The organism is Streptomyces sp. NPDC051963 (assembly GCF_044593495.1).
GTDB lineage: Bacteria > Actinomycetota > Actinomycetes > Streptomycetales > Streptomycetaceae > Streptomyces.
In genome coordinates this window covers 112,864-170,359 of the sequence record NZ_JBIUCC010000007.1, presented here as the reverse complement: position 1 = coordinate 170,359, position 57,496 = coordinate 112,864, and the positions used below count along the sequence as shown (strand labels likewise).

Annotated in this window: 46 protein-coding genes and 2 tRNA genes (1 of these 48 cut by a window edge); 14 read left to right on the top strand and 34 right to left on the bottom strand. The window is 70.7% G+C overall.

Features of this window, described 5'->3' with window-relative positions; all coding sequences use genetic code 11:
• Positions 1-60: 60 nt before the first annotated feature.
• The 3 genes from ACIHFB_RS28780 to ACIHFB_RS28770 are packed head-to-tail and all read left to right on the top strand — an operon-like array spanning position 61 to position 2,821.
• Positions 61-828 carry an ABC transporter ATP-binding protein gene (locus tag ACIHFB_RS28780; protein ID WP_400128426.1) on the top strand — a complete coding sequence of 256 codons (768 nt, stop codon included), beginning with the start codon at positions 61-63 and terminating at the stop codon, positions 826-828.
• The gene (locus tag ACIHFB_RS28775; protein WP_365284028.1) at positions 825-1,685 is read left to right on the top strand and encodes an ABC transporter permease; all 861 of its coding nucleotides are present in this window, start codon (positions 825-827) and stop codon (positions 1,683-1,685) included. The genes ACIHFB_RS28780 and ACIHFB_RS28775 overlap by 4 nt, the downstream gene beginning before the upstream one ends.
• A complete protein-coding gene (locus ACIHFB_RS28770; RefSeq protein ID WP_400128423.1) occupies positions 1,682-2,821 on the top strand; it encodes an ABC transporter substrate-binding protein in 1,140 nt (379 codons plus the stop codon). The genes ACIHFB_RS28775 and ACIHFB_RS28770 overlap by 4 nt, the downstream gene beginning before the upstream one ends.
• Before the next feature lie 47 nt (positions 2,822-2,868).
• On the opposite strand, the gene ACIHFB_RS28765 is transcribed toward ACIHFB_RS28770, so the two are convergent.
• From ACIHFB_RS28765 to ACIHFB_RS28750, 4 genes are all read right to left on the bottom strand, one after another.
• Positions 2,869-2,942: transfer RNA gene (locus ACIHFB_RS28765), tRNA-Met, on the bottom strand.
• Positions 2,943-3,033: 91 nt separating this feature from the next.
• Positions 3,034-4,977, bottom strand: coding sequence for a sel1 repeat family protein (locus tag ACIHFB_RS28760; RefSeq protein WP_400128421.1), 1,944 nt, complete (start codon positions 4,975-4,977; stop codon positions 3,034-3,036).
• Between the two features lie 207 nt (positions 4,978-5,184).
• Positions 5,185-5,258 (bottom strand) — tRNA-Met (locus ACIHFB_RS28755).
• 41 nt (positions 5,259-5,299) lie between these two features.
• Positions 5,300-8,254: a UPF0182 family protein gene (locus ACIHFB_RS28750; RefSeq protein WP_365284577.1), complete on the bottom strand. Its 2,955-nt coding sequence runs from the start codon at positions 8,252-8,254 to the stop codon at positions 5,300-5,302.
• A 164-nt stretch (positions 8,255-8,418) separates the two neighbouring features.
• On the opposite strand from ACIHFB_RS28750, the gene ACIHFB_RS28745 reads away from it, so the two are divergent.
• Positions 8,419-8,961, top strand: a complete 543-nt coding sequence (locus ACIHFB_RS28745) for a PPA1309 family protein (protein ID WP_365284551.1) — start codon at positions 8,419-8,421, stop codon at positions 8,959-8,961.
• Between the two features lie 9 nt (positions 8,962-8,970).
• Here ACIHFB_RS28745 and ACIHFB_RS28740 read toward each other — a convergent pair whose 3' ends face one another.
• From ACIHFB_RS28740 to ACIHFB_RS28725, 4 genes are all read right to left on the bottom strand, one after another.
• Positions 8,971-10,065 (bottom strand): PDZ domain-containing protein, encoded by a 1,095-nt coding sequence (locus ACIHFB_RS28740; protein WP_365284549.1) that lies wholly within the window; start codon positions 10,063-10,065, stop codon positions 8,971-8,973.
• 67 nt (positions 10,066-10,132) lie between these two features.
• Positions 10,133-10,297, bottom strand: coding sequence for a hypothetical protein (locus tag ACIHFB_RS28735; RefSeq protein WP_365284547.1), 165 nt, complete (start codon positions 10,295-10,297; stop codon positions 10,133-10,135).
• Positions 10,298-10,415: 118 nt separating this feature from the next.
• Positions 10,416-10,877: a molybdenum cofactor biosynthesis protein MoaE gene (locus ACIHFB_RS28730; RefSeq protein WP_365284545.1), complete on the bottom strand. Its 462-nt coding sequence runs from the start codon at positions 10,875-10,877 to the stop codon at positions 10,416-10,418.
• Between the two features lie 68 nt (positions 10,878-10,945).
• On the bottom strand, positions 10,946-12,064 hold the full coding sequence (locus tag ACIHFB_RS28725; protein ID WP_365284543.1) for an SDR family oxidoreductase: 1,119 nt from the start codon (positions 12,062-12,064) through the stop codon (positions 10,946-10,948).
• 191 nt (positions 12,065-12,255) lie between these two features.
• Between ACIHFB_RS28725 and ACIHFB_RS28720 the strand changes: the two genes are divergently transcribed.
• Together ACIHFB_RS28720 and ACIHFB_RS28715 are read left to right on the top strand one after the other, a co-directional pair.
• Positions 12,256-13,674, top strand: a complete 1,419-nt coding sequence (locus tag ACIHFB_RS28720; protein ID WP_365284541.1) for a zinc-dependent metalloprotease — start codon at positions 12,256-12,258, stop codon at positions 13,672-13,674.
• On the top strand, positions 13,671-14,186 hold the full coding sequence (locus ACIHFB_RS28715; protein ID WP_365284539.1) for an NUDIX hydrolase: 516 nt from the start codon (positions 13,671-13,673) through the stop codon (positions 14,184-14,186). The genes ACIHFB_RS28720 and ACIHFB_RS28715 overlap by 4 nt, the downstream gene beginning before the upstream one ends.
• 79 nt (positions 14,187-14,265) lie before the next feature.
• On the opposite strand, the gene ACIHFB_RS28710 is transcribed toward ACIHFB_RS28715, so the two are convergent.
• From ACIHFB_RS28710 to ACIHFB_RS28695, 4 genes are all read right to left on the bottom strand, one after another.
• Complete coding sequence (locus ACIHFB_RS28710; RefSeq protein WP_365284537.1) at positions 14,266-15,021, bottom strand: AIM24 family protein; 756 nt, start codon at positions 15,019-15,021, stop codon at positions 14,266-14,268.
• 16 nt (positions 15,022-15,037) lie between these two features.
• Positions 15,038-15,718 carry an AIM24 family protein gene (locus ACIHFB_RS28705; protein WP_365284535.1) on the bottom strand — a complete coding sequence of 227 codons (681 nt, stop codon included), beginning with the start codon at positions 15,716-15,718 and terminating at the stop codon, positions 15,038-15,040.
• Between the two features lie 11 nt (positions 15,719-15,729).
• Positions 15,730-17,430: a TerD family protein gene (locus ACIHFB_RS28700; RefSeq protein WP_400128416.1), complete on the bottom strand. Its 1,701-nt coding sequence runs from the start codon at positions 17,428-17,430 to the stop codon at positions 15,730-15,732.
• Positions 17,431-17,569: 139 nt separating this feature from the next.
• Positions 17,570-18,166, bottom strand: coding sequence for a M48 family metallopeptidase (locus tag ACIHFB_RS28695; protein WP_365284531.1), 597 nt, complete (start codon positions 18,164-18,166; stop codon positions 17,570-17,572).
• A gap of 247 nt (positions 18,167-18,413) precedes the next feature.
• Here ACIHFB_RS28695 and ACIHFB_RS28690 point away from each other — a divergent pair, with 247 nt between their 5' ends.
• On the top strand, positions 18,414-19,628 hold the full coding sequence (locus ACIHFB_RS28690) for a TOMM precursor leader peptide-binding protein (RefSeq protein WP_365284529.1): 1,215 nt from the start codon (positions 18,414-18,416) through the stop codon (positions 19,626-19,628).
• Positions 19,621-20,991 carry an AarF/ABC1/UbiB kinase family protein gene (locus tag ACIHFB_RS28685; protein ID WP_365284527.1) on the top strand — a complete coding sequence of 457 codons (1,371 nt, stop codon included), beginning with the start codon at positions 19,621-19,623 and terminating at the stop codon, positions 20,989-20,991. The genes ACIHFB_RS28690 and ACIHFB_RS28685 overlap by 8 nt, the downstream gene beginning before the upstream one ends.
• 6 nt (positions 20,992-20,997) lie before the next feature.
• Here ACIHFB_RS28685 and ACIHFB_RS28680 read toward each other — a convergent pair whose 3' ends face one another.
• From ACIHFB_RS28680 to ACIHFB_RS28660, 5 genes are all read right to left on the bottom strand, one after another.
• Positions 20,998-21,207, bottom strand: coding sequence for a hypothetical protein (locus ACIHFB_RS28680; protein WP_365284525.1), 210 nt, complete (start codon positions 21,205-21,207; stop codon positions 20,998-21,000).
• A 135-nt stretch (positions 21,208-21,342) separates the two neighbouring features.
• The gene (locus ACIHFB_RS28675; RefSeq protein ID WP_210585725.1) at positions 21,343-21,666 is read right to left on the bottom strand and encodes a hypothetical protein; all 324 of its coding nucleotides are present in this window, start codon (positions 21,664-21,666) and stop codon (positions 21,343-21,345) included.
• Positions 21,663-22,040 (bottom strand): WhiB family transcriptional regulator, encoded by a 378-nt coding sequence (locus ACIHFB_RS28670; protein ID WP_365284523.1) that lies wholly within the window; start codon positions 22,038-22,040, stop codon positions 21,663-21,665. The genes ACIHFB_RS28675 and ACIHFB_RS28670 overlap by 4 nt, the downstream gene beginning before the upstream one ends.
• A gap of 173 nt (positions 22,041-22,213) precedes the next feature.
• The gene (locus ACIHFB_RS28665; protein WP_365284521.1) at positions 22,214-22,540 is read right to left on the bottom strand and encodes a hypothetical protein; all 327 of its coding nucleotides are present in this window, start codon (positions 22,538-22,540) and stop codon (positions 22,214-22,216) included.
• A gap of 164 nt (positions 22,541-22,704) precedes the next feature.
• Positions 22,705-24,906 (bottom strand): ATP-dependent DNA helicase UvrD2, encoded by a 2,202-nt coding sequence (locus tag ACIHFB_RS28660; RefSeq protein WP_365284519.1) that lies wholly within the window; start codon positions 24,904-24,906, stop codon positions 22,705-22,707.
• Positions 24,907-25,090: 184 nt separating this feature from the next.
• Here ACIHFB_RS28660 and ACIHFB_RS28655 point away from each other — a divergent pair, with 184 nt between their 5' ends.
• Positions 25,091-25,333 carry a mycoredoxin gene (locus tag ACIHFB_RS28655; RefSeq protein ID WP_365284516.1) on the top strand — a complete coding sequence of 81 codons (243 nt, stop codon included), beginning with the start codon at positions 25,091-25,093 and terminating at the stop codon, positions 25,331-25,333.
• A gap of 63 nt (positions 25,334-25,396) precedes the next feature.
• Here ACIHFB_RS28655 and nudC read toward each other — a convergent pair whose 3' ends face one another.
• The 5 genes from nudC to ACIHFB_RS28630 form a co-directional block, all read right to left on the bottom strand.
• A complete protein-coding gene (gene nudC / locus ACIHFB_RS28650; protein ID WP_365284514.1) occupies positions 25,397-26,341 on the bottom strand; it encodes an NAD(+) diphosphatase in 945 nt (314 codons plus the stop codon).
• 144 nt (positions 26,342-26,485) lie between these two features.
• On the bottom strand, positions 26,486-27,898 hold the full coding sequence (locus ACIHFB_RS28645; RefSeq protein WP_365284512.1) for a dipeptidase: 1,413 nt from the start codon (positions 27,896-27,898) through the stop codon (positions 26,486-26,488).
• 10 nt (positions 27,899-27,908) lie between these two features.
• Positions 27,909-31,451 carry an ATP-dependent DNA helicase gene (locus tag ACIHFB_RS28640; protein WP_365284510.1) on the bottom strand — a complete coding sequence of 1,181 codons (3,543 nt, stop codon included), beginning with the start codon at positions 31,449-31,451 and terminating at the stop codon, positions 27,909-27,911.
• Positions 31,452-31,542: 91 nt separating this feature from the next.
• On the bottom strand, positions 31,543-35,010 hold the full coding sequence (locus tag ACIHFB_RS28635) for an ATP-dependent DNA helicase (protein WP_365284508.1): 3,468 nt from the start codon (positions 35,008-35,010) through the stop codon (positions 31,543-31,545).
• Positions 35,011-35,240: 230 nt separating this feature from the next.
• Entirely contained in the window at positions 35,241-35,645 is a 405-nt protein-coding gene (locus ACIHFB_RS28630; RefSeq protein WP_365284506.1) for an MGMT family protein, read from the bottom strand.
• Positions 35,646-35,831: 186 nt separating this feature from the next.
• Here ACIHFB_RS28630 and ACIHFB_RS28625 point away from each other — a divergent pair, with 186 nt between their 5' ends.
• From ACIHFB_RS28625 to ACIHFB_RS28615, 3 genes are all read left to right on the top strand, one after another.
• On the top strand, positions 35,832-38,633 hold the full coding sequence (locus tag ACIHFB_RS28625) for a lysylphosphatidylglycerol synthase transmembrane domain-containing protein (RefSeq protein WP_365284504.1): 2,802 nt from the start codon (positions 35,832-35,834) through the stop codon (positions 38,631-38,633).
• A gap of 61 nt (positions 38,634-38,694) precedes the next feature.
• A complete protein-coding gene (locus ACIHFB_RS28620; protein WP_365284501.1) occupies positions 38,695-40,239 on the top strand; it encodes an alpha/beta hydrolase in 1,545 nt (514 codons plus the stop codon).
• Positions 40,240-40,377: 138 nt separating this feature from the next.
• Positions 40,378-41,940: an alpha/beta hydrolase gene (locus tag ACIHFB_RS28615; protein ID WP_365284499.1), complete on the top strand. Its 1,563-nt coding sequence runs from the start codon at positions 40,378-40,380 to the stop codon at positions 41,938-41,940.
• Positions 41,941-42,002: 62 nt separating this feature from the next.
• On the opposite strand, the gene moeZ is transcribed toward ACIHFB_RS28615, so the two are convergent.
• The 12 genes from moeZ to ACIHFB_RS28555 all read right to left on the bottom strand — a co-directional run bounded on the left by moeZ (position 42,003) and on the right by ACIHFB_RS28555 (position 56,599).
• Positions 42,003-43,181 carry an adenylyltransferase/sulfurtransferase MoeZ gene (gene moeZ / locus ACIHFB_RS28610; RefSeq protein ID WP_365284497.1) on the bottom strand — a complete coding sequence of 393 codons (1,179 nt, stop codon included), beginning with the start codon at positions 43,179-43,181 and terminating at the stop codon, positions 42,003-42,005.
• A 63-nt stretch (positions 43,182-43,244) separates the two neighbouring features.
• Positions 43,245-43,994: a spherulation-specific family 4 protein gene (locus ACIHFB_RS28605; protein WP_365284495.1), complete on the bottom strand. Its 750-nt coding sequence runs from the start codon at positions 43,992-43,994 to the stop codon at positions 43,245-43,247.
• A complete protein-coding gene (locus ACIHFB_RS28600; RefSeq protein ID WP_365284493.1) occupies positions 43,982-44,941 on the bottom strand; it encodes an NAD-dependent epimerase/dehydratase family protein in 960 nt (319 codons plus the stop codon). The genes ACIHFB_RS28605 and ACIHFB_RS28600 overlap by 13 nt, the downstream gene beginning before the upstream one ends.
• Before the next feature lie 169 nt (positions 44,942-45,110).
• A complete protein-coding gene (locus ACIHFB_RS28595) occupies positions 45,111-46,523 on the bottom strand; it encodes a hypothetical protein (protein WP_365284491.1) in 1,413 nt (470 codons plus the stop codon).
• Entirely contained in the window at positions 46,520-48,211 is a 1,692-nt protein-coding gene (locus ACIHFB_RS28590) for a DUF3492 domain-containing protein (protein WP_365284489.1), read from the bottom strand. The genes ACIHFB_RS28595 and ACIHFB_RS28590 overlap by 4 nt, the downstream gene beginning before the upstream one ends.
• Before the next feature lie 190 nt (positions 48,212-48,401).
• Entirely contained in the window at positions 48,402-50,003 is a 1,602-nt protein-coding gene (locus ACIHFB_RS28585) for an ABC transporter ATP-binding protein (RefSeq protein WP_365284487.1), read from the bottom strand.
• On the bottom strand, positions 50,000-50,998 hold the full coding sequence (locus ACIHFB_RS28580) for an ABC transporter permease (RefSeq protein ID WP_365284484.1): 999 nt from the start codon (positions 50,996-50,998) through the stop codon (positions 50,000-50,002). The genes ACIHFB_RS28585 and ACIHFB_RS28580 overlap by 4 nt, the downstream gene beginning before the upstream one ends.
• Complete coding sequence (locus ACIHFB_RS28575; RefSeq protein ID WP_365284482.1) at positions 50,995-51,981, bottom strand: ABC transporter permease; 987 nt, start codon at positions 51,979-51,981, stop codon at positions 50,995-50,997. Before ACIHFB_RS28575 ends, ACIHFB_RS28580 begins: the two co-directional genes overlap by 4 nt.
• 4 nt (positions 51,982-51,985) lie before the next feature.
• Positions 51,986-53,704 carry an ABC transporter substrate-binding protein gene (locus tag ACIHFB_RS28570; protein WP_365284480.1) on the bottom strand — a complete coding sequence of 573 codons (1,719 nt, stop codon included), beginning with the start codon at positions 53,702-53,704 and terminating at the stop codon, positions 51,986-51,988.
• A gap of 179 nt (positions 53,705-53,883) precedes the next feature.
• Entirely contained in the window at positions 53,884-53,976 is a 93-nt protein-coding gene (locus ACIHFB_RS28565) for an Ms4533A family Cys-rich leader peptide (RefSeq protein ID WP_365284478.1), read from the bottom strand.
• A 56-nt stretch (positions 53,977-54,032) separates the two neighbouring features.
• Positions 54,033-55,592 (bottom strand): DUF3152 domain-containing protein, encoded by a 1,560-nt coding sequence (locus ACIHFB_RS28560; RefSeq protein ID WP_400128404.1) that lies wholly within the window; start codon positions 55,590-55,592, stop codon positions 54,033-54,035.
• Between the two features lie 8 nt (positions 55,593-55,600).
• Positions 55,601-56,599, bottom strand: coding sequence for an alpha/beta hydrolase (locus ACIHFB_RS28555; protein WP_365284474.1), 999 nt, complete (start codon positions 56,597-56,599; stop codon positions 55,601-55,603).
• A gap of 222 nt (positions 56,600-56,821) precedes the next feature.
• On the opposite strand from ACIHFB_RS28555, the gene ACIHFB_RS28550 reads away from it, so the two are divergent.
• A complete protein-coding gene (locus ACIHFB_RS28550) occupies positions 56,822-57,043 on the top strand; it encodes a hypothetical protein (protein WP_365284472.1) in 222 nt (73 codons plus the stop codon).
• 171 nt (positions 57,044-57,214) lie between these two features.
• Positions 57,215-57,496: the 5' portion of a TetR/AcrR family transcriptional regulator gene (locus ACIHFB_RS28545; protein WP_365284470.1), read on the top strand. 360 nt of this gene lie beyond the right edge of the window; only the first 282 of its 642 coding nucleotides appear in the window; it begins with the start codon at positions 57,215-57,217; its stop codon lies beyond the right edge, outside the window.

Sequence of the window (57,496 nt, the reverse complement as noted above, 5' to 3'; positions counted from 1 at the left end):
CGGGTCGTCATATCGTCGGCGGCGCCCACCAGTCCGTTCCGCACTCCGCGAGGAGACACCGTGGGAGAGCCGTATCCGAAACTCAAGTCCAGTGATCTGACCAGAACCTTCGGCCGGGGCCCCGGGGCCGTCCACGCCCTCGGCCCCCTCGATCTGGCCGTCGCCCCCGGCGAGTTCGTCTGCCTCGTCGGCCCCTCGGGCTGCGGCAAGTCCACGCTGCTGCGGATCGCCGCCGGCCTGCTCCGCCCGAGCACGGGCCGCCTGGAGATCCGTACCTCCACCCCTCGCCCGGCCGCCATGATCTTCCAGGACTACGGCATCTACGACTGGAAGACCGTCCGCGCGAACGTCCGCTTCGGCCTGGACATCCAGCGCGTCCCGCGCCGCGAGGCGAACGCGCGCGCCGAGTCCTGGCTGGCCCGCATGGGCCTGGCCGACTTCGCAGACGCCTACCCGGCGACCCTCTCCGGGGGCATGCGCCAACGTGTCGCGATCGCCCGGGCGCTCGCGGTGGAACCCGAACTCCTCCTCATGGACGAGCCGTTCGCCGCACTCGACGCCCAGCTCCGCATGATCCTCCAGGACGAACTCCTGGGCATCACCCAGTCGCTGAGGACGACGACCCTCTTCATCACCCACAGCCTGGAGGAGGCGATCGTCCTCGGGGACCGCGTCCTGGTGATGTCGGCCCGTCCGGGGCGGCTCATCGCCGAACGCCACCCCCCGTTCCCGCGCCCGCGCACCGGCGACATCCGCTCCGCCCCCGAATTCACGACTCTGAAGACCGAGTTGTGGGACCTGCTGCGAAAGGAGGCGGTGCCGGCATGACGACGATCGCTCCCGAACGGGAATCGGTCCTGGTCCGCGCGCCGGGCCCGCACGAAATCCATCCCGTACGCACCCACCGCCGCCGACGCGCCCTGGAACTGTCCCTGGCTGTGGCCGTCCCCGTCCTGCTGGTCCTGCTCTGGCAACTGGCCGCCACCCGGGCCTGGATCGACGACCGCGTCTACCCGGCCCCGTCCACCATCTTCGCGGACGGCTGGGACCGGGCCGCGGCCGGCGACCTGTGGCCGGACGTGTGGGCGACCCTGAAACGCGTCCTGGCGGGCTACGCGGTCGGCACCGCGGCAGGCTACGCCCTGGGCCTGCTGATGGGCTCCCTGTCGCTGGTACGGGCCGCCCTGGAGCCGCTCCTGGACGCCCTGTACGTCGTACCGAAGCTGGCCCTGCTGCCCATCTTCCTGAACATGTTCGGCCTGGGCGAGGGACCGCAGGTGGCCCTGGTGGCGGCGACGGTCTTCTTCTTCGTCTGGATCTCGACGATGTCCGCGGTCATGTCGATCCCCTCCGGCCACCGCGACGCGGGCCAGGTCTTCGGGGCCTCGCCCTGGCAGATGTTCCGGCACGTCCTGCTGCCCGCCTCCCTCCCAGCGGTCCTGGTCGGCGCGCGGATCGCGGCGGGCGTGGCGGTCCTCGTCATCGTCGCGTCGGAACAGATCGCCGCCACGAACGGCCTGGGCCACCTCATCTTCGACTCCCGCGCGCTCTTCCAGAACGACGTCATGTTCGTCGGCATCGTCTGCGTGGCCGTCCTGGGCGTGCTCTTCTCCGAACTGGTGCGTGTCGTGGGCCGGTTGCTCACACCATGGGCGCCACGGGACCGGGGACGGGGGCAGTCATGAGACTTCGTCCGTACGGTGTCATGGTCGTCGTTGCCGGTCTGCTGGCGTCGGCGGGCTGCTCGGCGTCCTCCTCGTCCCGCTCGGAACCCCGTCAGGCGGCGGCGTCACGCACGATCCGCCCGGTGCAGGGCTGCGGGGACACGTCCTGGACCGACCCTGCCGACATGTCTCCGAAGCGACAACCGGCGCGTTGCGAGCCGGGGTCTCCTCAGCCCCGGCCGCTGTCCGAGCCACGGAAGCTGACGATCGCGACGGGGACGCTGAGCGCGGAGTATGTGGCGCCGCTGCAAGTCGCCCTCGACAAGGGCGAGTTCAAGCGGGAGGGCCTGGACGTCACCCTGAAGGTGCTGCCGACGCCGGACGCGCTGCCGTTGCTGGCCAAGGGCGAGATCGACGCGCTCTGGGCGGCCCCGGAGGCGGCGGTGATGAACGGACTGCGGGGCGGCTTCGACATCAAGTGGGTCGCCGGGAACTTCTCCCCCGACCCCGAGTCGAAGAGCGGCCTCTGGGTCCGCCTGAAGGACGGCGAGAGCGCGGACCGGGTGGCCATGGCCGGCCGCAAGCTGGGCACGATGATCGGCAAGGGTTCGGTGATCGCGTACCCGATGGAGCAGGCCCTGGAGCAGCACGGCGGCGGCCTGGACAAGATCCAGTACCAGCAGTTGGGCTCCGCCGACGTCCTCACCGCCCTCCAGAACGGTGGCGTCGACTCCGCCTGGCTCCTCGACCCGGTCTGGCGCAAGGTCGACGGCACGCCCGGATACGCCTTCCTGGGCGGCCAGCCCCTCGGCGAGCCCCTGGGCGGCATGCTGTACGGCCCGAGCCTGCTGAACGACGACGTGGACGCGGGGGTGGCCCTGATCCGGGCCTACATCCGCACGGTGAACTCGTACTTCGCATCCGACTACAAGAAGAATGCGACCTTCGTCACATACTTGGCGAATCTTCTGAAGGCCGACCAGGAGATCCTCGAATCGACGCCGTCCCTCCGCATGGACTGGGAGATCCGCGCGGGCACGACGGACCGCCTCCAGTCCGCGTACGGCGCCCAGGGCGTCGCGGACGGCGATCCCCTACCGGAATCCCGGACGGTGGACCGGTCCCTCTACGAGGAGGCAGTGGGCCATCGCCCCTGACACACACCCAGGGCCCGGATCAAATGATCCGGGCCCTGGGCCTTCAGTAGCGGGGACAGGATTTGAACCTGCGACCTCTGGGTTATGAGCCCAGCGAGCTACCGAGCTGCTCCACCCCGCGTCGATGAATGGAACATTACGTCAAGGACGCGGACAGAGGCAAATCGCTTTACGGCGCCGCTGAGCTGGGGGGGTGGAGGGCAGGCGCGGCGTCACGCCGACAGCTCCTCCCGCAGAGCGTCCCGCAACCGCCTCGCCCGTTCGGACACCTCGGCCGGCCCGAGCGTCACCGCCCGATCCGCCCAGCGCTTCCCCTCCGCGAGCTCGCCACGACGCGCGTAGACCAGGGCAAGCCGCAACGCCGCCCGCCCATGCCCCGCGTCGGCGGCCCGAGCCCACCACACCGCCGCCTCGGGCTCACTCCCCTCCCGAACCAACAGCAGCCCGAGATTGAACGCCCCGTTGCGGGACCCGGCCTCGGCGGCCTCCCGGTACCACCGGGCCGCCTCCACCACATCGCCCCGCGCGGCGGCCAGCATTCCGACCCGCACCTGCGCCCGACGGTGCCCTTGGGACGCCGCCCGCTCGTACCACTCCTCGCACTCGGTCCGCTCCCGCACCGGCTCCCCGAGCTCATGCGCGGGCTCGGGCGGCCGCCGCGCATCCAGCACGGTCGCCAGCCGATACGCGGCCTCGGCGCTGCCGCCGCCCGCCGCACACCTCAGATGCCGCTCGGCCGCCCGCTCGTCCCCCTCCCGCAGCCGCGCCATACCGACCTGAAGCGCCGCCTCCGTGTGCCCGGCGGCCGCGGCACGCTCGTAGCACCGCAGCGCGACCCCGTCCTCACCCCGCCCGGCGTACAGGATCCCGAGGTTGAACGCCGCGTCCACGCTCCCGGCCTCCGCGGCCTTGGAGAACCACGGTTCGGCGCCCGCCGTGTCGCCGCCCTGGAGCAGCAGGATCGCGAGCGCGTTCGCCGCCTCGCGGTGCCCTGCGTACGCCGCACGCCGGTACCACTGCTCGGCCTGGGCGGTCCTGCCCTGCTCGGCGCAGAGCAGCCCGAGGTTGTACGCGCCGTTGACGTCACCGGCGTCCATCGCGGCCCGGTACCACCGCTCGGCGGTCTGGGTCTCGCCGCGCTCGGCGTGCAGCGCGCCCAGTGCGTTGGCCGCGTTGCCGTCGCCGTCCTGGGCGGCCCGCAGCCACCACACGGCGGCGCTCTCGGAGTCGCCGGCGTCCCGCAGCAGGAACCCGAGCGCGCAGGCGGCCCGCGCCTCCCCGTCCTTGGCGGACGTCAGATACCAGCGCCCGGCCTCCTTGAGTTGACCGCGCTTCTCCAGGATCGCCCCGAGGTGCAGCGCGGCCCGCCGGTGTCCGCGCGCGGCGGCCTGCCGGTACCACTGCTCGGCCTCCGCCACGAGGGAGGCGCCAACGCCGTCGTCCGAGCCGTTCTCCCCCTCGCTCACGGCGTTGCGATCGATCGTCCGCGCCAGCCGGTATGCCGCCTCCCGGTGCCCCCGCTCGGCGGCGGCCCGCATCCAGGCCTCGGCTCCGTCGTCGCCGCGGTGCTCCAGCAGGTCGGCGAGCGCGTACGCGCCGAGGGCATGGCCCTGTTCGGCGGACTGGCGCAGCCAGTACTCGGAGGCGGGCTCGTCGCCGCGCTCCCGGTGGTGACGGCCCAGGGCGTGCGCGGCCGCCGCGGACCCGGCGACGGCGGCGATGCGCCACCAGCCGGCGGCCTCGTCGGCGTACCCCCGCTGGTGCAGGAGGACACCCAGGTTGTTGGCGGCGGCCCGGTCGCCTGCGGCGGTGGCGGCACGCAGATGGGCTTCGGCTCCGTCGAGATCACCGCGGCGCAGCAGCATGGCACCGAGGACGCTCATCGCCTCGACGTCGCCCGTCTCGGCGGCGAGCCGCTGGCGGGCCTCCTCGGCGGCCTCACCGGTTTCGTCCCGGTCCGCGGACTGAACGAAATCGCTCACACGACGCTCGAAGTCGGTCGCCTGCTGCTCGAAGTCGCCCACCGGCTGCGTGAGTCCGGTCGCGGGCCGGGGGATTCCGGGCACGGACATTTCGCCCGTCGACTGCGAAACGTCGGCAGGCTCCCCAAACCGCCCTGTCTCCAACAGAGTTGCCTTGTCCCCCATAACGTCCATCGTCGCACCACCTGCAACCTGGGTACACCTGGTATACCGCAGCCAGTGAGGTCACTTCAGCGTTTTGTCGACATGCCCACAGAACGACAAGTCAAACACACATCCCTCAACTCCCCACGGCGGCGGGGCCATCCCACATGTCGGCACATGCGTTCGCACACACGTCGAAGGCCCGGATCCCTTAAGGATCCGGGCCTTCGACTTCAGTAGCGGGGACAGGATTTGAACCTGCGACCTCTGGGTTATGAGCCCAGCGAGCTACCGAGCTGCTCCACCCCGCGCCGTTGTTCGGCAACCGTATCACGGCGCGGGACGGACTCGATCAACTGGTGTCCGGGCTCCCACTGGGACTCGGACTGCCGCTCGGACTGCCGCTGGGACTGGGGCTGGAGCCGCTGTTCCCGCCGCCGGTCTTGTCGGCCTGCGCCTGCGCTTCCTCGGCCCGCTGCAACGCGTCCTCGAGGTCCTTCTGCGCCCTGCCGTACGCCTCCCAGTCGTTCTTCTTCAGGGCTTCCTGGCCGGCGTCGAAGGCCTCCTGGGCGTCGTTCAACGCCTCCTGGACGGTCGGGTTGGTGGACGTCGGTGGCGGAGTCGTCGTATCCCCGCCCTCGTCCGGTGGCTCGGTCGGCGCGCCCTCCGCTCCGAAGACCTTGTTCAGGGCCTCGCCGAGCGTGTCCTCGAAGGCGGTATTGCCGCCGTAGGTCACCAACACCTTGCGCAGCAGTGGATATTTGAGTCCGCCACCACGGACGTAGACGGGTTCGACGTACAACAGTCCCCCGTCGAGTGGAACCGTCAGCAGGTTGCCGTACTCGACTTCGGAGTCGCCGCCCTGCAGTAGCCTGATCTGCTCGGCGATGTCCTGTTCGGAGTTGAACTGGCTCTGGACCTGTTTGGGTCCGTTGACGGTCGTACTCGTCGGCAGTTTCAGGACTCTGATCTTGCCGTAGTCACTGGTGCCCGCCTCGGCGTCGACCGACATGAACGCGCTGAGGTTGTCCCGTCCGTTGGGCGTGAACGTCGTCGTCAGCGAGAACGCCTGCGCCTGCTGATCGGGCATCTTCAGGCTCTGGTAGTACGGCGGTACCGCGTTGCCCGACTTGTTGGTCGGGTCGTCCGGCACCTGCCACACCTCGCTGCCGCTGAGGAACGTGTCCGCGTCCTCCACGTGGTAGCGGGTCAGCAGCTCACGCTGGACCTTGAACAGGTCCTGCGGGTACCGGAGATGGGCCATCAGGTCCTTGGAGATGTCGCTCTTGGACTCCACCGTGCCCGGGAACGCCTTCATCCAGGTCTTCAGGACCGGGTCCTCGGTGTCCCACTGGTAGAGCTTGACCTCGCCGGTGTACGCGTCGACGGTCGCCTTCACCGAGTTGCGGATGTAGTTGACCTGGTTCTGCTGGGCCACCACCGCGCGCGAGTTGTTGGTCGCGGTCAGCGAGTCGGCCGTCGAGGAACCGAGCGTCGTACGGGACGCGTACGGATAGCCGTTCGTCGTCGTGTACGCGTCCACGATCCACTGGATCTTGCCGTTCACGACCGCCGGATAGGCGTCGCCGTCGATGGTCAGCCAGGGCGCCACCGCCTCGACGCGCTCCTTGGGCGTGCGGTTGTAGAGGATCCGGGAACCCTCGCCGATCGCACCGGAGTAGAGGATCTGCGGCTCGCTGAACGCCACCGCGTAGGCCGCCCGGTTGACCGGGTTGGCGAGGTTGACGCCGCTCTTTGCCTCGTAGCTGTACGTCTTCTCGCCGCTGTCGTCGGAGTAGTCGATCTCCTTCTGGGGACCGCCGACGATCGAGTACTCGCTCGTCTTCTCGCCGTAGTAGACCCGCTGCTGATACGTCCCCAGGTCGCCCTTGGACGGCAGGTCGGACTCCGTGAACACCGGGCGGCCCTCGGCGTCGACCTCGGTGCCCTTGGCCGCGACCACGCCGTACCCGTGGGTGTAGCGGAAGTGGTCGTTGATCCAGTTGTTCTTCGGAATGCCGTTGAGGTTCAGCTCACGCAGACCGATGACCGTGTCCTGGTCCTTGCCGTTCTCGCTGTAGCGGTCGACGTCCAGGTTGGTCGGGAACGCGTAGTAGTTCCTGATCTGCTGGAGCTGCTGGAACGTGGGCGAGACGATGTTCGGGTCCATGATGCGGACGCTTGCCGTGGCATCGACGTCGTCCCGCAGCTTGGTCTTGTCCTCGGTCTTGCTGACACCGCTGTAGTCGGTGACCTTGGCGTTGTCGATGCCGTACGCCTGGCGCGTCGCCTCGAGGTTCTTCGTGACGTACGGCGCTTCCTTGGCCTGCTCGTTGGGCTGGACCTGGAACTTCTGGACGATCGCCGGATACAGACCGCCGATGAGGATCGCCGACAGCACCATCAGACCGAAGCCGATCAGGGGCAGCTGCCAGGTGCGCCGCCACAGGGTGGCGAAGAACAGCAGCGCGCAGATGACGGCGATGCAGAACAGGATCGTCTTGGCGGGCAGATAGGCGTTCGCGTCGACGTACCTCAGGCCGGTCCAGTTGTCGGTCGCCTTGAAGTCGCTGGACTTCACCGCGAGGCCGTACCGGTCGAGCCAGTACGCGACCGCCTTCAGGGCGACGAAGATGCCGATGAGCACCGACAGATGACTGGTGGCCGCGGCGGTGGCGCGCGCGCCCGGGCTGGTGATGCGCAGCCCGCCGTAGAGGTAGTGGGTGAGCGCGGCGGCGATCAGGGAGAGGATCGCGGCGGCGAAGCCGAAGCCGAGCAGGAAGCGGTACCAGGGCAGGTCGAACGCGTAGAAGGCCACGTCGAGGTGGAACTGCGGGTCCTTCTGGTTGAAGGGCACGCCGTTGACCCACATCAGCCAGGTCCGCCACTGCCCCGACGCCGACGCGCCCGCGATCAGACCGACCAGGGCGGTGATGCCGAGCAGCAGCCACCTCTTGTACGGCGCGATGCCCATCCGGTAGCGGTCGAGGTTCTGCTGTTCCATCGACATGGCGCTCAGCGGCGGGCGCAGCCGGTGGGCCAGCCAGATGTTGAAGCCGACCGCGAGAGCCATCAGCAGACCGAAGACGAAGAACAGTCCGATCTTGGTCCACAGCGTGGTCGTGAACACGGACGAGTAGTTCACCGACCGGTACCAGAGCCAGTCGGTCCAGAAGCCCGCGAACATGGTGAACGCCATGCCGAGAACGGCAAGGACGCCCAGCGTCATGAGCAGGGTCCGGACACGCCGCGACGGGCGGCCCACTCTGATCCGCGGCCCCGTCGGGCCTCCGCCGCGGTCCGGCATCTGGAAAGCCAAGGTGCGCACCTCGAAGTTCGCTGTTGGTCTGTCGGGCCCCCGAGTTCACGGGCCGTCCGAAGGGCCACGTGATCGTAGGCCCTCACCTATGCAACTTACTCACGCTTTACTCGGTTCCCGATTCCGGTAGGGAACGAGGCAGGATTGTGACCATGTCCAACACTCCCATGGCAGCGAGCCCTCTGACCCGGGCCGTACTCGAGATCGACGAGTACGTGTCCGGCCTCGGCTGGGACCAGCCCGCGCGCCTCTTCGCCCTCGTCGACACCGCCCGGCTCCGGGCCGAACAGCCCTCGCTCGCGGACCGGCTCGGCCTTCAGGACGAACCCGAGGCCACCGGTCTCACCCCGATCGAGCAGGACGAGATTCCGGCGGGCAAGCAGCTCGACGAGTTCCTCGGCACCATCGCCTGGCCCGACGCGGTGGTCGGCTGTGCGCTCACCGTGGAACGCCTGATGCTGCCGCCGTCCGCGGAGGCGTCCGTTCCGGAGGGCCTCGGTGAGAAGAAGCTCGCCCGGTGGGTCGCCGACCATCCCGACCGCCAGGAGGTCCGGATGACGGTCGCGGTGCTGCGGGACGGCGCACGCGACTCGGCTCTGCGGCTGCGCGAGAAGGACTCCCCGACGGACGTCCTCACGGGTTCCCAACTGGTGCCGGGGCTGGCGGAGGCGCTGGCGGCGACGTTCGAGGAGTAGCTCGGTCGGCTACTTCGTACTGCACTTCGGCAGGTCGGCGGTGTCGCCGCTGCGGATGTCCTTGAGGGCGCCGAGGGCGTCGTCGATGGTGTTCACCTTGACCAGGGTGAGGCCCTTGGGGGTGTCGTCGGCGGCGGCCGCGCAGTTGTCGGCGGGCGTCAGGAAGTACCGGGCGCCCTTCTCGCGGGCACCGACCGTCTTCATCTCGATGCCGCCGATCGGGCCGACCTTGCCGGCGTCGTCGATGGTGCCGGTGCCGGCGACGAACGTCCCGCCGGTGAGGCTGCCCGGCGTGAGCTTGTCGTAGATGCCGAGCGCGAACATCAGACCGGCGCTCGGTCCGCCGACGTCGGCGAGCTTGATGTCGATGGTGAACGGGAACGTGTGGTCGGTCCCGGCGGAGATCCCGACGATGGCGCGGTTCTCGCCGGTGTCGGCGGAGTTCGTGGTCGTGATCGTGACCTTGTCGGTCTTGGTCGCCGCCCGCTGCTCCTTCTCGGCGGCCGCCTGCTCCTCGGCGGGCACGATGGTGAAGTCGACGTCCTCACCGGGCTTGTGCTTCGTCACCAGTTCGGCGACGTCCTCGGGCTTCTTCACGGCCGTGCCGTCGACCGCCTTGATCACATCGCCGGCGTGCAGCTTGCCCTCGGCCGGGGAGTTCTTGAGGACGGTCGAGACGATCACCCAGGACTGCACCGGTACTTTCAGCGCCTTCAGGGCGGCGACCTTGGCGCTCTCCTGGGACTGGCTGAACTCCTCGGCGTTCTCCTGGGTCGACTGCTCCTCGGTCTTGCCGTCCGGGTAGAGCGTGTCGTGCGGCACGACCTTGTTGTCGTGCGCGAGCCAGCCGTAGACGGCCTCGACGAGGTTCATCCGGTAGTCGGCGCTGGTGACCCGCACGGTGGTCATGTTCAGATGCCCGCTCGTCGCGTACGTCTTGCGCCCGTCGATCTGGAGCACCGGCTCACCGTCGTGGTCCCCGAGCGTGTTCACCGTCGGCCCCGGTGACATCTCCGAATACGGCACGGTGATGAAGACTCCCGCGCACAGGAGCGCGATCAGTATCAGGGTGGAGGCGAGCATCGTCGCAGTGCGGCGTGGCATGGAACGACAGTACGGGACGCTCCTGTCAGCGGACCGTCAGGGCCGTCCGTCCGGGCGGCCGCCCCCGTCACGTACGGGTGGGGGGCTTCTCCATGGCCTCGCGGAAACGCGCGTACCCGTCGAGCTCGGGCCCGTCGCTGCGCGCCTTTCGGGTCCGGTTGGCCCAACTGCCCCACAGACCGGCGGCGATCGCAGCCACAAACGGAATCAGCAACCAGGCGAGCGCCGCCATGCCGTCCTCCCAGCCCCAATGCGTGACCGCAACTGACTGATCAGCAGATTAACCATCTGCCGTGACAACGCTCACGCCGGGGGGCAGGTTACGCAACCGGAGGGAGGCGGGGGTCCGGTCAGCAGGCGCCGACCCATTCCTCGGCACCGTCCGAGAACTTCTGGTGCTTCCAGATCGGCACTTCGTGCTTGAGGTCGTCGATGAGCTTCCGGCAGGCCTCGAAGGCCTCACCCCGATGCGGGCAGGACACGGCGACGACGACGGCGAGGTCCCCCACCTTGAGGTCTCCGACCCGATGGACGGCCGCGAGCGCCCGCACCGGATACTCGGCGACGACCTTCTCGGCGATCCGCCGCATCTCGGCCTCGGCACTGGGGTGGCAGGAGTACCCGAGCTCATCGACATCGGCACCCCCGTCGTGATTCCGCACGGTCCCCACGAAAAGGGCGGTGCCACCGGCCGCGTCGTCCCCGACGGCCCGGAAGACCTCGTCGAGGGAGAGGGCCGTCTCCCGGATGGCTATCAGCTTGACGGGATCCTGCGCTGCCTGCTCACCGGGATGGTCGTTCGTGGGTGCCATGCCTCCATCGTGCCCCACGCCACTGACAACCCGGAACTCCTGCGGGGCTCCCCCCTCAGACCCGCCCCTCAGACCCGCCGCCGGGCCTTCCGCGCCCGTCGCACCACGGCCGCCGCACCCAGCAGCGCCACCGTCGCCCCCGCGGCCCCAGCCGCGGTCGCGTCCTTGCGACCCAGCCGCCGTCCGGCGACCGTGTGGCGTCCGGCAGCCTCCTCCAACAGCTCCGCCAGCACCTCTTCGTTCGTCCACTGCGGCCGCCATCCGGCCTCGTGCAGCCGGCTCCCGCTCACCACCCACGGATACATCGTGTACGCCAGGTCCCCCGCCGGAGACGGTGTGAGCCCGATGCGGTGCAGCCGGGCGGCCGCCCCCAGCGCGACGGTGGACGGCAGTTCCATCCGCCGGATCCCGCTCAGCTCCTCGACCTCCTCCTGCTCCAGCCACCCGTCGCATCCGACGGCCAGTTCCCCGTCGACCTTCTCCAGAACGGCGTACTCCAGAGCACTGCACAGATCCTCGACATGGCAGAACTGCCAGGCGGGCCGGGAACCGGCGACGACCAGCAGCCGAGGCGACTCGAAATACCTGGTCAGCGCGGTGTCGGTGCCCCCGACGAGCACTGCGGGCCGTACGACGGTGACATTGAGTCCGGGATGCGCCCGTGGAGCCCGCCGCGCGAGCCGCTCGATCTCCAGCAGATCCCCGACGCCGGTCGCCTCGGCCGTGGCCCGCAGCTCCGCGTCCTCGGCCAACGGAAGCTCGTTGTCCGGCAGCGCTCCGTAGACCATCGCGGACGTGCACAGCACCACCCGGTGCACACCGGCCGCCGCGGCCGCGGTCAGCACGGTCTGTGTCCCCCGTACGTTGTACGCCGTACGGGCGGCGCCATCGGTCTCCAGATCCAGGTCGAGCGCCAGATGCACCACCACGTCCGCGCCCCGCAGCTTGTCCGCGATCGCCGGATCCCGCACGTCGAGGATGTGCCACTGGGCGGCCGCGCACTCGCCGCGCCGCTCGTCGATGGCGATGACCTGCTTGATCTCCTCGGACGCGGCGAGCCGCTCGGTGAGCAGCGCGCCGACCCCGGACGCGGCGCCGGTGACCGCGACGACGGGCCCGCGTACGGCGGGGGCGGGCGGGGTTGAGTGGTTTCGCGCTGCGCGAACCTGTGGATCTGGGGAACTCACCGGGCGTCTCCAGCGGTTGTCTTCAGTACGAGCGCGAGTGACGCGTGCGTACCAGGTGCATCCATCCTGCCGCAGGCCAAGTGTCGGCGGAGCACCGAGGCCCGAACGGCCGCGGGTGTCTACGCTGGGTGGTGTTATCGGGCAGTCGTGCCGCCGGAGCCAACCGGTGGCCTTAACAGCCGAGGAATCCCGTGAGTGACACCCCATTCGGATTCGGCCTTCCGCCGGAGGAGCCGGACGACGGCGACGAGGGCAAGAAGAAGGACCAGCAGAGCGGTGGTGGTCAGGGCCCGGCCAACCCGTTCGGTTTCGGCGGGCTGCCCGGTGCCTCGGGCGCCGGTGCGGACAATCCGTTCGCGGCCATGTTCGGCTCGCTGAACCCCACCGACCTGGGCGCCGCATTCCAGCAGCTCGGCCAGATGCTCTCGTACGAGGGCGGGCCGGTGAACTGGGACATGGCCAAGCAGATCGCCCGCCAGACGGTCTCCCAGGGCACGTCGGACGGCACGAAGGACGCGAGCGTCGGCCCCGCCGAGCGCACCGCGGTCCAGGAGGCCGTCCGCCTGGCCGACCTGTGGCTGGACGACGCGACATCGCTGCCGTCCGGCGCGGGCACCGCCGTGGCGTGGAGCCGCGCGGAGTGGGTCGAGGCGACCCTGCCCGCGTGGACGGAGCTGGTCGACCCGGTCGCCGAGCGCGTCGGCGCGGCCATGGGCGACGTCCTGCCGGAGGAGATGCAGGCCATGGCCGGCCCGCTGATCGGCATGATGCGATCCATGGGCGGCGCCATGTTCGGCACGCAGATCGGGCAGGCCGTGGGCGTCCTCGCGGGCGAGGTCGTCGGCTCGACCGACATCGGCCTGCCGCTCGGCCCGGCCGGCAAGGCCGCGCTGCTGCCGGTGAACATCGAGGCGTTCGGCAAGGACCTGGGCGTGCCCAAGGAGGAGGTGCGGCTGTATCTCGCCCTGCGCGAGGCCGCCCACCAGCGCCTCTTCGCGCATGTGCCGTGGCTGCGCTCGCACCTGTTCGGCGCGGTCGACGGGTACGCGCGCGGGATCAAGGTCGACACCGCGAAGCTGGAGGACGTGGTCGGCCAGTTCGACCCGCAGAACCCGGAGCAGCTTCAGGACGCCCTCCAGCAGGGCATGTTCCAGCCGGAGGACACGCCCGAGCAGAAGGCCGCCCTGGCCCGTCTGGAGACGGCTCTCGCGCTCGTCGAGGGCTGGGTCGACGCAGTGGTGCACGCGGCCGCGAAACCGCGTCTGTCGTCCGCCGACGCGCTGCGCGAGACCCTGCGCCGCCGCCGTGCCACGGGCGGTCCGGCCGAGCAGACGTTCGCCACGCTGATCGGCCTCGAGCTGCGCCCCAGGCGCCTGCGTGACGCCTCCCGGCTGTGGGCCTCGCTCACGGACGCGCGCGGTGTCGACGGCCGTGACGGCCTGTGGGCCCACCCGGACATGCTCCCCACCGCATCCGACCTGGACGACCCGGACGGCTTCGTGCACCGCGAGCAGCTGGACTTCTCCGAGCTGGACAAGATGCTCGGCGAGGCCGCAGACAAGCCCGACCTGAAGAAGCGGGACAAGGGCGAGGACGAAGACACCGAGTGAGCCTGTACGACGACGCGGTCCTCGTACTGAAGGGCTACGAGGACCAGGAAGAGCTGCGCGGGACCTATCTGGACCATCTCGAGGCGCATCCGGACGGCCTGTGGAAGGCCTGCGGGGACGGGCACATCACGGCGAGTGCCCTGGTGGTCGACCCGTCGCGAGGGCGTGTGCTGCTGACACTCCACAAGAAGCTGCGCATGTGGCTTCAGATGGGCGGCCACTGCGAGCCGGCCGATGAGACGCTGGCGGCGGCCGCCCTGCGCGAGGCGACGGAGGAGTCGGGCATCGCGGGCCTGGCCCTGCTGCCGGGCGGCCCGGTGCGTCTCGACCGCCATCACACGCCCTGCGCCTGGCACCTCGACGTCCAGTACGCGGCGCTCGCTCCGGCCGGAGCCGTGGAGGCCATCAGCGACGAGTCGCTCGACCTGCGCTGGTTCGGGTACGACGAGGTGGCGACCGTGGCGGACGAGTCGGTCGTACGACTGCTGGAAGCGACCCGCGCCAGGCTGTGAGCTCGGGATGCGTGACGTGTGACGTGTAAGGGGCGCCCGCCATTGCGGTCGCCCCTTACGTCTGCTGCTTCCTGGACCGTCAGCTCCAGACGTTGCCCTGGTTCTGCCCCCGCGCCCCGTGCTGTCCCATGCCGAACTGGGCGGCGGCGCCGGAGCCGATCTGAGCGTTCTGCGGCGGCAGCAGCTCGCTGGGCTGGACGAGCGCGTAGCCGCTGCCCATGAAGCTGAGCTCCCAGCCCTCACCGGTGTTGCCGCGACGACGCCAGATCCCGGAGGAGTGCGTCTGGGCCTGCATCTGCACCCGCAGGCTGGTCGACCAGGCCACGATGGCGTCGGCATCGCAGTTGACGTACTTGTCGGGTGTCACCTGCATCAGCAGCGGGGCACCCGAGGTCATCAGCGCGACCCTGCCGCGGCCGGAGATGTTGAGCTGGTACTTCCCGGAGCCGGAGATGCCGTAGAGGCTGTCGACGGCGATGACCTCGTGATGCAGCGTGGAGTCCATGGCGAGGACGTAGCTGCTGTCGACGGTCAGCCCGTCCTGCTCGACGTCCATCACATGGACGTGCTGCTTGAGGTTGGCGAGGTAGACCGTGCCCTGCCCGTGGCAGCGCATCAGGTCCAGGCCCTCGCCGGTGCGCGCACGCGCGCGTCCCTGACCGCGGCTCTGGTACTCGGCGTCGAACTCGACGAGGCCCTGGTAGGCGACCATCGTGCCCTTGCGGGCGAGGAGGTCGTCGTGGCCCTCCAGGGTGACGCGGAGCATCTGCTTGTTCTGCAGGCTCCAACGGTCCTGGGTCTGCTGGTCGTTGTAGGCGAAAAGCGGACTCTGCATGGTGTGGTGCTCCCCCTCAGCCCCGGACCCGGAGACGGTCGGTGCTGTCCTCGCTGGGCTGGACGACGACGATGCCCTGGCCGGAGAAGGCCATCTGGAAGGCCTCACCGCTGCCCCGGCCGATGAGCGACTGCGCCTTGAAGCTGCGCTTGCCCTTCACCTTGAGATTCGGGGACCAGGCGACGAGCGCGTCCGGGTCGACGTACGTCTCGTCCTCGCCACCGCCGCAGTCGACGACGATCGGCTTGCCCCGGGAGGTCAGCGCGACCCACCCCTGCCCGGTGATCTTGGTGTTCCACAGGCCCTGCCCGGCGAACTTCGCCAGCCCCTTCACCCGCTCCACGCCCCAGGTGAGGTGGGCGTCGAAGGCGAGCAGGTTGGTGGCGTTGACGGAGATCCCGTCGCCGTTGAGGTTGATCACGACGACGTTGGCGCCGTAGTCGGCGAGGTAGAGCAGACCGTCGCCGGAGCACTTCATCAGGGGCGCGCCCTCGCCGGTCGCCCAGTCACGGGCGATCTGACGGACGGCGGGCGGGTTGGGCTCGTACTGGACGAACCCTTCGTAGGCGACCATCGAACCCACGCGCGCGAGGAGGTCGTTTCCGGTCTGCATGGCGACCTTCAGCATGTGGTTGCCGTGGTTCTCCATGCGGGCGGTGACGGGTGCGGGGGCGAAGCCCGCGAGTGGCTGGTTCATGACGGGCTCCCTCAGATCTCGTACGGCTGGACGACGATGAAGTTGCCGGGAGCGGCCCGGAACTGGAGGTTCACGCTCTCTCCGGTGTCGCCGGGGTAGGCGTTGCGGCGCATCCGTACCTGGCTGGAGACGATCACCTGGGCTGCGGACGACCAGGCGACCACGGCGTTGGCGTCGGCGAACGTCGTGGGCGTGACCGGCAGCACCACGGGTGTGCCGTGCGTCTTGACGACGATCGTGCCGGTGCCGGTGAACTGCATCGTGAACAGCGCGCCTCCGGGGATGCCGTGTCCCTCGACTCGGCGGACCTCGTACTGAAGGCCCTCGTCGAAGGCGAGGACGTTCTCGGCGGAGACACAGATGCCGTCGCCCTGGAGCTCGATGGGGTGCAGCATCGCGGAGTTCTCGGCGAGGAACACCTGGCCCTGGCCGGTACAGCGCATCAGCTGCATCTCCTGGCCGGTGGCGTTGCCCGCGATCCGGCCGGCGAAGCCCGCGCCCTTGTAGCTGAAGTCGACCTTGCCCTGGTAGAGCACCATGCTGCCCTGCCGGGCCAGCACGGGCTGGCCGCCGACGCCGAGGTCGACGCGGACCATCTTCTTGTTCTGCTGCGTCCAGCGCTGTCCGGTGGGCGTCTCCTTGAACTGCTGGAGCGCGGCGGCCACGCCGGGTGCCTGCGGAGTTCCCTGGGGGGCGCCGCCGTAGGGGGCCGTCTGCTGTCCGGGGACCTGGCCGAACTGCGGTTGCTGTCCGTAGCCCGGAGGCGGGGTCGGCTGTCCGTAGCCGGGCGGCGGCGTCGGGGCCTGGGGTGCCTGCGGCGCCTGGGGCTGTCCGTAGCCGGGCGGCAGCGGGGCGGTCTGGCCGGGGGGCTGTCCGTAGGGCGCGGGGACGGGGCCCGGGGGCGGCACCTGGGCGCCGCCGGGCGGTGTCATGGGGGCGATGATGGTGGGCGCGGCGTGCACGGAGGGTGCGGGCGCCGGCGCCGGGGGCGGGCTTGCTGCCGGCGGAGTCGCTCCGGGCGGCGGCGCGAAGCCCTGGGCGGGCTGCGGTGCCGGCGGCGCGGGGGCCGGTGCCGGGGCGGACGGTGCGCCGAAGGCGGGCGGCGCGGAGGCCTGAGCGGGCGGGGCGAAACCGGGAGCGGCGCCGGACTGGGCAGCCTGCTGCGGCGGCTCGGGCGTCTCCTCTTCGAGGACCTCGCCACCGAAGTTCTTCAGCAGCGCGTCGAGGCCGCCGTCGAAGCCCTGACCGACCGCGGCGAACCGCCAGACGTCCTTCAGATAGAAGTCGCCCAGCATCACGGCCCGTTCGGTGGTGAACTCCGAGCCGTTGAAGGAGTACCGGGCCACTTCCTCGCCGCCGGCGACGATGCGGATGTATCCGGGAGCGATCTGCGACATCTGCCCGGCGCCGTCGAGCGTCGCCGTGAAGGACAGCTTCTGGATCTGCGGCGGGATCCGGTCGAGCGTGACCCGGAAGGACTCCGTGTCGCCGGCCTGCGCCCCCAGCAGCTGGATGGACTCCTCGGGTGACTTCGGCTGGTTGAAGAAGACGAAGTAGGCTTCGTCCGAGAGCCGTTCATCGGCGTCGAGGCCGAAGCAGCTGATGTCGAAGGTCAGCCCGGGGCCCGAGATCTGCACACCTACGTACAGATCCGTGCCCGCGGTGAGATCACTGATCCTGGCCTTGTGGCCGCGTTGGAATTCCCTGGCCATGCGTAACGACCGTCCCCCATCCCGAATGCGATTGCGTCGCGTCAGGCTAACGGCAAACTCGGACACCGGACGAAGTCGGTACAGACCCGGTACACAACCATCTCTCGACGGCGCTTCGCCGCTCCGCGGTCCGCGGCGGTCACTCGTCGCGCGCGCCGGGCAGTTGCGGCAGGCGGTCGGCGGCGACCACCCCTTCGAGGTAGCCGCGGGCCCGCTCGGTCCGCGGATACGCCTCCAGCAGGCGCCAGAACCGGGGCCCGTGTCCGGGCACGAGCAGATGCGCGAGCTCATGGAGCAGGACGTAGTCGATGACGTACTCGGGCATGCCCTGAAGACGGTGCGAGAGCCGGATACTGCCCTCGGCGGGGGTGCACGAACCCCAGCGTGTGTTCTGGTTGGTGACCCAGCGTACGGAGGAGGGGCAGGCCCGGCCGTCGAAGTACTGCTCCGACAGCCGTTCGGCGCGCTCGGCGAGTTCGGTGTCGCCGAGTTGTCGCTTGCTCTCCTGCGCGGCGAGCTTGTCGAGCATGACGTTCACCCAGCGCTGCTCCTCCGCCTCGGACATCCGGGCAGGGATGAGCACGACGGTGCGATCGCCCTCGCGGTAAGCGGAGACCGTCCTGCGTCGACGGGCGCTCCGGCGTACCTCGATCACGCTCGCCCCCGGGCCGCTCGGTGGCGGGCTCGTCGTGCTGCGCTGTGGAGTTCCGGCGCGGTGCAGTGGGTCTGCGGACACGCCCCGACGTTACCCGCTGCACATGCGGGAAGTCCCGCCTCCGGGACGGTTCGGTTCCGATCCCCCACCGAGCGTCTGTTTTGTACGACGAATATCCACGACCTGTGGATAACTTTCGGCGCCGGGCAGCAGGGGCGGGCATGCTGGCACTCGTCGGCGGATCACTGAGAGCTCCACCGACGAACGGGGACGTACGGAGATGTACAAGGACGTACGGGGATCTTTAACGGGGCTACGGGGGCCTGACATGCATCCGAGGGTGAAGCCCGCGCTCAGGCGCGGCTGGCGCGACCTCAACACCGTGCAGTTCGGGATGACACCGGCGCACGCGATGACGCTGGGTCCGATGGACACGGCGACGGGCAGCTTTCTCGATCTGCTCAACGGCACGCGAGGACTTCCGCTGCTGCGCGAAGAGGGACGGCGGATGGATCTTCCGGACGGTCATGTCGACGAGCTGGTGGAGCGGCTGGCGCGGGCCGGCCTCGTCGACGACGCACAGGGCGGCGGCCCGGCGGCCGACGAACTGCGCGGGAAGAAGGAGGTCCTCGACCGGCTGCGGCCCGATCTGGCCTCCCTGACCCTGACCACCTCCGGACCGGGCGACGCCCTACGACAACTGGCGGCCCGCCGCTCCCTGCGCGTCCAGGTGCGGGGCGCGGGCCGGGTGGGAGCGGTCCTGGCCTCCCTGCTGTCGGGCGCGGGCGTCGGCGAAGTGGACGTGCTCGACGGCGGCCTCGTCGAGCCATGGGACATCGCACCGGGCGGGCTGCCCGCCGAGTCGGTCGGCGAGCGCAGGGCCGACGCGGCTCGCCGGGCCGCACGCCGGGCGGCACCGGACCGCCCGCCACGCCGTGGCCCGCAGTCCCCGCCCGATGACGGCGACCCGGGCTTCTCCCTGGTCGTCCTCGCCCCACGGGACGACGTCGGCGTGCACGCACCCGTCCCCGCCACCGCCGAACCACTGATCACCTCCGGTACGCCTCATCTGTACGCCGGTGTAGTCGAGGGAACCGGCATGGTCGGCCCCCTCGTCCTGCCCGGGGAGACCGGCTGCGCCGGCTGTCTGCACGAGGGGCGCACGGACCGGGATCCGGCCTGGCCGCGCCTGGTGGCCCAGTGGCGCTCGGGGAAACAACGGCAGGTGGGACCCTGTGATCTGGCGCTGGCCACCACGGTCGCCGGGCTCGCGGCCACGCATGCACTTGCCTTTCTGGACGGCCACCTGCCATCGAGCGCCGGGGCCCGCTGGGAGGTCTCCCTGCCCGGCCTCCACTGGCATGCGCGCCCGATCTGGGCCCATCCCGCATGCCCGTGCGGCGCCGCGGAGAAAGCTAAAGGGGCACACTCCTCGGAGGACGAGGAGTCACACGAGACAATGGCAGAGCAACGACCGTCGAAGGAGTTACGCCGTACGACACACGCGGCGCGGCTGGCTGGGACCTGGAGGGCGCATGTCTGATCTTCCCCGGAAGGCGGTCACCCGGACCGCCAAGCTCGCCGCGCTCCCGCTCGGCTTCGCCGGGCGGGCGACCTGGGGACTCGGCAAGCGGATCGTCGGTGAGTCCGCGGAGATCGTCGGCCGCGAACTGCAACAACGCACCGCGGAGCAGCTGTTCAAGGTCCTCGGCGAGCTGAAAGGCGGGGCGATGAAGTTCGGACAGGCCATGTCCGTCTTCGAGTCCGCGCTGCCCGAGGAAGTCGCCGGCCCCTACCGGGCGGCACTGACCAAGCTCCAGGACGCGGCCCCGCCGATGCCGACCCGCACCGTGCACACCGTGCTGGCGGAGCGGCTCGGCGAGGACTGGCACGACCTGTTCCTCGAATTCGAGGACAAGCCCTCCGCGGCGGCGTCGATCGGCCAGGTGCACCGGGGGGTGTGGCATGACGGCCGCGAGGTGGCGGTCAAGGTGCAGTACCCGGGCGCCGGCGAGGCCCTGCTGTCCGATCTCAACCAACTGAGCCGTTTTGCCCGCCTGTTGGGCCCACTCATCCCGGGGATGGACATCAAGCCCCTCATCGCGGAGCTGCGTGACCGGGTCTCGGAGGAACTGGACTACGACCTGGAGGCCCAGGCTCAGCAGGTCCACGCCGATGAGTTCGCGGACGACCCGGACTTCATGGTGCCCGGCGTGGTCCACCAGTGCGAGCAGGTCCTGATCACCGAGTGGATCGACGGCACCCCGCTGTCGGAGATCATCTCGGACGGCACCCAGGACCAGCGCGACCGCGCCGGCCAGCTCCTGGCCCGCTTCCTCTTCTCCGGCCCCGCCCGCACCGGCCTCCTGCACGCCGACCCCCACCCGGGCAACTTCCGTCTCCTGCCCGGCGGCCCGGACGGCAAGGACGACTGGCGTCTGGGTGTGCTGGACTTCGGCACGGTCGACCGTCTCCCGGGCGGACTGCCGACCCCTATCGGCGACTCCCTGCGCATGACCCTCGACGGCGAGGCGGAGGCGGTCTACGAACTCCTGTGCACGGAGGGCTTCGTCAAGGAGACGATAGAGCTGGACCCCGACGCGGTCCTCGACTATCTCCTCCCGATCATCGAGCCGGCCCGCGTCGATGAGTTCACCTTCGCCCGCGGCTGGATGCGCAGCCAGGCAGCCCGGGTCGCCGACCCCCGCTCCCCCGCATACCAGCTGGGCAAGCAGCTCAACCTTCCCCCGGCGTACCTCCTGATACACCGTGTGACCCTCAGCACGATCGGTGTGCTGTGCCAGCTCGGCGCGACGGTACGACTGCGTGAGGAACTGGAGGAGTGGCTGCCGGGGTTTGTACCGCAGGAGGTTCTGGACGAGGAGGAGACGGCCGCGGAGGCGTGAGCCGGCTCACCACCAGGCCGAGTCCAGCCGACCCTCGATCGCCCTGAGGTTGTCCCGGGAGCAGGTGTCGCAGAAGTACTGGCGGGTTCCGTTCTCCACGGAGCAGGTCCAGGTGGGCTGCGGGTCCGGGGACCGGGTGCCGCAGCGGGCGCACACGAGGGAGGTCGGCTCCGTGGCGGAGCCGCTGTTGTCACTGCCTCCGGGAAGACTCGTCACCCGGTGACGATATCGCCGTGACCGGCCGATCGGCGGGCACAACGCACCGCGGGGGCCGGTCCGTTCGGACGGACCGGCCCCCGCGGGAAAGCTGTTGCCTCCTGGTCGGGAGGCCACCGCTTCAGGTGTTCTCGATCACTGCATGACGGCCACGGCAAGCGCACGACGGGCGCGCAGCGAGGCACGCTCCGCTCGGCGCTGCATCCGGCGGGCAGCCACCAGGCGCACGGCCTGGCGGTCCCGCTCGGCCTCTTGCAGGCGCTCGTGCATATGCGCACGGGCGAGCGCTTCTGGGATGAGTTGCATCTCTCGGGTCCTGTTCTGACGCGAGTCGATCGCGCCGGTGGTGGTGACGTCTTCGGTCGCGGAGCCTGCGGGCTCGTTGGTGGACGGCTTCATCGGGGCCTGCTTCTTGGGGTCGTGCGTATGGGGGCGGTCGATCGTTCCTGCGGTGTTCATGCCGTGACCGGGTTCTTGCGCGGGCGACCACGCGGCCGCTTCCGGGCAACGACGACACCCTGGACGAACAGCTCGCCACCCCAGACGCCCCAGGGCTCACGCCGCTCCTTGGCGCCGGCGAGGCAGGCCTCGATCAGCGGGCAGGTGCGGCAGAGGGACTTGGCGTACTCGACGTCCGCCGGCGACTCGGCGAAGAAGACCTCCGGGTCGTAGGAACGGCAGGGGACGGGCACGCCGAGGTTCTCGATGGCGTCGTCAAGCGCGGTGAGCGCAGTGAGCGGAGTGAGCGGGGTCAAGGTGGAGTCCTCCGTGGGGCCGGGCTTGGGGATCGTGTCGGAAGGCGGTACGGACGGGGCGTGCGCTTCGAGTTGCACGGTTGGTCTTCCTCGTCTGGTCGGTCCGGCCCTGTTGGGCCGGTGGTCGGCTGGTACCGGGTTCTGCTCTTGTCCCGAGGCCCCTTCGCTCTGCCGTCCCTGGTCGGGGACAAACAAAAGGGCCGCGGATCCCGGATGGGGTTCCGCGGCCCTGAAGGCGCCGGCCTGATCAATCAGGCTGGATCACTCCAGGGTTCTGGCCCACGGAAGGCCCACATCTGGTGGTGCTGCGTCGTCTGCTTCCGGAATCCGGCACCGGTCGCCGCAGAGGCATAGGCCTTCGCCTGTGCCACTACTGCCGCTTCCAGTGCCTTGGTCGGTCGCTCATTGCGCTCGCTCACGGGAAGGCCCGCAGGAGACACGGAGGACGCCGGACGCGCGGCACGAATGCCGGACAGACCGGTGCCCAGGTTCGAGGCGCCGAGCATGCACAGGGAGGCGACGACCGAGCGATCGGTCATTTTCACGGTGCTGATGGAGCTGGCGTTGATGCTGATCACTGGACTCGCCTCCTCTCGGCGTCTCGGGGGACTGGATGAACCAGTCCGACGGGTATGCAAGTACAACACGGAATTGGGGCCTCCGAGAAGGCCTCCGCTGCCGTGGTTAAGAACCTATGGGGATTGCTGGGGCATGCGCAAACTATTTTTTCGACGAGTTCGAGTCAGTCCTCGTCTTCCTCCCCCGGCCCCTCCCGGCCTGCGCAGATGGCCAGCACATCGGCGCCGTAGCGCTTGAGCTTGCGCATGCCGACGCCCGGGATCCGCGCCAACTCGCCGTCGTCGTCGGGCACGGTCTCGGCGATGGCCATCAGTGTCTTGTCGGTGAAGACGCAGAAGGCGGGTTGGCCGCTGCGCTGCGCCTGCTCCGCGCGCCATTCGCGCAACCGCTCGTAGAGGCCTTCGTCCATGTCGGAGGGACAGTCCTCGCAGCGCATCAGCTTCATCTCGCCGGCCTCGGTGAGGGTGCGCCCGCACACCCGGCAGCGGGCCGGACTGCGCTGCGTGCGTCGCGGCACGACGGCAGTGGAGCCGGTGGTGGTGAAGCCGCGCTCGACGCCTCCGGCGCCACCTGCTGCGGCGCGACCGGCGACGGTGGTCGAACCGGGGCGCAGCCCGTCGAGGAAAGGGCTCGGCTTGCGGCTCGGGCGACCGCCGGGCGCGCGAGACATCGCCCAGGAAACATGTAGCCGTTCTCTAGCGCGAGTCACGCCGACGTAGAGGAGCCGGCGTTCCTCCTCGATCTGCTCGTCGGTCTTCGCATAGGTGATCGGCATCATGCCGTCGGCGACGCCCACCAGAAAGACGACATCCCATTCGAGGCCCTTGGCCGAGTGCAGGGAGGCGAGCGTGACGCCCTGGACGGTCGGGGCGTGCTGGGCGTTCGCCCGCTCGTCCAGCTCCGCGACGAGGTCGCCGAGGGTGGCGCCGGGTCTGGCGACGACGAAGTCCTCCGCGAGGTTCACCAGCGCGGCCAGTGACTCCCACCGCTCCCTGACCGCACCGGACCCCGCCGGGGGCCGTGGCGTCCAGCCCTCGCCGGAGAGCACGGCACGCACCTGGGAGGGAAGGTCGACGGCGTCATCGAGCAGGGAGTCGTTGCCGCCGAAGCGGGCCGCTCCCCGCAGGGCGACGCCCGCCTTGCGGACCTCGGGCCGGTCGAAGAACCGCTCGGCGCCCCGCAACTGGTAGGGCACTCCGACGTCGGCGAGGGCCTGTTCGTAGGTCTCGGACTGGGAGTTCGTGCGGAACAGGATCGCGATCTCGCTCGCCGGGGTGCCCGCGGCGATGAGCTCGCGGATGCGACGGGCGGCGCCCTCGGCCTCGGCGGGCTCGTCGTCGTACTGGGTGTACCCGGGCTCGGGACCGGGAGCGCGCTGGGAGATCAGCTCCAGGCGATGGTCGGCGGCGCGACCGCGGGCCTGGGCGAGCAGGCCGTTGGCCAGATGGACGACCTGCGGGGTGGAGCGGTAGTCACGGACCAGCTTGACGACGGTGGCACCGGGGTGGCGGGTGCGGAAGTCGAGCAGGTGGTCCGGGGTTGCTCCCGTGAACGAATAGATCGTCTGGCTGGCGTCGCCGACCACGCACAGGCTCTCCCGGTCGCCGAGCCACAGCTCCAGCAGGCGCTGCTGGAGCGGGCTGACGTCCTGGTACTCGTCGACCACGAAGTGCTGGTACTGGGCGCGGACCTGTTCGGCGATGTCGTGCCGGTCCTGGAGGACGGCGACGGTCAGCAGCAGGACGTCCTCGAAGTCGATGAGGGCGCGGCCGCGCTTGATGTCCTCGTAGGCGGCGTAGAGCTGGGCGATCTCGGCCGGGTGGCGGGGGATTTCGCGGCCGGCCTTTGCGGCGGCGGGCGCGTAGTCGGCGGGGACGGTCTGGGTGACCTTGGACCACTCGATCTCGGCGGTGACGTCCCGCAGCTCTCCCCGGTCGAGGCGGATGCTGCAAGCGGCGGCCGCGTCGGCGACCAGCTGGATCTTGCGATCGACGAGCCGGGGCATGGAGCCGCCGATCGCCTTCGGCCAGAAGTACTGGAGCTGGCGCAGGGCGGCCGAGTGGAAGGTGCGGGCCTGGACTCCGGCGGCGCCGAGCTGGCGCAGGCGTCCGCGCATCTCCCCGGCGGCACGGTTGGTGAAGGTGACGGCCAGCACGGTGGACGGCTGGAGGATTCCGGCACGCACTCCGTAGGCGATGCGGTGGGTGATCGCCCGTGTCTTGCCCGTGCCGGCGCCCGCCAGCACGCACACCGGGCCGGTCAGGGCGGTGGCCACCTCGCGCTGCTCGGGGTCGAGCCCTTCGAGCACCGCGTCGGCCGAGTCCGGTACCTGCGGGAAAAGGGTGGAGTGCGTTGCTGCTGTCACACGGCCATGCTGCCAGGTCGCCGGAGACGGGTGAGTCGGTTGTCCACAGGCAGGCACCCGTAGTCGTACTAATGCGGCAGGCGTCACGTCCGCGGGCATACCCCCGGCGGGAATGGTGGCCCGGTCGCGTACGTTCCCTCTCTGCGACCACCCGTCCCCCGAGCCGCTGAGGAGCGCGAGACACATGTCGGGCACTGTGACGATGTACAGCACCACGTGGTGCGGCTACTGCCGTCGGCTGAAGAGCCAGCTGGACCGCGAGGGCATCACGTACAACGAGATCAACATCGAGCAGGACCCGGCGTCGGCCGCGTTCGTGGAGAAGGCGAACGGCGGAAACCAGACGGTGCCCACCGTGCTCTTCCCCGACGGCTCGACGCTCACGAACCCTTCGCTGGCCCAGGTCAAGCAGAAGATCGGCGCGTAACCGCAGCACCGCGCAACGCCGGAAGGCGGTCTCCGAGACGGCTCGGGACCGCCTTTCGGCGTGTCAGAACGTGCTGCGGGTCGGCAGCGGCTTGCCGTACCAGAGCTCGATCAGGCGGGCCGCGATCGAGATGCCGTACGGCGGGAGGACGGCGCCGGAGTCGAAGGCGGCGCGCAGTTCGTCGCGGGAGAACCAGCGGGCCTCGTGGATCTCGTCTCCGTCGACGTTGATCTCGGTCGTGGTCGCGCGGGCCATGAAGCCGAGCATCAGGCTGGACGGGAAGGGCCAGGGCTGGCTGGCGACGTACTCGACCTGGCCGACGGTGATGCCGGCCTCCTCGAAGACCTCCCGGCGCACGGACTGTTCGATGGACTCGCCGGGCTCGACGAAGCCGGCCAGCGTGGAGAAGCGGCCCTCGGGCCAGTGGACCTGGCGGCCGAGCAGGATGCGGTCCTCGTCGTCCGTGACGGCCATGATCACGGCCGGGTCGGTGCGCGGGTAGTGCTCGGCGCCGCAGGCCTGGCAGCGGCGGATGTGGCCGGCCGCGGCGATGACCGTGCGCTCGCCGCAGCGGGAGCAGAAGCGGTGGGTGCGCTGCCAGTTCTCCAGGCCGACCGCGTGGACCATCAGGCCCGCGTCGCGCGCTGACAGCAGCAGGCCCGCCTCGCGCAGACCGGCCGGGCGTGCGGACTGGTCGATACGGCCGGGGAGCGCGTCCTTCTGGAGGGCGAAGTAGCTGACGCCGTCCTCGTCGATGCCGAGGAAGTAGCGGTGTGCCTCGGTGAGGGGGGCTTCGAAGGAGGGCGTCATGACGATTTCGGTGCGCCCGTCGGACGTCTCGTCTATGAGGACCTGGCCGCCGGAGACCACGAAGCAGCGGGTGGTGGGGTGGCTCCATGCCGCCGCGAGCCAGGCCTCGTCGAGCCGGTGGTGTGCGGCGCGGTCGATGCCGCTGGGGGCGGTGAGCGAGATGGGTCGATCGGCGGTGTGGTCGGTCCAGGTGGTCACGGGTGCTTCCAACTCCCCCGGTGCTGCGGATTGTTTCGGCGAGCGGTTCGACGGGATCTGCGGCGGGTGGTGACGGCTTGGCGGTGCGGGGCGGCCTTTCCAGTGTGCCCCGCGCGGGGCACATCTCCGGGTGGGGCGGAAGTCTCAGGGAGCATGGAGCCGGTTCTCCGCGAGGTCGTCCCACAGGTACGCGCTGGTCTCGACGCCCTTGAGGAGGAGATCCAGCTCGATCTTCTCGTTCGGGGCGTGCCAGCCGTCGGACGGGACGGAGATGCCCAGGAAGAGCACGGGCGCGCCGAGAACTTCCTGGAGGTCGGCGGCCGGTCCCGAGCCGCCCACGCGCGTGAAGCGCACCGGTTTTTCGAAAGCGCGGCCCATGGCGCGGACGACGGACTGCAGGGCCGGGTGGTCCAGCGGCGTCAGACACGGGCGGGTGGCGGGGGCGAACGTGATCTCGTGCCGGATCCCGGCGGGCACTTGATCGGCCGCCCAGGCTCTCACGGCCTGCTCGATGCGGTCGGGGTCCTGGCCCGCGACGAGCCGGAAGGAGAGCTTCACCATGGCGGACGAGGGGATGATCGTCTTGCTGCCGGGCCCTTGGTAGCCGCCGCCGATGCCGTTGACCTCGGCGGTGGGGCGGGTCCAGATGCGCTCCAGGGTGGTGCGCCCGGCCTCGCCCTCGGTGGCGTACGACTTGGCCGTGCGCAGCCACTGTTCCTCGTCGAAGGGCAGCTCGGCGAAGAGTTCGCGCTCACGGTCGGTGAGTTCGACGATGCCGTCGTAGAAGCCGGGGATCGCCACGCGCGCGTGCTCGTCGTGCAGCGCGGCGACGAGACGGGCGGCGGCGGTCGCCGGGTTGGGTACGGCACCGCCGAAGGCACCGGAGTGGATGTCCTGGTCGGGGCCGTGGAACTGGATCTCGCACTCGGCGAGGCCGCGCATGCCGGTGCACACGGTGGGGGTGTCCTCGTCCCACATGCCGGTGTCGGAGACGATCACGGCGTCGGCGGCGAGCCGGTCGGAGTGCTCCTCGACGAGTGCACGGAAGTGCGGGGAGCCGGACTCCTCCTCACCCTCGATCAGCAGCTTCAGGTGCACGGCGGGGGCGGTGCGGCCGGTCGCGGCGAGGTGGGCGCGGACGCCGAGTGTGTGGAAGAACACCTGGCCCTTGTCGTCGGCAGCCCCGCGCGCGTAGAGGCGGTTCTCCCGGATGACGGGCTCGAAGGGGTCGCTGTCCCAGCCGTCCTCGCGGGCCGCGGGCTGGACGTCGTGATGACCGTAGACGAGGACCGTGGGCGCCTCGGGGTCGTCGGCGGGCCACTCGGCGAAGACGGCGGGGGCGCCGGGGGTCTGCCAGACCTCGGTCGCGGGGAAGCCGGTCTCCTTGAGTTTGGCGGCGAGCCAGTCGGCGCTGCGGCGCACGTCGGGGGCGTGGTCGGGTTGCGCCGATACGGACGGGATGCGCAGCCACTCGGCGAGGTCGTCGAGGAAGGCGGCGCGGTGCCGCTCGATGTACGTGCGGACGGCGCTGACGGCACTGTCAACGGACTGGCTCATGGTCACGAGCCTATCGGCCCGCACCGACATCCTCGCTGGGCGGTTCGTCACACGACGGCTCGTCCGTCAGCAGCCGCTCCAGTGCGGCCCGGTCCGGGAGGTCCCGCGGATGTACGACGTCACCGCTGCGTACGTAGACGAACGCGGCGTTGACGGACTCCAGGGGCACGCCCTGCTGCTCGGCCCAGGCCAGCCGGTACACGGCGAGCTGGAGCGGGTCGGCGGTGCGGGTGGGGCTGGTCTTCCAGTCGACGATCTCGTACGACGTCCCGTCGCCGTCGCCCTCCCGGTAGACGGCGTCGATCCGGCCCCGGATCACGCGTCCGGCGAGCGCGAGCTGGAAGGGGGCCTCCACGCGGTAGGGCGTGCGGTGCGCGTACGCGGTGCGCTCGAAGGCGTCCTTCAGGGCTTCCAGGTCGCGTTCGTCGGCGATCTCGGCCTCGCTGCCGGGCAGCTCCTCCGGATCCAGCATGGGCAGCGTCAGTTCCTCGAAGCGGGCTTCGACCCAGGCATGGAAGCGGGTGCCGCGGCGTGCGGCCGGCTGCGGCGGGCGGGGCATGGGGCGGGCCAGCTCCTGTGCGAAGCCGTCCGGGTCGGCGGCCAGGCGCAGCAGCTGTGACGCGGTCAGGGTCGTCGGCAGGGGCACGTCGGTGCCGCCCTGCCGGGCGCGCAGGAGTTCGCCGGTGAGGGCGTCGAGGTCGCGGTCCCAGGAGGCGATGGTGCGGGCGTCCTCGGGGGTGAGGCGGGTGTGGGAGGGCTCGGGCTCCTGGGCCTGAGGGGCCGAGGGGTGGGCGCGCGGGAGTTCCGTGCCGCCGGAGGGCTCGGTGAGGTGCGGGGCCGTCGCCTGGTGCGGGACGGTGGGACGGTTCGCGGTCCAGGCGTCCCAGTCGGCCGAGTCCTCCTCCGGTGGGATGTCCCCCTCGTCGAAGGGGGCGTCGTCCTCATAGAGGGCGTCCTCATAGGGGGCGTCGTCGTCCGGCGGTGGAGGCCAGTCCGGGTCGTCGTAGGTGTCCGGGTCGTGCGTGGCCGCCGGGTGGCCGTCGGTGTGGGAGGCGAGGTCCTCCAGGTGGGCCAGGACGGTCTCGGCGGCGGCCCGACGGCGGGCGAGGGCCGTGTCGTCGAGCGGCAGGGGCCAGACCTGGTCGGCGTTCGCCCGGTGCAGGGCCGGGTTCTCCTCGTCCTCGGCGGGTTCGTCCGCCCAGGCCTCGGTCTCGCCGTACCCGGCGATGCAGTGGTCGTACAGCGCCTGGAGGAAGTCGGACGGTCCGCGGGGCTTCTTCTGCGAGGGCCCCCACCAGTGGCCGGAGCCGAGGAGCAGGGAGCGGGGGCGGGTGAACGTGACGTAGCCGAGGCGGAGTTCCTCGGTGTGCTGGTGCTCCTTCATGGCCTCCTGGAAGGCCTTCAGGCCCCGGGAGTCCCAGGCCTCGACGTCCGGCAGGGTGTCGGTGTCGCCGCGCAGTTCGTGCGGCAGCACCTTGCTCTGGGCGGTCCACTTCTCGCGGCCCTGCGTGCTGGGGAAGGTGCCGGTGACGAGGCCGGGGACGGCCACGACGTCCCACTCCAGGCCCTTGGACTTGTGCGCGGTGAGCACCTTGACGGTGTTCTCTCCGCCGGGGAGGGCGTTGTCGAGGCCCTTCTCGTACTGCGCGGCGGTGCGCAGGAAGCCGAGGAAGGCCAGCAGGGTGGCCTCGCCGTCGCCCGCGGCGAACGAGGCGGCGATGTCCAGGAAGTTGGAGAGGGTCTCTCGGCGGCGGGCGGCCAGGGCGTGCGGGGACGCCGACAGTTCGACCTCCAGGCCGGTGACCGCGAGCACGCGGTGCAGTACGTCCATCAGCGGGTCGGACAGGGAGCGGCGCAGGTCGCGCAGTTCGGCGGCGAGCCGGGCGAACCGCACGCGCGCGTCCGGCGAGAACGGCAACCCGTCGTCCTCCCTCTCGGCCTCGAACGGCATCTCCAGGAAGGTGTCGAGGGCGTCCGCGAGCGAGATCACCTCGGAGGGGTCGACGCCCTCGACGGCCTCGGCGAGGCGGCGGTCCGGGTCGTCGTCGGCCCCCACGCGCGCGTGCGACACGAGAAGCCGGGCGCGGCGGCCGAGGAGGGCGAGGTCGCGTGGGCCGATGCGCCAGCGCGGGCCGGTCAGCAGCCTGACGAGGGAGGCATTGGCGCCGGGATCCTGGAGGACTTCGCAGACGGCGACGAGGTCGGCGATCTCGGGCAGGTGCAGCAGCCCGGACAGGCCGACGACCTCGACCGGGATGTCGCGGGCGACGAGCGCGCCCTGGATCTCGGCGAAGTCGGTCGCCGTACGGCACAGGACGGCGATCTCGCCGGGCGACTTCCCGGTGCGTACGAGATGGGCGATGGAGTCGGCGACCCAGTCGATCTCCTCGGCGTGGGTGCGCAGCAGGGCGCAGCGGACCAGGCCGTCCCGCTCGGCGCCGGGGGCCGGGCGGAGGGCCTCCACGCCCGCGTGCAGGGCGCGCAGGGGCTCGGCGAGGCCGTTGGCGAGGTCGAGGAGGCGGCCGCCGCTGCGGCGGTTCTCGCTGAGCGCCTGACGGGTGGCGGGACGGCCGTCGGAGTGGGCGAAGTGCTCGGGGAAGTCGTCGAGGTTGGCGACGGAGGCACCGCGCCAGCCGTAGATCGCCTGGCAGGGATCGCCGACGGCGGTCACCGGGTGGCCCGTGCCGCCGCCGAACAGGCCTGCCAGGAGGACGCGTTGGGCGACCGACGTGTCCTGGTACTCGTCGAGCAGCACCACGCGGAACTCGTCGCGCAGGATGCGGCCCACCTCCGGCAGCCCGGCGAGGGTGGCCGACAGGGCGATCTGGTCGCCGAAGTCGAGCAGATCGCGCTCGCGCTTGGCGGACCGGTAGCGGACCACCAGCTCCGCGAGTTCGCGGCGCGCGGCGGCCGCCTCGGGGACCTTGCGCAGGTCGGCGTTGGTGAGCTTGGTGCGCTCCAGGGTGTGCAGCAGCTCGGCGTCGTACGCACGCAGCTCCTCGGGCCGTACGAGGTGTTCGGCGAGCTCGGCGTCGAGGGTGAGGAGGTCGCCGACCAGGTCGGGGAAGGAGCGGGTCAGAGCCGGGTAGGGCCCCGGTGCCTCGCGCAGGACGCGCGCGGCGAGCAGGTAGCGGGTGGCATCGGCAAGCAGGCGGGAGGTCGGTTCGAGGCCGATACGCAGGCCGTGGTCGGTCAACAGGCGGCCCGCGAAGGCGTGGTACGTCGAGATCACCGGCTCGCCCGGGGGGTTGTCCGGGTCGATGACATCGGGGTCGGTGACGCCCGCCTTGATCAGTGCCTTGCGGACGCGCTCGGCGAGTTCGCCGGCGGCCTTGTTGGTGAAGGTGAGGCCGAGGACCTGCTCGGGGGCGACCTGCCCGGTGCCGACGAGCCACACCACGCGGGCTGCCATCACCGTCGTCTTGCCCGACCCGGCTCCGGCCACGATCACCTGCGGGGCGGGCGGCGCGGTGATGCAAGCCGTCTGCTCCGGGGTGAACGGGATGCCGAGGAGCTCCTTGAGCTGATCGGGATCGGTGATACGGGCGGGCATCTCAGAGAGGCTAGCGGCGGCCACTGACAGTGGATGCCGAATCGGCCACCGGGGTGGAGGAAGTGCAGGTCAGCACGTGTGGTGCCGTTCCTCACTCCACCACGTGACGTCCCTCGGGGCGCGCGCTGCACGATGCCCGGAACGCGCAGTGGGTGCAGTGCTGGCCGGATGTCGGCGTGAACCGCTCGTCCAGGACCTTGCCGGCGGCGGTGGCCAGCAGGTCGCCGACCCACTCCCCCTCCAGCGGCTCCTGGGCCTGCACCTTGGGCAGGGTCTCGCCCCCGTCCCGCTTGGCGGCGCCCTGCCGCAGCTGGACGAGTTCGGCGCCGCCCGGCTCCGGGTGAAGCCCGTCGAAGGCCTCGTCGACGGCGCCCTCGCGGACCGCGAGTTGGTAGACGGCGAGCTGGGGATGGTGGGTGACCTCGGCCGCGGTGGGCGCCTGTTTGCCGGTCTTGAAGTCGACGACATAGGCGCGGCCCTCGCCGTCCGCCTCGACGCGGTCCATCTGGCCGCGGATGCGCACCTCGTAGTCGCCCGCTTCGAGGGTGACGTCGAAGTCGTGCTCACTGGCGACCGGAGTGCGTCCCGTGCGGGCTCCACTGGAATCGACGTGCCACTTCAGGAACCGTTCGAGCGCCACGCGCGCGTGCTCCTTCTCCTGCGTGGACTTCCAGGGCGCGTCGAAGGCGAGCGCGTTCCACACCGAGTCCAGGCGCTCCATGAGGACGGCGAGGTCGGCGGGGGTGTGGCCGGAGGCAACCTCGTCGGCGAGGACGTGCACCACGTTGCCGAAGCCCTGGGCGGCGGTGGCAGGCGCGTCCGCCTTGACCTCGCGGCCCAGGAACCACTGGAGGGCGCAGGTGTTGGCGAGTTGGTCGAGAGCGCTGCCGGAGAGGACGACGGGCTGGTCGCGGTTGCGCAACGGCACCTTGCTCTCGGTCGGCTCGAACATGCCCCACCAGCGGTAGGGGTGCGCGGACGGCACCAGGGGGCGGCCGTCCTCGTCGGCGAGTGCGGCGAGCCGGGCCAGCCGGCGGGCGGCGGCCTCCCTGAGGGTGTCGGAGACGCGCGGGTCCACTGTCGTGGCGCGCAGTTCGGCCACGAGCGCCGCGACGGACAGCGGGCGGCGCGGGCGGCCCGTCACGTCCCTGGGTTCGACGCCCAGTTCGGTCAGGAAGCGGGACGGCTGGTCGCCGTCGTCCGCGGGTGCCTTCACGGCGGTGACGACGAGGCGTTCACGCGCACGCGTGGCGGCGACGTAGAACAGGCGTCGTTCCTCGGCGAGCAGGGCCCCCGGGGTGAGTGGTTCGGCGAGTCCGTCGCGGCCGATGCGGTCGGCCTCAAGGAGGGAGCCGCGACGGCGCAGATCCGGCCACAGGCCCTCCTGGACGCCCGCCACGACCACCAGGCGCCACTCCAGGCCCTTCGAGCGGTGCGCGGTCATCAGGCGCACCGCGTCCGGTCGTACGGCACGCCGCGTGAGCGTGTCGGCGGCGATGTCCTCGGCCTCGATCTCCTCCAGGAAGTTCAGGGCGCCCCGGCCGCCGGTGCGCTCCTCCGCGCGGGACGCGGTGGCGAACAGCGCGCATACGGCGTCCAGGTCGCGGTCCGCGTTGCGTCCGGCCGCGCCTCCGCGCCGGGCGGCCCGCTCCAGGCGCGCGGGCCACGGAGTGCCGTCCCACAGGTCCCAGAGGGCCTCCTCGGCCGTACCACCGCCGGCCAGGCGCTCACGCGCCTTGCGCAGCAGCGCGCCGAGGCGCTGGGCGCCCCGCGCGTACGCCGGATCGTGCGCGATCAGCCGCTCCGGCTCGGCCAGCGCCCGCGCGAGCAGGTCGTCCGAGGGCGGCGGCAGCGCATTGCCCGCGACCCGCTCCTCCTCGCGCAGCGCGCGCCCGAGGCGTCGCAGGTCGGCGGCGTCCATGCCCGCGAGCGGGGAGGCCAGCAGGGTGAGAGCGGTTTCGGTGTCGAGCCAGGAGGTGTCCGAGGCGGCCTCGGCAGAGGCTTCGGCACCATCTGACGCGCCGGCTTCCTCAGAGGCTTCGGCACCATCTGACGCGCCAACTTCCTCAGAGGCTCCGGCTACTTCAGACGCGCCGGCCCCCTCGGAAGCCATCTCAGGACCGCCGGCCCCACCTTCCCCGTCATCCCGCACGCCCCCCTCAGCCGCCTCCGCCCTCGCCACCGCCCGCAACGCCGTCAGCAGTGGTGCCACCGAGGGCTCGTGTCGGAGGGGCAGGTCGTCGCCGTCTATGTCCAAGGGAACGCCGGCTGCCGTCAACGCCCGGCGGACCGTCGGGATGGTGCGGGACCCGGCGCGCACCAGGACGGCCATGTCGGTCCAGGGGACGCCGTCCTCCAGATGTGCCCTGCGGAGGATGTCGGCGATGTTGTCCAGCTCGGTGCCGGGCGTCGGGTACGTGTAGGCCTCGACGCGGCCGCCGTCGCGGACCGGGGTGAGCTCACGGTGGGCCCGGACCCTGTCGGCGGGCAGACGGGTCAGCGGCATGCGCTGGGTCAGCAGCCGGGTCGCGCCCAGCAGGGCCGCGCCGGAGCGACGTGAGGTGCGCAGGACCTCCACGGGCGCCGGTCGGCCGTCCGCGCGCGGGAAGGCATCCGGGAACTCCAGGACGCCGTTCACATCGGCGCCCCGGAACGCGTAGATCGACTGGTCGGGGTCGCCGAAGGCGACGAGGGTGCGGCCGCCGCCGGCCAGTGCGTGCAGCAGCCGTACCTGGGCCGGGTCGGTGTCCTGGTACTCGTCGACGAACACGGCGTCGTACTGGGCGGCCAGCCGGGCGGCGGTCTCAGGGGCTCGCGCCAGGAGCACCGCACGGTGGACGAGTTCCGCGTAGTCGAGCACGCCCTGGAGATCGAGCACGTCGAGGTACTCGGCGAGGAAGGCTGCCGCGGCCCGCCAGTCGGGGCGGCCGATACGGCGGGCGAAGGCATCCAGGGCATCGGGGCCGAGGCCCAGCTCGCGGCTGCGGGCGAGGACCGCGCGGACCTCGTCGGCGAAACCGCGGGTGGTGAGACAGGCGCGCAGCTCGTCCGGCCAGCGCACATGGGCGAGGCCGAGCCGCTCCAGGTCGGGCTGGCCGGCGAGCAGTTCCCGGACGGCGACGTCCTGCTCGGGGCCCGACAGCAGTCGTAGGGGCTCCACGAACAGCTCACTGTCCTGGTGGGCGCGGACCAGGGCGTAGCAGAACGAGTGGAAGGTGGTCGCCTGCGGCGCGCGCGCCGCCCCTATGCGCAGTGCCATACGGTCGCGCAGTTCGACGGCCGCCTTGCGGCTGAACGTCAGGACGAGGACCCGCTCGGGGTGCGTGCCCCGGCCGATCCTGGCCGCGACGGACTCGACGAGCGTGGTCGTCTTGCCGGTGCCCGGTCCGGCGAGGACGAGCAGCGGACCGGTGCCGTGGTCAACCACGGAGCGCTGTGCAGCGTCCAGATGAGGGGGACCCACTCGCGCCGGCGGGGTACGCACCAGCCGGTAAGCGCCACGGCTCCCCTGTCGCACCTGGGTGTGCGACAGGCGCCTGGTGGAGGAAGAGGAGCTCACGTGGTTCGCCGGTCCTGGTGGGTGTGCTTGTGAGAGGGGGGACGCGTGCAGCCGACGCTACGCCGACAGAAGGTACGGAAGCAGAGCTTCCGCTTGCCACGCCCGTCCCGTCGGGCCGCTCACGGCTCGTGCGTCCCTCGCCTCACGAACGTACGGCATGCCACAGACGTGCCCTTCTTCCCCCGTACGGGCCACGGGTTGCCCCTGGGTGGGTCCGATGGCGGAAGCTGTCAGGTGTGAGCCTTCGCGTGTTCGCCGCCGTCCCACCGCGCCCGCTTCATGTCGATGCGCGGCAGGTGGCCCTCGGCGGCCCTGCTCGCCTCCTTCAGCGGTGTGCCCTCCGCGCGGTAGTGGTCGAGCGCCCGCAGTTCATGGCCGGGGAGCAGGACGCCGTCCGCGCGTATGACGCGCCACCACGGGACGGCTCCTCCGTAGAGCGCCATCACCCGGCCGACCTGCCGCGGGCCGCCCACCTGAAGCCACTCGGCGACGTCGCCGTACGTCATCACGCGTCCGGGCGGAATCAGCTCGGCCACCTCAAGGACCCGCTCTGCGTACTCCGGCAACGCGTCCGCGTACTCGGGGCGGGCGTCCTGGGCGTCCTGGGCATCCGACGGAAGGCTCTCCTCGCTCATCCGTCCCATCTTGCCGCACACCACCGACAGTGTGACCGGGGTGTGACTGTGCGTATCCCTCGCCCCCGAGCGGGGCTTCGGGCAGACTGTGCGCCCCCGCGTTTGCACCCTGATGCCCCCGTGTGTCGGTGCGGCATGCCACCATCGTGCGGGCGGTGATCGGTGATACGAGATCAAGAAGAGACGATGAAGCAGCAGGGTGTGCACCCGGAGGAAGCAAAGAGCACCTCTGACGCTTCGTCGCGCCCGGACACCGCCGACACGGACGAGAACGACACGAAGGACGTCGCCGAGAAGGGCGACGCGCGGGTCTCGGGCCCCGGCGCCGAGCACATCGACGAGACCCACCCCGACGAGGCGGAAACGTACACCGACGAGGTCGAGGGCGACGAACCGCTCCTCCCCGCGCGCGTGCACCGCCCGTCCGACCTGATGCGGCTCCTGGTGGGCGTGCTGGCCGTCGCCATTCTGCTGGCGATCGCCGCGTTCGCGCACGGCACCACCTCGGGCCTCGAACAGGACATCAACAAGGGCACCGGGCAGGCACCCGACCTACTGATCAAGATCGCGGGGCTGGCGTCCAGCATCGCGATCCTCCTGGTGCCGGTCGCGTTCGCGATCGAGCGGCTGATCAAACGGGACGGACTGCGCATCGCCGACGGTGTGCTCGCGGCGGTCCTCGCGCACGGAGTGACGCTCGCCACCGATCTATGGGTCGCCAAGGCCGCGCCCGACTCGATCCAGGAGGCGCTGACCCAGCCCTCCCCCGGCGACATACACGCACTCACCGACCCCGTGCACGGCTATCTCGCCCCGGTCATCGCGTACATGACGGCCGTCGGCATGTCGCGTCGGCCGCGCTGGCGCGCGGTGCTGTGGATCGTGCTGCTCCTGGACGCCTTCTCGATGCTCGTCACCGGTTACACCACGCCGTTCTCGATCATCCTGACGGTGCTGATCGGCTGGACCGTCGCCTACGGCACGCTGTACGCGGTCGGCTCGCCCAATGTGCGTCCCACCGGGCGGACGCTGATGGCGGGCCTGCGGCACGTGGGGTTCCGTCCGGTGACGGCATCCCGCGAGGAGACACAGGAGACGGCGGAGAGCGGCGACCGCGGCCGACGTTACTTCGTCACCCTGGAGGACGGTCCGCCGCTGGACGTCACGGTCGTCGACCGCGAGCAGCAGGCGCAGGGCTTCTTCTACCGGGTGTGGCGCAACCTGACGCTGCGCGGCATCGCCACCCGCCGCAGTCTCCAGTCGCTGCGCCAGGCGCTGGAGCAGGAGGCGCTGCTCGCCTACGCAGCCATCGCGGCCGGCGCCAACGCTCCCAAGCTGATCGCGACCTCCGAACTCGGACCGGACGCCGTGATGCTCGTCTACGAGCACACCGGCGGACGCACGCTCGACTCGCTGGAGGACGAGGAGATCACCGACGGGCTGCTGCGCAGCACCTGGCACCAGGTGCAGGCGCTTCAGTCGCGGCGTATCGCTCACCGGCGGCTCGCGGGCGACGCGATTCTGGTGGATCGTTCCGGCACGGTGATCCTCACCGATCTGCGCGGCGGCGAGATCGCGGCCGGTGAACTCCTGCTGCGCATGGACGTCGCCCAGCTGGTGACGACGCTGGGACTGCGCGTGGGCGCCGAACGCGCGGTGGCCTCCGCGGTCGAGGTCCTCGGTCCCGACGCCGTGGCCGACTGTCTGCCGATGCTCCAGCCCATCGCCCTGACGCGCTCCACGCGCGCGACGCTGCGGAAACTGGCCCGGGAGCGGGCCCAGCGCGAGCGCGACGCCGTCCTGGAGGCGTCCCGGCAGGCCAAGCAGGCCCGGCTGGACGAGGCGCACGAGAGCCACGAGACCCACCAGGACACGAAGCCCGTACTGGAGAAGCTCGACAAGCTCGACAAGAAGGCCGTACGAGCGGAGCAGCGGGCCGAGAAGCGTGCCCTCGACGATGCCCTGGAAGAGGCGCGCGAGGAAGATCTGCTCACGCAGATCCGCCACCAGGTACTGCTGATCAGGCCCCAGGCGCCGGTCGAGCCGGCCCGCCTGGAGCGGGTGCGTCCGCGTACGCTGATCAGCCTCATCGCCGGTGCGATCGGCGCGTACTTCCTGCTGACGCAGCTCACGCACATCGAGTTCGGCCCGCTGATCTCCAACGCCGAATGGGGCTGGGTCGCCGCGGCGGCGCTGTTCTCAGCGGCCAGCTACTTCGCTGCGGCGATGGCGCTGCTGGGGTTCGTGCCGGAGCGGGTGCCGTTCGTGCGCACCGTGGCCGCCCAGGTCGCCGGGTCGTTCGTGAAGATCGTCGCCCCGGCCGCGGTGGGCGGCGTGGCGCTGAACACACGGTTCCTGCAACGCGAGGGGGTGCGCCCGGGGCTTGCGGTGGCGAGTGTCGGAGCCTCCCAGCTGTTCGGGCTCGGCGCGCACATCATGATGCTGCTGGCCTTCGGGTATCTGACCGGCACCGAGAAGACGCCGTCGCTGTCGCCGTCCCGGACGGTCATCGCGGGTCTGCTGACCGTGGCGGTGCTGGTGCTCGTGGTGACCTCCGTGCCGTTCCTGCGGAAATTCGTCTCCACGCGCGTGAGGTCACTGTTCGCGGGTGTCGTGCCGCGCATGCTCGACGTGCTCCAGCGGCCACAGAAGCTGCTGACCGGCATCGGCGGCATGCTCCTGCTGACAGCCTGCTTCGTGATGTGCCTGGACGCGTCGATCCGGGCGTTCGGCACCGAGTCGTCCTCGATCAGCATCGCCAGCGTCGCCGTCGTCTTCCTCGCCGGCAACGCACTGGGGTCCGCCGCTCCGACACCGGGCGGTGTGGGTGCGGTCGAGGCGACCCTGACGGTCGGTCTGATCGCCGTGGGACTGCCCAGCGAGGTCGCCGCCCCTGCGGTGCTGCTGTACCGGCTGTTGACGCTGTGGCTGCCGGTGCTGCCGGGCTGGCTGGCCTTCAACCACCTGACGCGCAAGGGCGCCCTGTAGGGCGTACCTCTTACGGCTCGCGCCCCGAGCGCACATCCGTACGCGACCGCAGGATGGGGACATGCCCAACCCCTTCCGGCTGCGCGCCACTGCCCTGACCGCCACCGCCGTTCTGCTGTCCGCCGCGCTGGCGGGCTGCGGCGACGACTCCCAGGACGAGGACCCGACGGCCCAGAAGCTGAGCTGGAAGGACTGCCCCGCCCCGTCCGAGGCGGAGGGCGGAGGAAGCGCCCCGTCACCGCTGGCGAACGGCGACAAATGGCAGTGCGCCACCCTGAAGGCGCCGCTCGACTGGGACGAGCCCAAGGGCGACACCATCGACATCGCACTGATCCGCGCGAAGGCGAGCGGCGAGGAGAGCAAGCGCATCGGCTCGCTGATCTTCAACTTCGGCGGCCCCGGCGGCTCCGGTGTCACCACGCTGCCCGCCTTCGGCGAGGACTACGCGAAGCTGCGCACCCGCTACGACCTGGTGAGCTTCGACCCGCGCGGGGTCGGCCGCAGCGCCCCTGTGAAGTGCGAGAACGACCAGCAGCTCGACGCGTACTTCCAACAGGACGCAACCCCCGAGGACGCTGCCGAGCGCACCGAGCTGCTGGACAACACCAAGGAGTTCAACGCGGCCTGCGAGAAGAACTCCAAGAAGATCCTGCCGCATGTGCGCACCACCGACGCGGCCCGCGACATGGACCTGATGCGCCAGGTCCTCGGCGACGACGAGCTGCACTACTTCGGCATCTCCTACGGCACCGAACTCGGCGGCGTCTACGCCCACCTGTTCCCGAAGAACGTCGGCCGCGCCGTGTTCGACGCGGTCGTCGACCCGACGCAGAACCCGGAGCAGGGCTCGCTCGGGCAGACCGAGGGCTTCCAGCTCGCGCTCGACAACTTCGCCGAGCACTGCACCTCCCAAGCCGAGGACTGTCCGATCGGCGACAGCGCGCAGGACGTCAAGGACCGCATCGCCAAGCTGCTGAAGGACCTCGACAGCAAGCCGATCCCCGGCATCTTCCCCCGCGAGCTGACCCAGACCGCGGCGACCAGCGGTATCGCACAGGCGCTGTACTCGCAGGATTTCTGGGAGTACCTGACCGAGGGCCTGGAGCAGGCGTACGACGGCAACGGCCAGACCTTGATGCTGCTGTCCGACTCGCTGAACGGGCGCAACGAGAACGGCGAGTACAGCAACCTCACGGCCGCCAACGTCTCCATCAACTGCGCCGACGACAAGCCGCGTTACACCCCCGAGTACGTGGAGCAGAAGCTGCCGGAGTTCCGGGCCGCCTCGCCGGTGTTCGGCGACTATCTCGCCTGGTCCATGGTCAGCTGCACGGACTGGGCCGTGGCGGGCTCCGCCGACCATCCGGACGTGAGCGCGCCGGGCGCGGCACCGATCCTGGTCGTGGGCAACACCGGCGACCCGGCCACACCGTACGAGGGCGCGCGGAAGATGGTGCAGGCGCTGGGCAAGGGCGTCGGCGTCGAGCTGACGTACAAGGGACAGGGGCACGGTGCCTACGACAGCAAGAACAAGTGCGTGCAGAGCGCGGTGAACGGCTATCTGCTGGACGGCAAGATCCCGGCGGCCGGGACCGTCTGCTCCTGACATCAAGGTCGAAATCAGGTAAACGCGCAGGTCAAAAGGTTATCCACAGGCCCCGACGGGCGCTGCTCGATCCGCCTACCATGGCCTGACCGCCATCCGTGGATCGCTGCGGACGGGGCTTGCGAGGGGGAAGTGCACATGGCTCGTATCGTCCGATGGACGGCTCTGACGGCCGCCGCCGCATTGTTGGCGGCGGGCTGCAGCAGCGGCTCGTCCGACGACGGCAAGGACGGGGAGAAGTCGAGCAGAGGCCAGACCGCGGCTGCGGCGCCCTGGACCGGTTCCTCGGGTACAGCGGTGCCGCTGCCGTCCTCGCTGACCTCGCAGAAGCTGGACTGGGGACGCTGTGAAGCCACCGCGGGCTCGTCCGAGCCGGGCAGCGACTGGCAGTGCGCGACGCTCAAGGTGCCGCTGGACTGGGCGAAGCCGGACGGCGAGACGATCGGCCTCGCGCTGATCCGCGCCAAGGCCACCGGGGACGACCGCATCGGCTCACTGCTGTTCAACTTCGGCGGCCCGGGCGGCTCGGGTGTCTCCGCCCTGCCGTCGTTCTCGTCGTCGTTCTCCCTGCTCCGCGAGCGCTACGACCTGGTGAGCTGGGACCCGCGCGGGGTCGCCGCCAGCCAGGGTGTCCGCTGCCGCGGCGACAAGGACATCCAGGCCGCCGAGGCGATCGACACCACACCGGACACCGCGGCCGAGGAAAGGGCCTACTTCCAGGACGCCGCCGACTTCGGCGAGGGCTGCGAGAAGGACGCCGGAAAGCTGCTGGCGCATGTGTCCACCACGGACACCGCCCGCGACATGGACCTGATGCGCCAGGTCCTCGGCGACGACGAGCTGCACTACTTCGGCATCTCCTACGGCACCGAACTCGGCGGCGTCTACGCCCACTTGTTCCCGAAGAAGGTGGGGCGGCTGGTCCTCGACGCGGTCGTCGACCCGACCGCCGGGACAGTGGGCCACGCAGAGAACCAGACCAGGGGCTTTCAACGCGCGCTGGACAACTACCTGAAGTCCACCGGTCAGGACCCGGAGGAAGGCTCGCAAAAGATCGCGGACCTGCTGGACCGGATCGACAGGGAGCCACTGTCGACCTCGACCGGGCGGAAGCTGACGCAGACCCTCGCCCTCACCGGCGTCTTCCTGCCCCTGTACGACGAGTCGTCCTGGCCCGTTCTGACCAGCGCCCTGGACGCGGCGGAGGACGGCGACGGCTCCGAGCTCCTGGCGCTCGCCGACGGCTACAACGAGCGCGACCCGTCGGGGCACTACAGCACGGGGACCCACTCGCAACGGGTCATATCGTGCTTGGACGACAAGGGGCGGCCGACGCCCGCCGAGACGAAGAAGCTGCTGCCCAGGTTCGAGAAGATCTCACCGGTGTTCGGGGCCTTCCTCGGCTGGGACACGGCCGGCTGGTGCCACGACTGGCCGGTGCCCGGGCAACACGAGGACGCCGAGGTGAGCGCGCCGGAAGCGGCCCCGATCCTGGTGGTCGGCAACACCGGCGACTCGGCGACGCCGTACGAGGGTGCCCCGAGAATGGCGGACGAGCTGGGCAAGGACGTCGGTGTGCTGCTGACCTGGAAGGGCCAGGGACACGGCGCGTACGGCAGCGGGAGCGACTGCGTCGACTCGACAGTGAACGCGTATCTGCTGAACGGCCGGGCGCCGAAGGACGGCAAGGTCTGCTCATGACGACGGCGGGGGCCGCACGCACCCGTGGTGCATGCGACCCCCGCCGTACGGGAGATCCGAGGTCAGTAGACCGGCTTGCTCGGTTCGATCTGGTTGACCCAGCCGATCACGCCACCGCCGACGTGCACCGCGTCCGCGAAGCCCGCGGACTTGAGCACGGCGAGGACTTCCGCACTGCGGACACCCGTCTTGCAGTGCAGGACGATCTTCTTGTCCTGCGGGAGGGTCTCCAGGGCGGTGCCCATGAGGAACTCGTTCTTCGGGATCAGCTTGGCACCGGGGATCGAGACGATCTCGTACTCGTTGATCTCGCGGACGTCGATGATCTCGATGTTCTCGCCGTCGTCGATCCACTCCTTGAGCTGCTTGGGAGTGATCGTCGAACCGGCCGCGGCCTCCTGGGCCTCCTCGGAGACGACGCCGCAGAAGGCCTCGTAGTCGATGAGCTCGGTGACGGTCGGGTTCTCGCCGCAGACCGCGCAGCCCGGGTCCTTTCGGACCTTGACCTGGCGGTACTGCATCTCCAGGGCGTCGTAGATCATCAGGCGGCCGACGAGCGGCTCACCGATGCCCGCGAGCAGCTTGATGGCCTCGTTGACCTGGATGGAGCCGATGGACGCGCACAGCACGCCCAGGACGCCGCCCTCGGCGCAGGAGGGGACCATGCCGGGGGGCGGGGGCTCCGGGTAGAGGCAGCGGTAGCAGGGGCCGTGCTCGGACCAGAAGACGGAGGCCTGGCCGTCGAAGCGGTAGATCGAACCCCATACGTACGGCTTGTTCAGCAGCACGCAGGCGTCGTTGACCAGGTAGCGGGTCGCGAAGTTGTCCGTGCCGTCGACGATCAGGTCGTACTGGCTGAAGATGTCCATCACGTTGTCGGCCTCGAGCCGCTCCTCGTGAAGGACCACGTTCACGTACGGGTTGATGCCCTTGACGGAGTCACGGGCCGACTCGGCCTTGGAGCGGCCGATGTCCGCCTGGCTGTGGATGATCTGGCGCTGCAGGTTCGACTCGTCGACCTCGTCGAACTCCACGATGCCGAGGGTGCCGACACCCGCGGCGGCCAGGTACATCAGCGCCGGCGAGCCCAGGCCGCCGGCGCCCACACAGAGCACCTTGGCGTTCTTCAGTCGCTTCTGCCCGTCCATCCCGACATCGGGGATGATCAGGTGGCGCGAGTACCTGCGGACCTCGTCTACGGTGAGCTCAGGAGCTGGCTCGACCAGGGGTGGCAGCGACACGGGGGCTCCGTTGGTCGGTCAATCACTACAGTTGTTCTCCCCGTAACAGTGCCACGCCCTTTTTCATTCCGAGACACCCGTTCCGATCCGCGAGACGATCTCGTCCCAGTAGCCGGGCATCGTCTCCCAGGGGTCGGTCCGGCCGCCGTGATCCGTGCGGTCGGTGAAGTAGATCGTCGAGGCTCCTTGCCAGCGGGCGATGCGCAGAGCCTCGTCGAGGTGGCCGAGGGGCACACCGTGCACGAAGTGGCAGAAGCGCTCGGGCGGATGGTCTGCGGTCCACTCCGCCACCTGCGACCAGCGGTAGTCGCTCCACGGGCCGGAGAAGGTGACCAACTGGTCGGCGGTCTCGGCGTAGCCGTGGTGGGGGTGGGTGCCATGGCCGAGAACGATGTGGGGCTCGTCACTGATCGCGCGGAGCGTGGCGACCGTGCGGCGGATCTCCGGGAGCGAGGCGCGTTCGACGGGACAGCGGTCCAGGAGGAAGCCGTCGACCTGGTACCAGTCGAGATAGCGGTGCGCTTCGGAGATCAGCTCGCCGAAGGCTCGGGCACCGTGCGTGGTGTCGAGGTGGCCGAGGACGCGCAGGCCCGCGTTGCGGAGCCGGCCCGCCGCCTCCAGACAGTGCGGATCGGGGCGACTGCCGGGACCGTCGGCGACATTGAGGGCGGCCCAGTGCACGGGTGTGCCGGGGCGGCTGAGTTCGGCCCACTCGGCCCGGGCGACGAGGGGGTGCGCAAACCCCGGGATGCCGAAGCCGGTGCGCAGGTCTGTGCTCGCGGCGCTCCGTTTGGTGCTGGTCAGATGCGGCATGCCGCCTCCATCCAGATGTCTGCGAGGGACTCTTCGAGGTTGATCCGGGGGCGCCAGCCGAGCCGGTCGCGTGCGGTGCGCACATCGGCCTGCTGCCAGCTGCCGCAGCCGTCCGGGTACGGATACGCGACCGGGGCCGCGTGGTCCGACTCGGAGCGGGGGTGGCCGATGGTCGCCCTCAAGGGACCGGCGTGTCCGTCGAGTTCGTGGAGGGCTCCGCCGTATCCGGCGACCCGCGCGAGGACCGCGGCGGCGTCACGGAGCCGGACGGCGCGGCCCGAGCCGATGTTGATGACGCCCTGGGCGGCGGAGAGCGAGGCGGCGTGCACGGCGCGGGCGACATCGCGTACGTCGACGAAGTCCCGCTGCGCACCGAGGCCGCCGAGTTTCAGCTCGCCGTCCCCGGACTGCATGGCGCGGCGCATGGCTTCTGCCAGGCGGCCGAGCGGAGAGCCCGCGGGCGTGCCGGGACCCGCCGGTGAGAAGACGCGGAGGACCACGGCGTCCAGGCCGGAGCCGAGGACGAGTTCGGTGGCGGCCAGTTTGCTGACGCCGTACGGACCGCCGGGGCGGGGCACGGCGTCCTCGGCCGTGGAGGAGCCGGGCTGGCTCGGTCCGTACTCGGCGCCGCAGCCGATCTGGACGAGTCGCGCCCCGCAGCCACTGCGCCGGAGGGCCTCGCAGACCGTGGCCACGGCGACGGTGTTGTGGCGGGCGAGGTCGCGGGCACCGCCTCGGGTGGCGCCGGCGCAGTTGACGACGACGCCGGGGTGGACCGCGTCGAGGAAGCGGGTGAGCGCGCCGGGACTGCCGGACGCGAGGTCGAAGCGGACGTCGGCGTCGTCTCCGCGGCCGAGTGCGGTGAGCTGGACGGCCGGGTCGGCGAGCAGACGGTCAGCGACGAAGCGGCCGAGGTAGCCGTTGGCTCCGATCAGCAGGACCCTCATCGGGCGGCTCCCGGGGCCGAGGTTCCGGGTCGGGAGGTGATCATCTGGGGTTCTCCTTCTCGGGGGTGGTGGTTCGGGGCGGTCGGCATGCATCGGGGCGGCGGAGGTACCTGTCGCCTGCTGTCATCCGGCCGGTGGGGATGTCTGGCGCCTGCTGTCGCGACGTGTCTCATGGCGACGACCCGTCCGATCGGGCGTGGGCCGATGCCTTGGTCAGCCTTCGGGTCGCGTGGAGCAGGAGGGTCAGGGCCGCGGCTCCGCAGGCGAGAGCCGGGATGCTGCCGGGGCCCCAGGTGTGGACGAGCGTGTCGACGGGGGTGGCGAGAAAGCCGCAGCCGGGGAGACGGCCCGCGAAGACCGTGGCCAGGGCGGCTCCCTCGACGGTCGCCGTGGCGGTGAGGACGACTGCGGGGGCGTGGGTGAAGCCGTGTGCGGTGAGGAGGCGCGCGAGGAACAGGAGGGCTCCCAGGGTGATGGCCTGGGCGTAGGCCGCGGGCTCGGCCAGGGCCGCGCCGGTCAGGGTGAGGAGGCCCGTCAACGCGCACAGATACAGGGCGACCGTGCCGAACAGCAGGGGCTGCACGGAGGCGGTGAACTCCTCCAGACCCCGGGTGGTCGTCAGTTTGCGGCGGGCCCGTGCGGCGAAGAGGTGGGCGCTCCATGCCGCGGGGGCGTAGGCCAGTGTGAGGGCCAGGATCGGCGCGGTGGCCAGGGGCCAGGGGCCGTCCATGGCGCCGGTCGGCAGGCCGTCGGGGCCACCGGCCACGGCTGCGCGGAGGAGTCCGTCGCCGAGGACGGCGTAGGCGACGAGCCAGCAGATCCAGGTGCCGCTGCCCGGTGCGGGCGTCCGGCCCTTCGTGCCGAGCGGCCCGCGGGACAGGACCGCCCGGACGGCCATGGTCACGGCCAGGACGCCCACGGCCACCGCGATCAGGCGCGATTGGCCCTGGGTGAGGCGGAGACCGGCGAACGTGGCTGCGCACAGCGCGCCCGGCAACAGGGTGAGCAGCACCCGGTCGGCTCGGGGCCGGGGGGCTTTCGGCGGCGTGGGGCGGTGGGAGGTCTCGCCGTCACGCGGGACGCGGGCGTACAACTCCTCCGCCAGGGAGAAGACATCCCGGTGCCGGAAGCGGGAGGCGGTGCGGTCGGTGACGCCGTGTGCCTCCAGGCCGGCCGCGATCTCCAAGGGGTCCACGGCCCGTTCGCACAGCTCGCGGTGACGGTGCATCAGCGCCTTCACCGGGTCCGCTGCGGCGGCACGGCGGGCCGGGGCAGGGGCGGAGCCACGTTCGAGGGCGACATCGCCGACGGGCTGCTTCTCGCGCTCCTGCTCACCTCGCGCGTACGGCTCTTCCGCACCCCGCGGGTTCAACTCCCCGGCACGATGCGGGATCGACTCCCCGTCACGATGCGCGGTCGACTCCCGGTCACCGTGTGGGTACGGCTCCCCGTCACCCAGTGGGTACGGCTCCACCGCACCATGCGGGTACGGCTCCACCGCCAGCCACTCCTCCGAGCGCGCGTCCCACGCACCGGGGCCGACCGGCGTCCCGGGGCGGTCGAGTTCGCCCAAGTCGCTCATCGCGCCCCCTCCGTCGCGGGTACGGGACCGCCCGCCCGCACCGGCCGTCCCGTCGCCCAGCCGGGACCGCCGCGGGCCGCGACGCGCGCGGCCGGGTCGGTCCAGCTGCCGGGGACGTGGGCCTCGGCGGGGACGCCGAACGGCAGGGGTTCCCCGGTGTCGTCGAGGACGACCCGGCGGACCGGGCATTGCGAGACGATCTCCAGGTAAATGCCGTGAAATGCCGCGACGTTCTGCTCGACGGTGAAGAGTTCGAGAGCCCGGGCGCGGGCGGCGGCACCCAGGCGTTCACGCCGCTCGGGGTCGCGCAGCAGCGCCACGCACGCCTCCGCGAGCGCCCGCGGATTGCGCGGCGGCACGACGAGTCCGGTGCCGCCGATGACCTCCACAACGGCGCCGACGTCGGTGGACACCGTCGCGCGGCCGCAGAGCATGGCCTCGACGAGGCTGATCGGGAAGCCCTCGACGACGCTCGACAGGGCGATCACCGCGCCCCCCGCGTACGCCTCGGCGAGCGTGGGGACTTCGGGGGCGCCGATCTCCTCGAAGGTCACCGGGTTGCGGCCGACCGCATGCCGGCCCTCCGCCTCGTCCGGGAAGAGCTGGGCGGCCAGGGCCTTGCAGTGGGCCAGGTAGGCGGCGCCCTCGGCGCCCGAGGGGGTGCCGACGATCCGCAGACGGGTCTTCGGTTCCTCCTTGCGGACCTCCGCGAAGGCGTGCAGCAGGGAGACCAGGTCCTTGGTGGGTTCGACCCGGCCGACCCAGACCAGCGTGTCCGGGTCGGCGCACTCCAGGGACTCGCCGACGTCCGTGAAGCGGGCCGCCTCCATACCCGGGTAGACCGTGCGCAGCTTCTCGCGGTCGGCGCCGCAGTGTTCCTGCCAGCGGCGGGCATGGGAGTTGCCGGGTGTGATGACGGCCGCCCGACGGTAGATCTCGGCGGCGAGCTGTCCGTGGAAGGCCGCGAGCAGGGCCCGTTCGGCCGGTGGGGCGTCGCCCGTGGTCAGGTAGTGCGTGCGCAGCTGCACGCCGTACTCGGTCACCAGCAGCGGCACGCCCGAGAAGTGGCGGGCGACCAGTCCGGGGAGGGCGGCCGGGCCGCCGGACGCCGCGTGGCACAGGTCTACGGAGCCGAGGCCGTCGTCCTCGTACCAGTCGAGCGAGAGGGGGCGCAGGGCACGTTCCAAGTGCGCGACGACGGCGAGGAGATCCGGTACGCGCGCCTCCCGCGCGGCGCGCAGGGCGCCGGGCGCGCGACAGGCGCGTTCCAGGGCGCGTACGGCGGTCTCGGAGCGGAGCGCTCCCACCAGGCCGCCCTCGTCGCGAGCGAGTTCGGCGAGCCCGTACAGCGCGTTGCCGAAACGGTCCGCCTCAGGGGTGGTCCCTGCCCCGGTTCCACTCGTGCACACGACGGTCACCAACTCGCCGTAGCTGTCGGCGAAACGGCGTCGTGCCCGTCGGCCGTACCCGGCGCCGTCGTCCTCGGCCGTCCACAGCGGAGCCGTGCGCACCCGGCTGACCTGCGACGGCAGCGGCACCCAGCCCTCGTCCTCCTGGCGCTCGCTGCGACTGAGCGCGTAGATGTCGAACTCGTGCTGCCCCAACCCGCGCACGAGCCGGTCGCACCAGAGCCTGGCGTCACCGCTCACGTACGGATAGCCACCCTCCGTAAGCAGTCCGATGCGCACGAGCGCACCCCCGTTCTCCCGTATGGGGAGCCGTCGTTGACTCGACGGCTCGCAGCGGGACGAACGTATGCGGACATGACGGTGGCGCGACGGACGGTTGTCCATCACGCCACCAAAAGGGGTGAACGGTCGTAACTTTCCCGTGCGGGTCGCGTTCGATCGCGCTAAGAGATCAAGCGGTTACGTTTCGTTAGGTCGCCGCCAACTCCCGCCGAGTCACGGCCAGCTCCCGTCTGACCGCTCTGCGCCGGGCCGCCACCTGCGGGTCGAGCGCGGGCACTGCGGCCAGGAGCTGCTTGGTGTACGGGTCCTGGGGGGAGTCGTAGACCTCGTCGGCGGGGCCGGACTCGACGATCCGGCCCTTGCGCATCACCGCGACCCGGTCGCTGACCTGGCGTACGACGGCCAGGTCGTGGGCGACGAAGATCAGCGCGAGTCCGAGTTCGCGCTGCAACTCGCCGAGCAGGGCGACCACTTGCGCCTGGGTGGTGACGTCGAGCGCGGAGACGGGCTCGTCGCAGACGATGACGCGCGGGTCGGCCGCGAGCGCCCGCGCGATGCCGACGCGCTGGCGCTGACCGCCGCTGAACTCGTGCGGGTAGCGGTCGTAGTGCGCCGCTTCGAGCCCCACGCGCTCCAGCAGCTCCCGCACGCGCTCCCCGTCCCGTTCTCCCCGCGCGCGTATCGGATCGGCAATCGACTCACCCACGCTGCGCCGGGGGTTGAGCGAGGACACGGGGTCCTGGAAGACCATCTGCACCGCCGGATTCACCCCCGCGCGCGCGTGGCCCTCGTAACGGACCTCCCCCGCCGTCGGTTCGAGGAGCCCGACGAGCATCCGTCCCAGCGTCGTCTTCCCGCTCCCGCTCTCGCCCACGATGCCGAGCGTCTCGCCCCGATGGACCGTCAGCGACACGTCGTCCACGGCCGCGAACGACCGCTTGCCGCGCCCGAACTCGCGCCTGAGGCCGGTCGCGTCGAGGACGACCTCGTCCGACGCCACGGAGGCGGTGCGGGCGGCGTCCACGCGCGGGACCGCGCTCAGGAGTTCACGGGTGTACGTCTTCGAAGGCGCCCCCAGGACGGCGCCGACCAGACCGTGCTCCACCGCACGCCCGTGCCGCATGACCAGCACCTCGTCGACGCTCTCGGCGGCGACACCCACGTCATGGGTGACGAGGAGCAGGCCCAGGCCGGTCTCCTCGCGCAGCGTGTGCACCAGGTCGAGGATCTGGGCCTGGACGGTCACGTCGAGCGCGGTGGTCGGCTCGTCGGCGATCAGCAGATCGGGCTCGCAGGCCAGCGCCATGGCGATCAGGGCGCGTTGGCGCATACCGCCGCTGAACTCGTGCGGGCGCGAACGGGACCGTCGTCGTGCGTCCGGAATGCCCACCCGGTCCAGCACCTCCACGGCACGCGCGCGTGCCGCCCGGCGTGACACGCGCGCGTGCACGCGATGCACCTCGGCGATCTGGTCGCCGATCGCGTAGTACGGGTCGAGGGACGACAGCGGGTCCTGGAAGACCATGGCGGCCTTCCCGCCGCGCAGCCGCCGCAGCTCCTCGTCGGACGCCTGCTGTACGTCGACGCCGGCCACCTGCACCGCGCCGCCCACCGCCGCTCCGGTCCCCCGGTGCAGTCCCAACAGGGCCGACGCGACCGTGGACTTGCCCGAGCCGGACTCGCCGACGAGCGCGAGGGCGGCGCCCTGCTCCAGCCGGAAGGAGAGGCCGTCGACGGCCCGAAGGGACCCGAACTCGACGGTCAGGTCCGTCACTTCCACCAGGCTCATGCCAGCACCACCCGTCGGTCGGCCACCGCGTACAGCACGTCCGCGACGGCGTTGGCGACGACCACGAAGAAGCCGATGACCAGGACCATGCCGACGACGACCGGAAGGTCGACCACATTGACCGCATGGACCAGTTCCTGTCCGATGCCGGGCAGGCCGAAGAGCGTCTCGGTGAGCACCGCGCCGCCGACCGCCGAGCCCACGTTGTTGGCATTGAGGGCGATGACCGGGGCGAGCGCCCCGCGCAGCGCGTGCCGCCCGATGACCGACCGCTCGCCGACGCCGTACGCCCGGAAGGTCCTGATGTGGTCCTCGGCCAGCGTCTCCAGCATCGACGCCCTGGTCAGCCGGGCGAAGGCGGCGGCCTCGATCAGGGCGAGGGACAGCCAGGGCAGCAGCAGGTTCCACGCCCACTGCTCGGGGTCGTCGGTGAAGGCCACGTACTGCGGGAACGGCAGCAGTTGCAGCTGCCCGCAGACGACGATCATCAGGACCAGGCCGATGACGAAGACCGGCGTGGCCACGCCCGCGAGGGTGATGCCGGTGAGCAGCCGCTCGGTGAGGCGACCGCGCCGCCAGGCGGAGAGGACGCCGGTGCCGACGCCGAGGATCAGCCACAGCACCATCGCGCCGACCACGAGCGACAGACTGACCGGCAGTTTCGCCAGGATCAGCGCGGTGACCTGCTGGTCGCTCTGGTACGACAGCCCGAGGCAGGGCGCCGAGCAGTGCTCCACGGAGGTGCCCGTGGAGTAGTCCCGGCCGACGACGAGGCCCTCCAGGAAGTGCCAGTAGCGCGTGAACAGCGGGTCGTCGAGGTGCAGTTGCCCGGCGACCTGCTGTACCTGGGCGGGCGAGCAGCGGGGACCGCAGGTGATCTGGGCGACGTTGCCCGGGGTGGCGTAGAAGACGACGTAGACGATCACCGAGATGGCGAACAGGGTGACGAAGGCGCCGATGGTCCGGCGCAGGACGAATCCGGTGAAGCCGCTCATGCCTTGGCCTCCCTCTTGCGGCCCGTGCCGACGCGCAGCCGGGACGCGGCGCGCGGGTCGAGCGCGGTGCGCACGCCGTCACCGAGGACGGTCAGGGCGAGGACGGTCACGAAGAGCGCTCCGGCGGGCAGCAGCAGATACTGCGGGGCTGCCTGGTACCAGACGTCGGCGGCGGTGAGCATCTGTCCCCACGACGGCGTCGGCGGCTTCACACCGACGCCGAGGAAGGACAGGGCGGCCTCCACGGTGATGTTCGACGGAACGAGCAGCGCCGCGTACGTGATGACCGGCGCGGCGATGCCGGGCAGCAGTTCGCGGCGGGCGATCCGCCAGGTGCTCCAGCCGCTGAGCCGGGCTGCGGAGACGTAGTCGAGCCCCTTGAGGGTGAGCGTCTGGGCGCGCACGATCTTCGCGATGCTGCCCCATCCGATCAGGCCGATGACGAAGGCGACGAGGACGGGCCGGGGGAAGCTCGACGGCACGATCGCCAGCAGCGCCAACGCCATGATCATCAGCGGCATGGCGACGATGATCTCGGTGAAGCGGCTCAACAGTTGATCAACCCATCGGTTGCCGAGCGCCGCCGCGACGCCGACGACGACACCGATGAGGACCTGTACGACGGTGGCCGCCAGCGCGACACCCAGCGAGACCCGGGCGCCGTAGACGAGTCGCGCGAACAGGTCCCGCCCGGTCTGTGGCTCCACACCGAGCCAGTGCTCCCCGCTGATGCCACCGAAGGACCCGATCGGCACCCCGCCGCGCGCGGAGTCCACCAGAGACGGGTGGTAGGTGGTCGGATCCTGGCCCTCGATCGCGGTGAGCAGCGGCGCGGCGAGCGCGATCAGGACGAGCAGTGCGACGACGACCGCCGCGACCAGGGCGGCGCGCTGCGTCCGCAGCCGCCGCCAGAACTGACGGGCCCCCGAGGCTCCCGAGGCGGGTGCCTCGGGAGCCCGGGTGGCGACAAGTACCTCGCTCACGGCGCTACTTCACCGCGACCTGCGAGATGTCCAACACACCGGTCCAGTCGCTGATCACGACGTTCTTGATGTCGTCGCCGTACAGCCGCTTGTAGACCGGGTGGAACAGCGGCACGGTCAGCGCCTGCTCACCGATCTTCTTGTCCAGTGCGCCCCATCGCTTGGCGGCAGCGTCAAGATCGGTCAACTTGTTGATCGCGTCAATCTCGTCATTGACCGACTTGTCGTTCAACAGGCCCGTGTTGAAGTTCGATCCATCCTTGACGATCTGACGGCCGTCGAAGATCGGGGCGAGGAAGGGACCGCCGGAGGGCCAGTCGGCACCCCAGTGGGCGAGGAAGAAGCCGGGCTCGGTCTTCACGTTGTGGATCTTGTCCGAGTAGTCGTTGTCCTCCAGACCCTCCAGCTTGACGGTGATACCGGCCTTCTTGAGCGCGTCCTGGATGGCCGTCGCGATCTCCGGGCTGGTCTCGAAGTCCTTGGCGTTGGAGTGGGTCAGCGTGACGGTGAGCCCGTTCGGGTAACCGGCCTCCTTCAGCAGCTCCTTGGCCTTGGCGGCATCGCCGGCCTCGCCCGCCGGGAACAGGTCGTACGGGGTGTAGCCGAAGGACTTCTGGTCCGGCAGGAAGGTGGTGGCGGCCTCGGCGAGCGCCGATCCACCGGCCGCGTTGACCACGGACGACCGGTCGATGGCGTACGAGATCGCCTGCCGCACCTTGACGTTGTCGAACGGCTTGACCGTCGGGTTGAACGCTATGTAGTTGGTGTAGCCGAAGTGTCCGGTACCGACGCGAGCAGCAAGCTCCTTGTCACCGCTCACCTTGGCGAGCTCGGCCGGGCCGAGGTTGGTGTCCGTGGTGACCGCGGCCGCGTCCGCGCCCTGCGACGAGGAGAGCCGCTGGTTGATCACGGACGAGTCGAGCCCGGACCGTACGTCGATCCTGTCCGGGTACGCCTTGCGCTCGGCGTCCGTCGAGGCGGACCAGTGGGTGTTGCGCGCCAGCACGAGCCGCTCACCGTCGTTCTCGTTCGAGACGACCTTGTACGGCCCGGACGAGACCGGGTGCTCCTCGTACTTCGTCCCCGTGTCCTTGGCCTTCGGGACGGGCGTGAACTGGGTCTGCGTGGCCAGGTACGGGAACTCGCCCTCGGGCTTGTTCAGACGGAAGACGATCGTGCGGGAGTCCGGCGTCTCGATCGAGTCGAGCCCGCCCTTGTCCTTGTACGGCCCCTGGTAGTCGGCGCCGCCGATCAGCCAGTCCCTCAGATAGGGCGCACCGCCGGAGAGCTCGGCGGCGAAGGAGCGCTCGATGCCGTACTTGATGTCGGCCGAGGTGATCGCGGTGCCGTCCTCGTACTTGAGGCCCTTCTTCAGGGTGTACGTCCACACCGTCGCGTCCTTGTTGGGGCGCCCGGTGTCGGTGGCGAGGTCCGGGACGACCTCGGCGCCGGCCGCGCCGTCCTCCCGGTTGCGGGTGGTGAGCGTACGGAAGACCAGGGAGGGCACGTTGCCGCCGCCGGAGGTGTACAGCCGGGCCGGGTCGAAGTCCTGCTGCGGGTTGGAGTTCAGGACCGTGAGCGTGCCGCCCTTGTGGGGCGTGGAGTCGCCGCCGGAGCTCTTGGCATCGTTGTCCTCAGGCCCGCAGGCGGCGGCGCCCGCTGCCAGGACCAGGGCCAGCGAAACGCTCGCCATGCGGGCGCTGTGTACGGACGGTTGACGCATCGGAGACGACCTCTCGGATGATGAGTCCCGGACCGATCTCGGATCGCGAGACAGATTGACAAGGGGTGAGACGAAAGTGAACAGACGTCTGCCCCGGCGTCGGGTCGTCGAAGAAGTCGAAGGACCGTGACTCCGTCACGGGAAGAACGAAATTCGCGACGCGCGCCTGGAGGCGGGCGTCAGCGACAGAGAATGTCGGCCACGCAGAGCGGGGTCACACCGATCAGCGCCAGCTCGATGGCGGCGCGCACGGAGGCGGGACGGGGCGACATGCGCAGAAATATGTACGACTTTTCTGCGCATGTCAACGTGACGTCGGTGCCGTGCGTCAACTCCCGGGATACGGCCAGGCATTGGCCCGGCAGTGGATCCCGTCATGGTCGAGGAACTTGGTCTGCTGCTGCATGACCGGGGCGAGGTCGCCGTCCTTGTCACAGGTGACGTGGCTGTAGCCGAGCCGGTGGCCGACCTCATGATTGATCAACATTTGCCGGTACGCATACATCTTGTCGCCGTATGTCTTCGACCCCTGCGCCCATCGATACGCATTGATCATCACGCGGTCCGTGGAGGCCGAGTCACAGGACACGTTGTCCTCGGTCGTGTCCAGGCCGGACTTGGCGCACCAGTCGGCGGTGGTGCCGGGGCTGGCGAGCGTGATCACGAAGTCGGGCTTGCCGGAGTAGACGCGCTCGAAGGTGCGGGCGCCGTTGTGGGCCCAGCTCCGGTCGTCGTTGAGCGTCTTCTGCACGGCCTGCGCGAAGAGTTCGCCGTCGAGGCCGAGCCCCTGCTCCACGTCCACGCGGTACGTGTACTTCTGCCCCGCGCCGGGCGCCCGGTCGACGCCGGCGATCGCGTCGAACTTGCCGGAGCCGTCGAGCGTGGCGCTGAGCGCGTACTTCTTGTCCATCTGCTGCGCGTACGTCAGCGTCGCCGCGCTCGGCGAGGTGGAGGGCGTCGGCCGTCCGTCCGCTCGCGAGGTGCCGTCACGGGCGTCCCGGGCCTGGTCGGTGGCCGACTGCGTCCGTACGTCGTCGCGCCCGTCGGCGACCTGACCGGCCACGACGACGGCCAGCACCGTCGTGACGGCGAGGGCCGCGATCCCCGCGAAGGTCCGCCCCTTGCCGCCCTTGGCCTGCGCGGGCCTACCGGTGGGCGGCGGGTTGTCGGCGTCTGCCTGGGTGTCGTTCTCGATGCCCGTCGTCCCGGCCCAGTCGGTGACGGAGGCGTACGGGTCGGAGCCGGACGTACGCGGCGAGAAGACGTCGTCTTCCTCTTCGAAGGCGTCGACGTAGTCCTGACGCGGTCCGCCCGGACGCGCCTGTCGCTGCCGCGGTATCTGGACGCCGGGCCCGGCCGGAGCCTCGTGCCCGACCCCGCCCCGACCCCTCGACTCGCCCCAGCCGCCCCCGGGTTCACGCTGCTCGGGATGCGCACCCCGAACTTGGGAGACACCGCGCGCGGGCGTGGCGTCGGCGTAACGGGGGAAGCCGTGCGCGGGCGTGCCGTCGGGAAGCCTCGGAAAGCCGTGGGCAGGCGTGCCGTCGGGAAGGCGCGGCACACCCCGAGCCGGCGTCCCGTCAGGAAGCCTCGGAAAGCCATGCGCGGGCGTCCCGTCAGGAAGCCTCGGAAAGCCATGCGCGGGCGTCCCGTCAGGAAGCCTCGGAAAACCGTGCGCCGGCGTCCCGTCAGAAAACCTCGGTGCACCTCGATCAGAGGAACCGTCAGAAACCCTCGGTGCACCGCGACCAGAGGAACCGTCAGAAAGCCCTGACGCACCTCGATCCGAGGGCCCAGGCACCCTCGGCACACCCCGAGCCGGAGTACCCTCCGAACCGCCCTTGACCGCGCCCTTGGGCGCAGCCCCCCGCCGACTGTGGCGTCCCACCTCGCCCCTCAGCTCCCCGCGCTCTCGACGGCGGCCCCCGCCACTGCGCTCAACTCGCCGGTGTCGGTGAGGAGTTCACGGAAGGCCCGCGCCACCTCTTCGGGGTACTCCATCATCGCCACGTGCCCGGCATCCGGCAAGGACAGCAGCCGGGCGGCGGGAAAGGAGCGGGCCGCCTTCTGGCTCATGCGGTAGCCGACGAGCTGGTCCCGGCCGCCGTAGATGAGAAGGGTCGGCGCGAGGACCCGCTCGGCCTGGCGCCACAGTCCGTGCTGGCCACCCAGCGTGTAGGCGTTGACGATCCCGCGCGCGGAGCGTGCCATCGCGTCCCAGAAGTACGGCAGTTGCAGCCGCCGCGACATCTCCTCCACGGCGTTGTCGAATTCCTCGGGCGTCACGCGCCCGCGATCGCCGTAGCAGAGCGCCATCACCCCGCGCACCCGCTGCTCCGCGGACCAGTCCCTGCTGTACCGGGTGAACAGGGTCGCCACGCCGGGCAGCGCCAGCAGCGCCGTGGGTACGGCGGTGGGCTGGATGCGCAGCTCCGGAAGGGCGGGCGACACGAGCGTGAGCGTGCGGACGAGATCGGGGCGCACGGCGGCGACCCGGGTGGTGACCGCGCCGCCCAGCGAGTTGCCGAGCAGGTGCACGGGCCCGCGCGCGGAGGAGTCCAGATAGCGGATCACCGCGCGGGCGTGCGCGGTGATCGAGTAGTCGCCGTCGTCCGGTGGTGGGGAGTCGCCGAAGCCGGGGAGGTCGAGGGCCTCGCTGTCGACGTACTCGTCGAGCAGGGGCATCAGCCCCGACCAGTTCTGCGAGGAGCCGCCGAGTCCATGGACGTACAGCGCGGGCGGCAGGCCTTCACGCGCCGGCGGTCTCGACCGCACCGTCAGCGTGATTCCCGGCAACCCCACCGACCTCAGCCGCTCACCCTCGGCGACCCTGACGGGCGACACCTTCGGGAGCGCACTGCTGGCCGGTGCGGACGGGAACTCGGTCGAAGACATGCAGCAATGTTACGAGACGATCACGCAGTGGTTCATGTGTTCGCCATCACAGGCCCCGCCCGGATCACGAACGGCCCACGCCCCGCGCCACTCGGACGCACCGCGTCACGATCCGGACGCGGATCGCATAGCGTCCGGATCAGGTGTCTCCTAGGCTCGTATTGAGGGCACCCGCATGTGGCCCCTGCTTCCCCAGGGACGTTCCTAGGAAGGGAGCCCGTCATGGCCGTAGACCCGACAGACCCCGAGACGTTCGAGGACTTCGAGGTGGGCGAGGAGGAGATCGACGTCGAGGCCCCGGAAGGCGATGCCGCCGAGCAGCAGGCCGAGATCGCGGCGGACCGCGACGACTCACTGACCGGCGCCGACCCGGACCGGGGCAGCGAGGCGGACCTCATCGAACAGGCCCGCGTGGTCTCACTGGACGAGGACGACTATCGGTGAGCAGCGGCAAGGCGGCATAATGCCCGACCCACCCCTGTTTAAAACCTTTCATACCGCTTTCGTAGCCGTCCGGTCCGTGAAATTCTGCGCTCGCACCGCGCACACCACGGTTACCGAAAAGTACGATGGCCGCGCGGCGCACACCGCATGTGGACGACATTGGGAGGCGGCGTGACAGCCATCGAGCAGACAGAGGCGGCACGCCCGCGGGGCACACGCCTGCCGCGCCGTGCCCGACGGAACCAACTGCTGGGCGCCGCCCAGGAAGTCTTCGTGGCGCAGGGCTACCACGCGGCCGCGATGGACGACATCGCCGAGCGCGCCGGCGTCAGCAAGCCGGTGCTCTACCAGCACTTCCCGGGCAAGCTCGACCTGTATCTCGCCCTCCTGGACCAGCACTGCGAATCGCTGATCCAGTCCGTACGGAGCGCGCTGGCGTCGACGACCGACAAC

Bases quoted from the DNA above. Each gene is read 5' to 3' on its own strand.
- ACIHFB_RS28630 (WP_365284506.1), bottom strand. From the start codon at position 35,645: ATGAGCGAGGAGAGCCTTCCGTCGGATGCCCAGGACGCCCAGGACGCC.
- ACIHFB_RS28625 (WP_365284504.1), top strand. From the start codon at position 35,832: ATGAAGCAGCAGGGTGTGCACCCGGAGGAAGCAAAGAGCACCTCTGAC.
- ACIHFB_RS28570 (WP_365284480.1), bottom strand. From the start codon at position 53,704: ATGCGTCAACCGTCCGTACACAGCGCCCGCATGGCGAGCGTTTCGCTG.
- ACIHFB_RS28550 (WP_365284472.1), top strand. From the start codon at position 56,822: ATGGCCGTAGACCCGACAGACCCCGAGACGTTCGAGGACTTCGAGGTG.
- ACIHFB_RS28750 (WP_365284577.1), bottom strand. From the start codon at position 8,254: ATGCCGGACCGCGGCGGAGGCCCGACGGGGCCGCGGATCAGAGTGGGC.
- ACIHFB_RS28730 (WP_365284545.1), bottom strand. From the start codon at position 10,877: ATGGCACCCACGAACGACCATCCCGGTGAGCAGGCAGCGCAGGATCCC.
- ACIHFB_RS28775 (WP_365284028.1), top strand. From the start codon at position 825: ATGACGACGATCGCTCCCGAACGGGAATCGGTCCTGGTCCGCGCGCCG.
- ACIHFB_RS28580 (WP_365284484.1), bottom strand. From the start codon at position 50,998: ATGAGCGGCTTCACCGGATTCGTCCTGCGCCGGACCATCGGCGCCTTC.
- ACIHFB_RS28655 (WP_365284516.1), top strand. From the start codon at position 25,091: ATGTCGGGCACTGTGACGATGTACAGCACCACGTGGTGCGGCTACTGC.
- ACIHFB_RS28675 (WP_210585725.1), bottom strand. From the start codon at position 21,666: ATGAACACCGCAGGAACGATCGACCGCCCCCATACGCACGACCCCAAG.
- ACIHFB_RS28760 (WP_400128421.1), bottom strand. From the start codon at position 4,977: ATGGACGTTATGGGGGACAAGGCAACTCTGTTGGAGACAGGGCGGTTT.
- ACIHFB_RS28605 (WP_365284495.1), bottom strand. From the start codon at position 43,994: ATGCCGCATCTGACCAGCACCAAACGGAGCGCCGCGAGCACAGACCTG.
- ACIHFB_RS28770 (WP_400128423.1), top strand. From the start codon at position 1,682: ATGAGACTTCGTCCGTACGGTGTCATGGTCGTCGTTGCCGGTCTGCTG.
- ACIHFB_RS28555 (WP_365284474.1), bottom strand. From the start codon at position 56,599: ATGTCTTCGACCGAGTTCCCGTCCGCACCGGCCAGCAGTGCGCTCCCG.
- ACIHFB_RS28745 (WP_365284551.1), top strand. From the start codon at position 8,419: ATGTCCAACACTCCCATGGCAGCGAGCCCTCTGACCCGGGCCGTACTC.
- ACIHFB_RS28600 (WP_365284493.1), bottom strand. From the start codon at position 44,941: ATGAGGGTCCTGCTGATCGGAGCCAACGGCTACCTCGGCCGCTTCGTC.
- ACIHFB_RS28700 (WP_400128416.1), bottom strand. From the start codon at position 17,430: ATGGCCAGGGAATTCCAACGCGGCCACAAGGCCAGGATCAGTGATCTC.
- ACIHFB_RS28615 (WP_365284499.1), top strand. From the start codon at position 40,378: ATGGCTCGTATCGTCCGATGGACGGCTCTGACGGCCGCCGCCGCATTG.
- ACIHFB_RS28620 (WP_365284501.1), top strand. From the start codon at position 38,695: ATGCCCAACCCCTTCCGGCTGCGCGCCACTGCCCTGACCGCCACCGCC.
- ACIHFB_RS28705 (WP_365284535.1), bottom strand. From the start codon at position 15,718: ATGAACCAGCCACTCGCGGGCTTCGCCCCCGCACCCGTCACCGCCCGC.
- ACIHFB_RS28685 (WP_365284527.1), top strand. From the start codon at position 19,621: ATGTCTGATCTTCCCCGGAAGGCGGTCACCCGGACCGCCAAGCTCGCC.
- ACIHFB_RS28595 (WP_365284491.1), bottom strand. From the start codon at position 46,523: ATGAGCGACTTGGGCGAACTCGACCGCCCCGGGACGCCGGTCGGCCCC.
- ACIHFB_RS28640 (WP_365284510.1), bottom strand. From the start codon at position 31,451: ATGCCCGCCCGTATCACCGATCCCGATCAGCTCAAGGAGCTCCTCGGC.
- ACIHFB_RS28690 (WP_365284529.1), top strand. From the start codon at position 18,414: ATGCATCCGAGGGTGAAGCCCGCGCTCAGGCGCGGCTGGCGCGACCTC.
- ACIHFB_RS28565 (WP_365284478.1), bottom strand. From the start codon at position 53,976: ATGTCGCCCCGTCCCGCCTCCGTGCGCGCCGCCATCGAGCTGGCGCTG.
- ACIHFB_RS28735 (WP_365284547.1), bottom strand. From the start codon at position 10,297: ATGGCGGCGCTCGCCTGGTTGCTGATTCCGTTTGTGGCTGCGATCGCC.
- ACIHFB_RS28585 (WP_365284487.1), bottom strand. From the start codon at position 50,003: ATGAGCCTGGTGGAAGTGACGGACCTGACCGTCGAGTTCGGGTCCCTT.
- ACIHFB_RS28710 (WP_365284537.1), bottom strand. From the start codon at position 15,021: ATGCAGAGTCCGCTTTTCGCCTACAACGACCAGCAGACCCAGGACCGT.
- ACIHFB_RS28645 (WP_365284512.1), bottom strand. From the start codon at position 27,898: ATGAGCCAGTCCGTTGACAGTGCCGTCAGCGCCGTCCGCACGTACATC.
- ACIHFB_RS28740 (WP_365284549.1), bottom strand. From the start codon at position 10,065: ATGCCACGCCGCACTGCGACGATGCTCGCCTCCACCCTGATACTGATC.